Here is a 57,176-nt window from a genome sequence, read left to right as displayed (position 1 = left end):
CAGACGGTGGAATAGACATCCGTGCGCGGATTGTGGGTACGGCCCAGCACCACCTTGCCGCCCCGTGTCGGATCGCAGGTGACGCAGATGCTGAGCGGCGCCTTGCGGATGCCCTCAAGCTTGAGACTGCGATAAAGCGCCTGCTGCTCGCCGGCAAACATCGCCGCCGCCTCTTCATTGGCGCGGCTGAAGGCCACCCATGCCGCCTGGCGCACGGCGCCATCGGTAACGAGGGTGAAATTCCACGGCTGCATGAAACCGACCGAGGGCGCCGAATGCGCCGCCTTCAGCAGGCGCTCGACAAGCGCGTCCGGCAGCGGATCTGGCAGGAACTGGTCGCGCACATCGCGCCGCGTCTCGATGGCGCGATAGATCGCCTCGCGCTCCTCGCCTGAAAACGGGCGGGCGGGTGAAAGCGCATGATCGAACGAACTGGCACCGGGCGGATTGCTTACGGACGAGTCGGCTGGCATCGTTTATCCCCAACAATGCGAAGGCAGGGCGCAAACACACACCCCGCCTCGACAACAACCTGCCGCCGTCCGCGCGGTTCGGTCTATCCTGTCAGGCCGGTCTTCTGACTTGGCTTCATCCGCCCTTTTCGCCTTCCCGAATTGCTCCAGTGGCTTCTAAAAAGAACGTCCGCCTCACAGCGCTGGGCACGTTCCGGTCTTCCACCGGATTCCCGATTCTCCCGCCGCAAAGGCAGGCACCTGACAAGGAAGCTATGGGCAAAAAAGTTTGCGAATGCAAGCTTCTTTGCGGGCGATGCGGCGATGTGACCATGGCACCCCTCACCTCCGTCATTCCGGCCTTGAGCCGGAATCCAGCCAGCCCAAGTCCTTGGACTGAGAGGAGTCTTTTCGCCGCGCAGACGCGCGTCGACTGGATTCCGGCTCAAGGCCGGAATGACGGGTCCTCCCTTTACCGCATCACTCCACGGGGAAATACCTGACATAAGCGAATTCATCCCCATCTGGTGACCAGTTGGGCGAGTTCATCGTGCCCTGCCCGCCGAAAAGCTCGAACAGCGTTTCGGCATTGCCGCCATCCATATCCATCAGCCGCACCCGCACGTCGAGGTCACGCGGATGGTCGAAGACATCGCCGTCATAGGAGACGAACACCACCTTGTCACCTACGGGTGACGGATGCGGAAACCAGTCGCCATAGGGGCTGTCGGTGATGCGTTCGACGGCGGAACCGTCGACCCGCACCCGCCAGATCTGCATCTGCCCGGTGCGGCTGGAATTAAAATAGATCCACGCACCATCCGGCGAATAATCCGGACCGTCATTACGGCCTTCGCCATGGGTCAGCCGCGTCTCGGTGGCGGTCTTGACATCCATGGAATAGATATCGAAGACCTGATCGCGAATGCCGCAATAGGCAAAGCTCTTCCCATCCGGCGACCAGCCATGCCAGTAGGAAGGAAGGTTCCTCGTCATCAGCCGCGGCGCGCCTCCCATAGAGGACAGGAGATAGATGGCGCTCTTGCCGAATTCCACCTTGTCGGAGATGGCATAGAGCGAACCGTCAGGCGAAATGCCGTGGTCGTTGTTGCAGAGCGTGGCAAAGCCGGTATCGACCTTTTCCGGCGCGGCCCCGCCGGAAAGAGACAGGCGATAAAGCAGCCCCTCACTGTTCAACAACAGGTATTTTCCATCCGGCGACCAGTTCGGCGCTTCGAAGAGATCAGGCGTCTGTAACACCACCCGCATCTGCCGGGTGCGGATGTTGAAGATTTCGATGGAGCTGCGCATTCTGCCTCCCGGGCGTGTCTGTGTTCTCGCTCAAGGCGCTCGGCAATAGAGACATTCCGTTTGCATCCGCCATCGCCTCGATTATGATCCTAGGGCGGCAGGCACCGTCCTGCAAATTCAAACCGGAAAAAACGCCAGCGCCCCGGCACCGTCCGCGCCGCCTGCCGTTTCTCCCAGATCCGAGGTTCCGCGATGAATACCATCGCCGATCACGGCATCCGCTTCGGGCGGATCGCCGCCATGCTTCCTGTCAGGAATATCGAAAAGGCCCATGATTTTTACGTTGGCGTGCTGGGCTTCGAAAAGACCTTCGAAAACGGCACCCCCGTCGGTTTCATGATCCTCAAACAGGGCAATGCCGAGCTGCACCTGACATTGCAGCCCACCCACAAGGCAGCGCCCTTCAATGTGGCGCATATGATGGTCAGCGATGTCGATGCGCTGCACGCGCTGTGCAAGAGCCAGGGGCTGCGCATCATCAAGGGGCTGCAGGACAAGGATTACGGCCTGCGCGCCTTTGTGTTCGAAGACCCGGATGGTAACCGCATCGACGTGGGGCAGGTTATTTAAGGTGAGGAAGCGGCGCGGGGTTTTCTCCGCGCCATTCACATATCCGCGCTGTGGACCGGGCGCATGCCACTTGTTTCTTCTCCCCGCCGGGGAGAAGTCCGCGGCAGCGGGATGAGGGGGTGAGGGTCGAGATAGATCGAGAGCTAGCCCCCTCATCCGACCCTTCGGGCCACCTTCTCCCCGGCGGGGAGAAGAAATTTGCCGCACCTTCGTACAGCAATCGCCCTGTTTATGAAGAAGATCCGGCGTTAAACACGCCTTCCGGAAACCGCCCTCATCACCGATCCCGGAACCGGTTGGTGATCGGATAACGCCGGTCACGCCCAAAGTTCTTCTTGGTGATCTTCACGCCCGGCGCCGATTGCCGGCGCTTGTATTCGGCGAGATAGAGCAGATGCTCCACCCGGTGCACGGTCGCCACATCATGGCCGCGCGCCAGAATTTCCTCGACCGACATTTCCTTCTCGACCAGGCATTCCAGAATATCGTCCAGCACCGGATAGGGCGGCAGCGAATCCTGGTCGGTCTGGTTGGGTCGCAATTCGGCCGACGGGGCCTTGGAAATGATATTGGCCGGGATCACCTCACCGGAAGGACCGAGCGCACCCGGCGGCACATGGGCGTTGCGCCAGCTGGAAATGGCATAGACCTGCATCTTGTAGAGGTCCTTGATGGGGTTGAAACCGCCATTCATGTCGCCATAGAGCGTGGCGTAACCCACTGACATCTCGGACTTGTTGCCCGTCGTCACCACCATCGAGCCGAACTTGTTCGAGACGGCCATCAAAATGGTGCCGCGCGTGCGGCTCTGCAGGTTTTCCTCGGTAATGCCCTCTTCCGTACCCTCGAAGAGATCGGAAAGCGCCGAAAGGAAACCCTCCACTGGCTCCGAAATCGGCACGATATCGTAACGGCAACCCAGCGCTTTCGCGCAATCGGCGGCGTCTTTCAGCGATTCTTCCGAGGTGTAGCGGTAGGGCAGCATGATGCAGCGCACCCGCTCCTCGCCGAGCGCATCGACAGCCAGTGCCGCGCAGATCGCCGAATCGATACCGCCGGAAAGGCCGAGAACCACACTCTTGAAGCCGTTCTTGTTGACGTAATCGCGGAAGCCCAGCATGCAGGCGCGATAATCCGCCTCCTCGCCTTCGGGGATTTTCGAGAATGGCCCGCTTTCGCAATGCCAGCCATCGGCAGTGCGTTTCCAGTCGGTGACGGCAAGTGTGGCCTCGAACTGGCTCATCTGGAAGGCAAGCGTTTTATCGGCATTGAAGCCGAAGCTTGCACCGTCGAACACCAGCTCGTCCTGCCCGCCCAGCTGGTTGGCGAAGACGAGCGGCAGGCCGCTTTCGATCACCTGCCTGAGCGCCACCTGATGGCGCACATCCAGCTTGCCGCGATAATAGGGCGAACCGTTCGGCACCAGCAGGATTTCCGCACCGCTTTCGGCCAGCGTCTCGCACACGCCCATGTCGTTCCAGATTTCCTCGCAGATCGGAATGCCGATCCGGACACCGCGGAAATTATAGGGGCCGGAAATCGAACCTTCGGCGAAAACCCGCTTCTCGTCGAACTCGCCGTAATTGGGCAGGTCAATCTTGTCGCGCAGCGCAATGATCTTGCCGCCATCCAGCAGCGCCACCGAATTGTGCCGGCCCGTCTCCCCCTGTCGCGGAAAACCGATCACGACACCCGGCCCGCCATCGGCGGTCTCCGCCGCCAGCTCTTCCACCGCCTTCAGGCAGGCTTTCAGAAAAGCCGGCTTCAGCACCAGATCTTCAGGCGGATAGCCTGAAATGAACAGTTCGGTCAGAAGCAGAAGGTCGGCGCCCTGCGTTGCCGCATCGGCCCTCGCCTCACGCGCCCTGGCGAGATTGCCCGCCACGTCGCCAACGGTGGGATTGAACTGCCCGACGGCAATCCGGAGATGGTTTTCTATATCGTGTCTGTCGCTCATGGCTTTTCAATACCGCGCCCGTGCCCGCTCCGCAACGCGGCAATTGCATGGCGGCATCCGTTACGCATGGCAGGCACGCGTTCACGCTAAGGTTATCGCCGCGCCAGCCATCCTCCGCAAAGTTCATGTCGCGTTCATCGCGCTTATGTGACAGTTACATGACACTTTTGCGACGCCCGATTCATCTCCCCGGATTGGGTGGACGCCTGCAATACCGGAGTATGAGTTTGAGAGATTCGGCGCCAAAAACAACGGCTTCCGAAAAGGCTGGTTTCGTCTTTTCGCCCGCATGGACAAGGAGCCTTTCGAAGCTTTCGGGCACGGCCTATCCGCTTGCCAATCTGACGGTCGCGTCGATCGTGCTCGTCGTGGCGCTGGAATGGATCGCCCGTGGTTCGCTCCAGGATGTCGGTGCTTTCCTCACCTCCTCCGCCCGCCCGGGCATGACCACCATTGCCGCCGTGCTCACCCTTCTCGTCGCACTGGATGCACTTCTTGGCCGGCGTTATCTGTCCCTCATCGCAGTTGCGCCGCTCTGCGCGCTGACCGGGCTTATTTCCGCGCAGAAACAGACCTATCTCTCCGATCCGCTTTACCCATCCGACCTGCTGTTCGGCCGCCAGATTCTCGAGCTTTTGCCCACGATGCTGAAGGCGCAACCGCTGACGGCAGTACTGGTCGGTCTTGGCATCTGCGCCGCCATTGCGGCTCTCGTGGCGCTCTGGCTGCTGGCGCGCCGGCATTCCCCGTCATTGAGCTGGCGTGAACGCACCGCGGGGCTCGCACTGGCGCTGCCGCTTCTTGCCGGCCTCGCCTCGCTGATGGATTATTCGCATTATTCCTGGGTCCGCGATCGCCTCAACATCATTCCGATGATGTGGGATCAGCAGGAAAACTACCGCCATAACGGCTTCCTGATGGCCTTCGCCTTCAATATTCCCATGGCCAATGTCTCGGCGCCGCAGGGTTACGGCGAAAACAGCATTGCCGATCTCACCTCGCAACCCGCTTCTTTCGCCGCCAACAAGGGCGATTACCCCGATGTCATCATGCTGATGAGCGAATCGCTGTGGGATCCGGCCCGGCTCAAAAATGTGAACCTTTCTGCCGACCCGATGCCGACGATCCGCGCCAAACAGTCCGGCAATGTGTTTTCGCCCGAGTTCGGCGGCATGACGGCGAATGTCGAATTCGAGGCGCTGACCGGCTTTTCCAACGCCTTCCTGCCCTATGGCAGCATTCCCTACCAGCAATATATCCGCCGCCCGGTGCCCTCGCTCGCCAGCTTCTTCCGCGGCGAAGGCTATTCCGCCATCGCCATGCATCCGTTCCAGGAATGGTTCTGGAACCGCAAGCAGGTCTACAGAAATTTCGGCTTCGAGGAATTCCGCTCGGAAGAGACGCTGCCGGCGATGGAGAAACGCGGCAACTTCGCCTCCGACGATGCGCTGATGGACGAGATCATGGCGACGGCCGAGAAGGCGCAGAACCCGCTTTTCCTCTTCGCCGTCACCCTGCAGGGACATGGGCCTTACGAGGCGACCCGTTACGCGGAAAACACCATCGGCGTCGAAGGCGATCTCTCCGCCTCGGCCTCGCAGGCGCTCGCCACCTATTCCCAAGGGGTGGCGGAAGCTGACGAAGCGCTGCTGAAACTGATGCGCTGGGCGAAGAAGCGCGATCGTGAAACCATCATCGTCCTCTTCGGCGATCACCTGCCGCCGCTCGGCCAGACCTTCGTGGAAAGCGGCTACATGCCAGGCATGGTGGCCAGCCGCCGCGCACCGCTTGACGTGATGAAGAAGGAACACGAGACGCCGCTGGTCGTCTGGTCTTCCAAAAAGGGCGTGCGCAAGAATATCGGCACCATCAGCCCGGCGCTTCTGCCCTATCACGTGCTGAAGACGGCGGGCTTCTCCGATCCCTTCTACACCGGCACGCTCGGCGAGGTGCAGCAGGCCTTTTCCGTCATCGACCGGCATATGCTGGTGACGACCGATGGCAAGGCCCTGCCCGACTGGTCGATTGCCCCGAACGCCGTTCCCGACGTGGTGCGCGATTACCGCCTGCTGCAATTCGACATGATGTTCGGCCAGCAATATGGCCGCGAGCGCTTCTTCCCCGGTTTCAACTGGCTGCACGAGGGCGCGCCGGCGGTCTGATGGTTTTCGGCGGCGACGCCTGAACCGCATGGTGGTGGAAATCGTTTGAATTCCGCCACCAAGCGGGTTTATCTCGGGAAATATCCGCATCGCCCCACCAGAACCGGAGACACACCGTGTCAGATATCTCCGACTATATCGTTTCGCATTTCAAACGTTCCTCCCGCGAAATCGGCGAAGTGGAGCGGCGCATTCTCGAACTGTCACATCAGAAAAAGCTGATTTCGACGGACACCAACGCGGAATTTTCCGCTGGCGCCAGTCTCGGCGACAGGCTGGCCGACAATATCGCCAGGGTCGGCGGCTCCTGGGGTTTTATCCTCGCATTCTGTTTTTTCCTGATCTTCTGGGCCGTGATCAATACCATCATCCTGACCACCGGCGCCTTTGATCCCTACCCCTTCATCTTCCTCAACCTGCTGCTTTCCATGCTGGCCGCCATTCAGGCGCCGATCATCATGATGTCGCAGAACCGGCAGGCCGCCCGCGACCGTTTCGAGGCCGCCAAGGATTACGAGGTGAACCTGAAGGCCGAGCTTGAGGTTCTTTCCCTGCATGAAAAGATCGATGTGAAAGTGCTGGCCGAACTGGCCGCCCTGCGCCAGGATCTTGCCGCGCTGCACCGCCATGTCACCCGCAAGGAAGACTGACGCCGAAAAAGTTCATCCCCGCTTTTCCCCGCCCGGTTCGCCGCTGTTATCCTGTGATCAGTCCTGCCGGGTGGATGCCAGACGTGGCGGAAACCGAGGGACGGTTCTGATGGGGACGGTGGCGCGTTCGTGACGACAGAACCATTTCGCAAAGCGCGGTGCACGGCCCTTTGCGAGATACGGCATGGTGAAAGACCCGGCTGCGCAACGCATCCGACCCACACCAACCTCAACCAGAGCGCAGCCGGGCAATCGCCCGACGTCCTCCCGCTATCCCCCGTCCGGCAGCGCCGTGCGGGATGAAGCTGTTGGGGTTTTGGAGTATTTTCAGGAAGTGAGCGAAGGTGCGTGGGGCTTCACCCCCCTCTGCCCTGCCGGGCATCTCCCCCTCAAGGGGGGAGATCGGCAAGAGGCGCTACCACCACTTCATTCTCGAGCTTGAGATGGGCGAGACTTTGCCGCAGATCGATCTCCCCCCTTGAGGGGGAGATGCCCGGCAGGGCAGAGGGGGGTAAGCCCCAAGCACTTCGCCCCACCATGAATCACACAACCCGCTGAAAACCTCACCCCCAGTTACGAATCCGTCAGATTCTTGCGCTACAGATTGACGCAGGCGTTTGTTGCATTGCACTCTAGCGGGCAAGGCTGAAGGGGAATCACTCCCCGTCGTCAAAATGGCATCACGACCATTTCGCAGCGACGCCATGCCGGATGCGACATCCGGTATCGAAATACATTCTGTTCCGGGGTTTTTCATGCACCAGTTCGATCTGATTGTTGTCGGCAGCGGTCCGGCGGGAAGACGGGCCGCCATTCAGGCCGCCAAGCTTGAAAAGAGGGTTCTGGTCATCGAGAAAGGCAGCCGCGTCGGCGGCGTTTCGGTGCACACCGGCACCATCCCATCGAAGACCCTGCGCGAAACGGCGCTCAACCTCACCGGCTGGCGCGAGCGCGGTTTTTATGGCCGCTCCTATCGCGTCAAGCAGGAAATCGACGCCGAGGACCTGCGCCGCCGCCTGCTCATCACGCTGGACCATGAGGTCGAGGTGCTGGAGCACCAGTTCGCCCGCAACCGCGTGCAGCACATTCGCGGCACGGCAAGCTTCATCGATGCCAACACCATGAAGGTGGTGAAGAACGACGGTGAAATCATGACCGTCACCGCCACCTCCATCCTGCTCACCATCGGCACCCGGCCCTACCGGCCGCCGCATATTCCCTTCGATGGCGAGGCCGTGCTCGATTCGGACGAGATTCTCGAAATCAAGGAACTGCCGCGCTCGATGATCGTCGTCGGCGCCGGCGTCATCGGCATCGAATATGCGACGATCTTCAGCGCGCTCGACACGCAGGTGACGGTGGTGGAGCCGCGCGAGACCATGCTGGAATTCATCGACAAGGAAATCGTCGAGGATTTCACCTATCAGCTGCGCGACCGCAACATGAAGCTGGTCTTCGGCCAGAAGGCGGAAAAGGTGGAGCGCGACGAAAGCGGCAAATGCCTCGTCTCGCTCGGCAATGGCCGCGTGCTGAAAGCCGAGACGGTGCTGTTTGCCGCCGGCCGTGTCGGCGCCACCGATACGCTCAACCTTTCGGCATGTGGGCTGGAGGCCGACAGCCGCGGCCGCCTGAAGGTCGATCCCGAGACCTTCCAGACCTCGGTGCCGAACATCTATGCCGCCGGCGATATCATCGGTTTCCCGAGCCTTGCCTCCACGTCAATGGAACAGGGCCGCATCGCCGCCCGCCATGCCGTCGGCGCACCGGCCGGCGAACCGCCGCAATTCTTCCCCTACGGCATCTATGCCGTGCCTGAGATCTCCACCTGCGGCCTGACCGAAGAAGAAGTCATCGAACGCGGCATTCCCTATGAATGCGGCATCGCCCATTTCCGCGAAACCTCGCGCGGCCACATCATGGGCCTCGACAGCGGCTTGCTGAAGATGATCTTCTCGCTCAAAACCCGCCGCCTGCTCGGCGTCCACATCGTCGGCGAAGGCGCCACCGAACTGGTGCATATCGGCCAGGCGGTGCTGAACCTCAAAGGCACGGTGGAATATTTCGTCGAGAATACGTTCAACTATCCCACGCTTGCGGAAGCTTACAAGATCGCCGGGCTGGATGCCTGGAACCGCATGGGTGAGATCAAGAAGGATTGAGCGGAGTATTCGGCAGAACTGCCAAATGCCATGCGACCGCTCGTGGTAAGGTCGTAGCCTCCTCTCCCCGTCACCCCGGACTTGATCCGGGGTCCAGCCAGCCCAAGTCCTTGGGCTGAAAAGACTCGCCTCACGGCGCAGACGCGCCGTGGCTGGATGCCGGATCAGGTCCGGCATGACGGAAGAGAGACATTCATCTGCACCTTCCCACTCATCTAGGGACGGTCCCGGCGCAGGCACTTCGTCCCCTCACCAGCGGATACTATACCGCGCACTCACCCCCGGCCTAAAGTGATCCGCATAGCCCTGATCGAGCGTCCCGCGCACGGTCAGGTGATCGCCCAGTTTCTGCTCCACCGCCACACCGCTGCTGAACTCGCTGAAGCTGTTGCGGCTCGCCCCCGTCAACACGAAGGCCGTGCCGGTTTCCGAACGGGAAAGGCGCAACGACTGCGACACATCGAGCCCGTTCCATTGCTGCGCCGTACCGTCATAACGAACGGTGAAATTGCGGTTCGCCTCGATATCCAGTTCCGGCGTGACGATACGCTTCTGCTGCGAGGTCATGGAGACGCTGCTCGACCCCGTGAGCGCGTTGAACAGGACGCCAACGTCACGCGCGAGCGAAACACCGGGCAGCTGTTCGGCCAGCAGCGTGACATTGCCCCACAGGCGCACCGGCGTATCCACCAGCTGCCCCGTTTTGGAAGCGCTCATGCCCATTTCCAGCCCGGCACGGATCGGCGTATCGACCGGCAGCTTCGCGCCGATGCGCGCCGTATAGGAACGGTCTGAATTCTTGACCGGCTTCCAGATCAACCCGGCCTCGTCGGCATGGGCTGCACCCGCAGCGGTGAAGAGCGATAAAAAAAGGGCAGAACCCGTTCGGAGCGACATATTTGTCCCCTGGCAAATTAAGGGCGCGCCGGGAGAACCCGGCAGGCACGGTAAAAGCTCAAGGCCAATGGTTTGGCAGCGATGAGGCCACATGAAAGCGGCGCGCAATGCCCGAACGTCCGCATTCCGCGACCGGGGCAAATCATGCTGCGCAGGGTGCCAGATGAACGGGAGATGAACAAGAGCAGATGCAGCAAAAAATCATGCTGCACTGCATTGTGATCAGAACGAGGACGCCGGAAGCTCCGCCGCTACTCTTTTTCGACCGGCAGCGCACACCGGGCGAGAATATCATCCACCACCACGGTCAAAGGTCTGGATGAATCGAGGACCGTTGCGTCAACGGGGATGTCTTCCTTCGTCGCATGGAGTTGCAGGACAAATTCGCGCTCCTGCGGGTTTCCGCCGAACTCGTCCGCGGGTCTCTCGATCAACCGTCTTCGCAAGGTCTCGCTATCGAGATCGAGAACGAAGACCTCATCGAACACATCCATGAAACGCTGAAAATTTCTCGAGCCACCGCAAAAGAATGTGCGTGCGTGGCTGCGATCGGCGGCAATCCGCCGAACCTTTTCGACATCCCAGATATGATGCCGATGCCGGAAAGGCATATCGGTCGCATCGCCCCGCAACAACGCAGGATCGAGCGGTTCACCGGTTTCAGGGGCGCCCTTGTAGGCAAGCTCCCGGTCGCCGTGGATCACATGATGGCCACGCCGCTGAAGTTCTGTTGCAACCGAGGTCTTGCCGACCCCGGAGACACCCTCGACCAAGTAATTTCTCACACCCATGGCACTGCCGTTCGACATTCCTCGACTATGGCCCGTGAGGCCTGCCCCAGCGTTATGGGTTTCGACCATAATAACCGGGAATGACGCAACGATGTCGAAGGATTGAGAAGCGGGCGATTGCGTAACCCGAATAAGCGAGGCACCCAAACAAAAAGGCCGCAGCTTGCGCCACGGCCCTTCCATTCAATCAGCTTTCGCCGGAGAAGATTATTCGGCGTCGCCTTCAGCGGCCTTCTTCTTGGCCGGAGCCTTCTTCTTCGGAGCGGCTTCTTCGCCTTCAGCGGCGTCGTCAGCCTTGGCAGCAGCCTTTTTCTTGGCCGGAGCCTTCTTCTTGGTTTCCGTTGCTTCTTCGCCGTCGTCAGCCAGCAGCTCTTCCTTGGAAACGGTCTTGTCCGTTACCGAGATTTCCGTGAGCAGCTTGTCGATGACCTTTTCTTCGAAGATCGGAGCGCGCAGCGAAGCGGAAGCGCCGGGGGTGTTGCGGAAGAAATCGAGGATTTCCTTCTGCTGGCCGGGGAACTGCTGCAGCTGCTGGAACAGCGCGCGCTGCATTTCTTCTTCGGTCACTTCAACGCCGGCCTTTTCGCCGATTTCGGAGAGAACGAGGCCGAGACGGACGCGACGCTCAGCAAGCTTGCGATATTCTTCGCGGGCTTCTTCTTCGGTCGTGTCTTCGTCAGCGAAGGTCTTGCCGGACTGGGCAAGATCGGTGTTGATCTGGCGCCAGATGTTGTCGAACTCGGCGTCAACCAGGCCAGCCGGCGTGTCGAACTTGTACATTTCGTCCAGCTGGTCGAGAATCTGACGCTTGACCTTCTGGCGGGTGATGTTGCCGTACTGGCTTTCGATCTGGCCCTTGACGATTTCCTTCAGCTTTTCAGCCGATTCGAGGCCGAGCTTCTCGGCCAGTTCGTCGTTGATTTCAACGGCAGCAGCAGCGGCAACTTCCTTGACGGTGATGTCGAAGTTGGCTTCCTTGCCGGCAAGGTTTGCAGCCGGGTAGTCGGCCGGGAAGGTCACGGTGATGGTCTTTTCGTCGCCGGCCTTGACGCCAACGAGCTGGTCTTCGAAGCCGGGGATGAAGCGGCCAGAACCGAGAACCAGTTCAGCATCTTCAGCAGCGCCGCCGTCGAAGGCAACGCCGTCAACCTTGCCGAGATAGTTCATGGTGACGCGGTCGCCGTCAGCGGCCTTGCCCTTCTTGGTCTCGTAGGTGCGGGCGCTTTCGGCGATCTTGAGGATCTGCTCGTTGATTTCGTCTTCGGAGACTTCAACAACTTCGCGGGTAACCTTGATGCCGTCATTGGCCTTCAGTTCGATGGCCGGAATGATTTCGTAGGCAACGGTGAATTCGAAATCGGATTCGGCCGACAGGATCTTTTCGGCTTCCTGCTCGTCTTCGGTCATGGAGATGGCCGGCTGGGTAGCAGACTTCTCGCCGCGGCTGGAGAGGATTTCGGACGGCTTTTCACGAACCAGCTCGTTGACGAGATCGGCCATGATGGACTTGCCGTACATCTTCTTCAGGTGGCCGACCGGCACCTTGCCGGGACGGAAACCGTTGATGCGAACCTTGTCCTTGGCGTCAACCAGGCGCTCGTCCAGACGGGCCTTCATGTCGGCGGCCGGAATAACGACCTTGAGTTCGCGCTTCAGCCCTTCAGCGAGCGTTTCGATAACCTGCATTTTCCTAACCTTCACATCATGGCGGCGGTGCTCAGACAGCCGTTGGTTTACTTTCGAGCACTGCGCCGGAAACATCGTTCCCCGGCCGTGGCTTCCCTTATTTCTTTACACAAGCGCCTGCCGGACACCGTTACGCCTGCACCCGAGAAAAAGACCAAAGGGGAGAAATGAACCCCGAAGCTCCCCGCATCTTATAAAGATGCACTCTGGCGCAAGCGTGGCACAGCCATGCCTTGCTTGTGGTGCGGGTAGAGAGACTCGAACTCCCACGCCGAAGCGTTGGTACCTAAAACCAATGCGTCTACCAATTCCGCCATACCCGCACGTTGGGCGGCGGTATGTCACAATGTTCAGAAAGGGTCAAGCACGCCTTGTCGCCGCCTTCCGTTTCCTCCGGACTTTTCTTGTCCGCCGCTGCGGCAGCGAAAGACGGGCGGCCTTCTCTGCCATTTGTCGCCGGCGCGGAGAAAAGGGATGGGCGACGGGGCAGACGCGATCCCGAACCGGAAATCACAGAGCCACACCGCATGCCACTCTCCGCCCGCCCCTTTCGTCTGCGCGGAAAAGTGCTGCGGCAAAGCGGGCGATATTTATGCGGCTATGTTGACATTATATATAGCGCGGCCTGCGGCGAACATTGCCGTTGTTCGCCACCAATCAAATACCCGATCCCGGCTTCGCCTCTTTAATATCGCCCGAGCCCGGGCCAACCGCGCAGCTTCGCATTGCGGAACTCTGCCGCGTCACCAAAAGCCCACAAATTGGTCACAAATTATGCATGAATCGCCGCAATTAGCCCGTTTCACCGGCTTGCCTTGCATTTCGCGCATAGGTGACATCTTGCTTTGTCTGTTTTTGTTTTGATTAAACCGATTATATTCATGGTCATACAGAGATCGAGTTCAGCCCCGGACCAAAGCCTCCCAAGACTGGCCGCAGAGACTGAACAGCACGAAGAGGAAGATGAAAATGAACATTGCACGCTCGCTGACCAACTGGCGCAAGTATCGTCAGACCGTAACCGAACTCGGCCGCATGACCGACCGCGAACTGAATGACCTCGGCATCGGCCGTCAGGACATCCGCCGCGTCGCCAAGACCGCCGTCGGCATCTAATAAAGACGCCCCGCCGCTTCATGCGGCGGATGCGAGACGACCTACCCAAAAAGGCCTGAGGCTCCCCGCCTCCGGCCTTTTTTCGTTTTGGGCGACTCTCCAGATCGAAGCAGCACCCCGATAACCGCTCGCGGGGTCGGCAGATGAAAAATGCATCGATGGCCGACCTCCACGCAACGCTTAGATAGTGTCCGAGCCCCTCCTGACGCGCCTTTTCACACCGAAAAGCGCCTTCAGCGCCGCCAAAGGCTGCTAAACCCGTCAAAACCGCCTGAAACACAGGCATTTCCGCTCATATTTTGCCCAGATGATATTCAAAGCCGCAAATTTAGCCGACATAGTGCACAAATGCATGGCAGTAGCCTAAATTCTGCACTGCACAACATGGCTCAATGTCTATATATAAAACCTCAACAGCCGAGAGCACAGAAACACTGAGCCGGCCGACGAAATCAACAGAGATAGATTGAGGAAACGACCATGAACCCCATCCGCATTGCAAAGAACTGGATCTCCTACCGCCGCACGATCAACGAACTCGGCAGCCTCTCCAACCAGGCTCTGAGCGACATCGGTCTGACCCGTTACGACATCCGTAACGTAGCAGCCCGTTCGTTCCGCTAAGGCGTAAACGATCGTCCCGCTGCCCGACCTCCAGGGCGCGACGATTGAGCGACAGGTAAAAAAGCGGCGCCTCTGGCGCCGTTTTTGATTCTGGGTGTTTGCTGGAGATCGGTCTTCATCACCACATCCAGAATCAAGGGCCGCAAGAAAGGCCGCAGCATCGCGGCATATTTCTTCTCCCCGCCGGGGAGAAGGTGGCCCGAAGGGTCGGATGAGGGGGCTAGCTCTCGATCTATCTCTACCCTCGCCCCCTCATCCCGCTGCCGCGGACTTCTCCCCCTCGGGGAGAAGAAACAAGCGGCATCCGCCCGCTCCCCAAATACTCGCCTGCTTTTCAGTCCTGCCGTGAACCGGGCAGCCCGCCCCTCTCGCAGCCCCCACCTCGCAAAAACATTTGGCTGCCCCGGCCATGCATGCTAGTGCATCCGCAAACAATGCAGCGTCCTGAAGGGACCCGCGCAACACAATCACTCGAAAGACAGCCGCCGAACGGGAGCCTCTGCCCCGCGGCCGCCCATGGACGCCAGCATGCAAGACAAAACCCATTCTCCCATTCACGTCGTGGGCGGCGGATTGGCCGGCTCGGAAGCCGCATGGCAGATTGCTGAGAGCGGCGTACCCGTCATCCTGCATGAAATGCGCGGCGTGCGCGGCACCGATGCGCATAAGGGCGATACGCTGGCGGAACTGGTCTGTTCCAATTCCTTCCGCTCCGACGATGCGACGGCCAATGCGGTCGGCGTCATCCATGCCGAAATGCGGCTTGCCGGCTCGCTGATCATGGCCTGCGCCGATAAACATCAAGTGCCGGCCGGCGGCGCGCTTGCCGTCGACCGCGACGGATTTTCGCAGGCTGTGACGGATATGCTTGAAAATCACCCGTTGGTGACAATTGTCCGCGAAGAAGTGACGGGCCTGCCGCCGAAGGAATGGGGCAGCACCATCATCGCCACCGGCCCGCTCACCTCGCCGGATCTGGCGGCGGCGGTTCAGGCAGAGACGGGTGAAGATGCGCTGGCATTCTTTGATGCCATCGCCCCCATCGTGCATCGCGACAGCATCAACATGGATATCTGCTGGTACCAGTCGCGTTACGACAAGGTCGGCCCCGGCGGCACGGGCAAGGATTATATCAACTGCCCCATGGATGAGGCGCAATATAACGCCTTCATCGACGCGCTGATCGCCGGCGACACGGTCGGTTTCAAGGAATGGGAAGGCACGCCCTATTTCGACGGCTGCCTGCCGATCGAGATCATGGCCGAACGCGGCCGCCAGACGCTGCGTCATGGCCCGATGAAGCCGATGGGCCTCACCAACGCCCACAACCCCACGGTCAAGGCCTATGCCGTGGTGCAGCTGCGGCAGGACAATGCGCTCGGCACGCTCTACAACATGGTCGGTTTCCAGACCAAGCTGAAATACGGCGTGCAGGCGGATGTGTTCCGCATGATTCCGGGGCTCGAAAATGCGGAATTCGCCCGCCTCGGCGGCCTGCACCGCAACACCTATATCGATTCCCCCATCCTGCTCGACCATTCGCTGAAGCTGAAATCGCGGCCGGATCTGCGTTTCGCCGGCCAGATCACCGGCTGCGAAGGTTATGTTGAAAGCGCCTCCGTCGGGCTGCTCGCCGGCCGCTTCGCCGCCGCCGAGCAAAAGGGCGAGACCCCGAGCCTGCCGCCGGCCACCACCGCGCTCGGCTCGCTGCTCAACCACATCACCGGCGGCCACCTCTCCTCAGATGATGAGCCGGGCAAACGCTCCTTCCAGCCGATGAACATCAATTTCGGCCTGTTCCCCGAACTGGAGCCGGGCTCCATCGTCAAGCCCGAAGGCGTGAAGCGTTTTCGCGGCAAGGACAAGACCATCATGAAGCGCCAGCTCATCGCAGCGCGGGCGCTTAAGGATTGTGCGGCGTGGCTTGGCGTGGAACACGTCGCAACGGAAGTCGCAAGAGAACAAGAGAGCGACGCAACGCCATAGGCCAGCCTTGCATCTATCGGCCAAAATAACGGGGCGTGTGTCCGCACACGCCCCTTTTCCATTTCGGGTCACCGGATTTTGCCTTGCCCGGCCAGCCGCGCTCGGGCAAAACCTTTTTATTTGCACATTACAAAGACTGAGGAGATCGACTATGGACGTTCGCGCCGCCGTTGCCATTCAGGCAGGAAAACCGCTCGAGGTCATGACCGTTCAGCTTGAGGGTCCCCGCGCCGGTGAAGTGCTTGTTGAGGTCAAGGCCACCGGCATCTGCCACACCGACGATTTCACCCTCTCTGGCGCCGATCCGGAAGGCCTCTTCCCGGCGATCCTCGGCCATGAGGGCGCGGGCATCGTCGTTGATGTCGGCCCCGGCGTCACCTCGGTCAAGAAGGGTGACCACGTCATTCCGCTCTACACGCCGGAATGCCGCGAGTGTTACTCCTGCACCTCGCGCAAGACCAATCTGTGCACCTCCATCCGCGCCACGCAGGGCCAGGGCGTGATGCCTGACGGCACCAGCCGCTTCTCTATCGGCAAGGACAAGATCCATCACTATATGGGCTGCTCGACCTTCTCGAACTACACCGTCCTGCCGGAGATCGCGCTCGCCAAGATCAACCCCGACGCCCCCTTCGACAAGGTCTGCTACATCGGCTGCGGCGTGACAACAGGTATCGGCGCCGTCATCAACACCGCCAAGGTGGAGATCGGCTCTACCGCAATCGTCTTCGGTCTCGGCGGCATCGGCCTTAACGTGCTGCAGGGCCTCCGCCTTGCCGGTGCGGACATGATCATCGGCGTCGATATCAACAATGATCGCAAGGCCTGGGGCGAAAAATTCGGCATGACCCACTTCGTTAACCCGAAGGAAGTCGGCGACGACATCGTGCCCTATCTCGTCAACATGACGAAACGTAACGGCGACCTGATCGGTGGCGCGGATTATACCTTCGATTGCACCGGCAATACCAGGGTCATGCGTCAGGCGCTGGAAGCCTCGCATCGCGGCTGGGGCAAGTCGGTCATCATCGGCGTTGCCGGCGCCGGCCAAGAAATCTCCACCCGTCCGTTCCAGCTGGTCACCGGCCGCAACTGGATGGGCACCGCCTTCGGCGGCGCGCGCGGCCGCACGGATGTGCCGAAGATCGTCGACTGGTACATGGAAGGCAAGATCCAGATCGACCCGATGATCACCCACACCATGCCGCTCGAAGACATCAACAAGGGCTTCGACCTGATGCACAAGGGCGAATCGATCCGCGGCGTCGTTGTTTATTGATCGGAAAATGACAGCGGTGGACGCGCGTAACCGCGCGCCCGCCATTCATGCAAATGTGATCGCCAACGACACCCTGCAGCCATTGCGATTAACGGGACGGTAAATCTATCATCGTAAGCCGATACTACGCGGTGGAGTTGAAAATCTCTCCCGGGCCAGAGGATGCCAGACCAGCGGAGAGCGACCCTGAAAATCGTACCGATCGACAACGCAAACCGCGTCGCCGCCGTCGCTCTCCTGACGAAAGGCTTCCCGGAAAAAAGCGAGGCCTTCTGGTCTCGCGGGTTGTCGCTCGTCAGCGAACATCACGCGCGGCGCGACCTCGGCCCGATCGGGCAATTGCTGATGAAGGGCGACGATGCCGCAGGCGTGCTGCTGACGATCAAAAGCCGCCTGCCCGAGACGGGAAGGATCGTCGTCAACCTGTCGAGCTGGTATGTGGAACCTTCCTGCCGCTGGTTCGCACCGCGCATGCTGCAGATGGCTTCCTCCAGCGAGGATGAACTCTTCACCGACCTCACCCCCTCTCCCGAAGCCTGCAAGCTGAACGAGAGGCTGGGTTTTGCGACGGTGACCGACTGCACGCTTTTTTATGCATTGCCGCTCACGGCGTTTCGTCCGGCAAGCGCACGGCTTCGCCCGCTTGCGGACATCACGCCGGACATACTCTCCGCCGAAACGCGCAACATGCTGGAAGACCACGCCCGCCTCGGCTGCATCGTGGCCGTCATGGAGGCGGACAGCCGCCATTACCCGCTGGTCTTCCTGAAAACCACAACCAGGAGACTGCCCTCCGCGCGCCTCATATATTGCGACGACCGGCAGGTCGCACAGCGACACATATCAGCAATTGCGCGCCACCTTCTTGGCCACGGCCGGCTTGCGCTCACCATGGCTGCACTTGAGGCAGAGCGAAAGGCCGGAGGCCTTGCCATTCATAAATCTGCGCCGATACAAGTAAAAGGCGCATGGAACCCACAATTTATTAACGAAACATACTCAGAGTTGGTGTTATTGCCACCGTAGGTATTCTAGTGAATCGTGCGCGACTTGACGGAAGCTTGGCCTTTACAGACAAAGCGCCATTCCGGGCAGGTCTTCTGGGACACACGAGGGAAATTGGAGAACAAGCATGCTTGCAGCGAAAAAGAGTGAAATCGACGTTGCTGATACCATCTATTCCTATCTCTCCAACCGTTTTCCCGCCTATGCCCCCTTTTCCGCCGACACGCTGCTTCTTGAAGGCGGCGTGATCGATTCGCTCGGTTTTCTCGAACTGATGATCTTCCTCGGCGAGGGTTTCGGCATCATTCTCGATGACGAGCATTTCACCCCGGACAATCTCGGCACACCGGCCGATCTCATCGCCTTCGTCCTCAGGGAACGGAGGAGATGACACCCCATTTCCTGCTGCACCACCTTCTCGCCGCACGCGCGGCGAGCGACGATCAGGCCCTCGTCCACAGGGACCGCGCGCTGAATTATCGCGAATTCGCCGAGGCGGCGGCCCGTTGCGCAGCGGCATTGCAGGAAGCCGGAGTGCAACGCGGTGAGCGCGTCGTCATCTATCTGCCACGCGGCATAGAGGAATGCTGGTCGATCTTCGGTGTCAGCATGGCATCCGGCGTCTTCGTGCCGGTCAATGCGCTGCTGAAGGCCCAGCAAATCCGCCATATCGTCAGGGATTGCGGCGCGAAGATCGTCATCAGCGACACCGCAATGATGGCTGAACTGAAAGCGGCACTGGAAGACCTTCCCGATGTCACGATCCTGCTTGCGGAAGAGATCGCGACCCGCGCCGCGACACCCGCCCGCCCTTCGGCGGCAATCGGCGAGGACCTGGCCGCAATTCTCTATACTTCCGGTTCCACCGGCTCCCCCAAGGGCGTGATGCTGTCGCACCGCAATCTTCTCGCCGGCGCGCGCATCGTCCGTACCTATCTTGAAATCACCGGCCGGGACCGCATTCTCTCCCTGCTGCCCTTCAGCTTCGATTATGGCCTCAACCAGCTGCTGACGGCGGTGGAACAGGGCGCAACCACCGTTATCTCCACCTTCCGGCTGGGCGACGAAATCGTCCGCGATCTGCGCGACCATGCCGTCACGGGGCTGGCCGGTGTTCCGACGATCTGGGCGATCCTGACGAAAGCGGCCCCTTCGCTCGCCAAGACGCCTTTGCCGCATCTGCGTTACATCACAAATTCCGGTGGGCGTGTGCCGCAGGAAACCGTAAAAGCGCTGCGCGAGAAGCTGCCGGACACAAAGATCTACCTGATGTATGGCCTGACCGAGGCCTTCCGCTCCACCTTCCTGCCGCCTGATGAAATCGACCGCCGCCCGACCTCCATCGGCAAGGCGATCCCGGAATGTGAAATCTTCATCGTCACCGACAACGGACAAAGGGCAAAACCGGGCGAACCCGGCATTCTCGTGCATCGCGGCCCGACCGTGTCGCTCGGTTACTGGAACCGGCCGGACGATACGGCCAAGGTGCTGCGCCCGCACCCCTTCATTCCGGCGACGCTGGGCGGCGAGACCGTGTGTTATTCCGGCGATCTGGCGGTGGAGGACGAGGATGGTTTCTTCAGCTTCGTCGCCCGCAACGATGCGATGATCAAATCGTCAGGCTATCGCATCAGCCCGACCGAGGTAGAGGAAAGCCTGATGTCGACGGGGCTTTTCCGTGAGGTCGCCGTCATCGGCCTGCCCGATCCCTTTGCCGGGGAAAAGGTGCATGCCGTGGCAACCGCGGCCAATGAAAATATCGATGTTTCGGCAGCCCTGAAGAAGGCCGCCGAAATGCTCGCCCCCTTCATGATTCCGCGCGCCATCGAACTGGTGGAACGACTGCCGGTAACGGCCAATGGCAAGGTGGATTACCGCGCGCTGGTGCGCGAACGGACGGACAATGGCGCCAACGGATAAACCCCAGAGCCACGGCCCGGCCTTTGCGGCCGCCTTATTCGACATAAGCGGGAACGATCTTGTCATCGGCGGCCTTCCCGTGCGCGATATTGTCGCCGGGACCGGAACACCCTGTTTCCTCTATGACGCCGGCGCCATGCGCCGCGCCTATCGCGATCTCGAAACCGCGCTCGGCGGCTTTGCCGATATCTACTATTCGGTAAAAGCCAATCCCCTGCCTGCCATCATCTCGCTTTTCCGGCAGGAAGGCGCCGGTGCTGAAATCGCCTCCGTCGGTGAATACCGCGCGGCCATCAAAGCCGGTGTCGCACCTGATAACATCATCTTCGCCGGCCCCGGCAAGGGCATGGCCGAACTGCGCGAGGTGATCGAGGGCGGTATCGGCGAAATCCACATCGAAAGCGCCGAGGAAATCGCCCGCATCGAGGCAACCGGCAAGCCGGTCAAGGCCTCGATCCGCATCAATCCGGTGCCGGATGCTCAAGCCGGCGCCATGCGCATGGGCGGCAAGGCCACCGCCTTCGGTTTCGACGAGGAGGAGCTGGACACTGTCCTGTCGCTCTTCAAAAACACCCGACATATCGATCTCGTCGGCGTCCATATTTACGGCGGCACGCAGATTCTCGATGCCGACATGCTTGTCTCGCAATGGAGACACGGTATTTCCCTCGCCGCTCGCATGGCGGACATGCTCGGCAAGCCGCTCGAAACCATCGATCTCGGCGGCGGCCTCGGCATCCCCTATTTCGCCGGGGAAACGCCGCTCGATCTTGAAAAAGTCCGCGCGGCAATCCCCGACCTCAGGGCGCTTTTGAAGTCCCATTCGCTGATTGCCGGCGCCCATGTCATCGTCGAACCCGGCCGTTTCCTCGCCGGCCCCGGCGGCATCTATGTGGCGGAAGTGAATTCGGTAAAGACCTCGCGCGGCACCACCTTCGTGGTGATGGATGGCGGCATGCACCACCATCTGGCGGCTTCGGGCAATCTCGGCCAGATCGTCAAGCGCAACTATCCCATCGTCGCACCGGCCATGATGCTGGCGGAGCATGAGGAAACGGCAACCATCGTCGGCCCGCTCTGCACGCCGCTCGATACGCTGGCCCGCAATGCGGCGCTGCCCAGGCTGAAGGCCGGTGATCTCCTCGCGATCCTGCAATCGGGCGCCTATGGCGCCAGCGCCAGCCCTGCGGGTTTTCTGAGCCATGCGGCGGCGAAGGAGGTATTGGTGGCGGACGGGGCAATTGAGGTGATCGGGCGCTGAGGGCGCAAGACGACTTCTTTTCGATGGCTGCCACTCAGCGCTTTGCCTGAGCCACGCGCCCTTTCTTCATCGTATCAAGAAGCTTGCCTTTGATCTGCTCGAAGAACTCCTGGGGGATCATGCCGTAGTCATATCGGCTGGGGTCCGAGGGAAGCGTCCTCAAGTGGATGCCGGGCCATTCGAATCGATTGACCTCGCTCACCCGGACCCAATTGGCCTCATCATCCAGCCCCAGTTGAAGACAGAGTTCAGCCGGAATTTCGATGGACGAGTCTTCTTCGCCCAGATCAGGCGGAGAATGCGTGATCGGGACAACGATCGTGTCATTGGACTTGGAGTGATACACAATGACGGCACAAGGCCTGTCCTTGCGCCCTACAGTCAGGCCTTCGCTTTTTTCCTTATGCCACAGATAGTTATATCGAACTATGAGGCCCGGAACCGGCGTCGGATAACTCACTCGGATGCTTTGCCGTATTCGGCGTTCATGATCGACGCCATCGTGTCCTCATCCATCTCGTTCACTTTGATGACTTCACGTTCGCGTCTCTGCATTTCCCGATAATGATCGAGTTCCGTAGCGGAGAGGAACGCGCCAATCGTGCGATTATGGGCTGTGACTTCAATCACGCCTGCCGACTGCACCTGTTCCCGGAACGTCGTAAATTTACGCGCGAACTCGGTTGCAGGAACTCTTATCGTTTGTGCCATGACCGCAGCCTCCTTTTTACGCAAAATACGCATTTTACGTATTTTCTTCAAGCGCAGAGATTTTTACGATCGCATTATTTTATGCAGACCCCGGTATTTGCCGCAGCAACCTGTCACCCACCGCGAACTTGGACTTCAGCAGGCACTCGTCATATTCCGCCTTCCCCTCGGAATCGAACACGATACCGCCGCCGACATTAAAGACCGCACGGCCGTCATCAAACAGGCTGAGAGTACGGATCGCCACCGAAAAACGCATTTCACCATTTGGAGACATGAAGCCGATCGCACCGCAATAGGCGTCACGCGGCGTCGCTTCCAGCTCGCGCAGGATTTTCATCGCCCACATTTTCGGCGCGCCGGTAACCGAGCCGCAGGGAAACAGCGCCGTAAAGATGTCCTCCACCGTCGCGTCAGGCAGAAGTTTCGCCCTGATATGGCTGACCATCTGATGCACGGTGGGATAGGTCTCGATATCGAACAGCCGCGGCACATCGAGGCTGCCGACTTCGGTGATGCGGGAAATATCGTTGCGCAGCAGATCGACGATCATGCGGTTTTCGGCGAGCGTCTTTTCATCCGTCAGCATTGCCGCGATGATCGCCCGGTCCTCTTCCGCGTCCGCCCCGCGCGGCGTCGTTCCCTTCATCGGGTGGGTTTCGATAAAGCCGTTCCCATCCACCGAAAAAAACAGTTCCGGCGAACGCGACAGGATGACCGGCCCGCCGAGATTAACCAGCGCGCCATATTTGACCGGCTGCCGTTCGATCAGCGACCAGAAGGCCGTCAGCGGATCGCCGCTCCAGCGGGCATGAACGGGCATGGTCAGATTGCCCTGATAACAGTCGCCCCGGCGCAGATGCCCGTGCAGTCGCTCGAAGCGCTGGCGATAGGCCGCAAATGTCCATGCGGGCACCGGATCGGCGAGCAACGCATCCGCATCCGGCAGATTTGCCGGGCGTGCGAAGCGTCCCTCATCCGGCTGCGGGGCGGAAAAGACCCCGAAATTGAGAAACGGCACGTTGCGGGCCTCGCGCGCGAAAGGCGCAAGCTTCGGCTCGAACAGGAAACCCGCCTCGTAGGACATGTAGCCGGCGAGATATTTCCCGGCGCGGCGCCACTTTTCCATGCGCTTGAGCGCGGCAAAAAACGCCTTCGGCTCATCCGCGACGATGATCTCTTCCGGCTCGGTGAAGGCTGTCACCGTGCCGGTCGTGTCATCCCGGAAAAGAACGTAAGGCGCATGTGCCAAGGAAAGCGTCCGTAGAGGGTGAGTTCGGGGTGTTCAAAACGGCGGATAGAAACCTCTCCTCCGTCATCCTCGGTCCCCGGATCAAGTCCGAGGATGCCCCGAGGATCTGCCGCTCGTTGATTTCTGCTACATTGGTAGATCCCCGGGACAAGCCCGAGGATGACGTCGAGCGTGGAGGATGCTCTGAACCTAAACCGGGTCTATATCGCCCCGCGCCCACATCTCTATGGTTTCCGCATAAAAATCGGCGAAACGGCCTTCCTCGATCGACTTGCGGATACCCTGCATCAGCTCCTGATAATAGGCAAGATTGTGCCAGGAGAGCAGCATGCCGCCCAGCGCCTCATTGGCGCGGGTAAGATGATGCAGATAGGCGCGGGAATAATCGCGCGAGGCCGGGCAGTTGGACTGCTCGTCGAGCGGACGCATGTCTTCGGCATGGCGGGCGTTGCGGATATTGACCCTGCCACGACGGGTAAAGGCAAGCCCGTGACGGCCGGAGCGGGTCGGCATCACGCAGTCGAACATGTCGATACCACGCGCCACCGATTTCAGGATATCGTCAGGCGTACCAACGCCCATCAGGTAACGCGGCTTTTCGGTCGGCAGTACCGGCAGGGTGATATCGAGCATGCCCAGCATCACATCCTGCGGTTCGCCGACGGCAAGACCGCCGACGGCGTAGCCCTTGAGATCAAGCTGCTTCAGCCCTTCGGCGGAACGAATGCGCAGATCCGGCTGGTCGCCACCCTGCACGATGCCGAACATGGCCTTGCCGGGCTGCTCGCCGAAGGCGACGCGGCAGCGCTCGGCCCAGCGCAGCGACATTTCCATGGCGCGCTCGATTTCCTTGCGCTCGGCCGGCAGCGCAATACATTCATCGAGCTGCATCTGGATGTCCGAATCGAGCATGCCCTGAATTTCGATCGAGCGCTCCGGCGACATGTGGTGCAGCGAACCGTCCACATGGCTCTTGAAGGTCACGCCCTTCTCGTCGAGCTTGCGCAGACCGGAAAGCGACATGACCTGAAAACCGCCGCTGTCGGTGAGGATCGGATGCGGCCAGCGGATCAACTCATGCAGACCGCCAAGACGCGCAACACGCTCCGGGCCGGGACGCAGCATCAGGTGATAGGTATTGCCGAGAATGATATCGGCCCCCAGCTCGCGCACCTGATCCAGATACATGGCCTTGACGGTGCCGACCGTGCCGACGGGCATGAAGGCGGGCGTGCGGATAACACCGCGCGGCATGGCGACTTCGCCGAGACGCGCGCCGCCGCTCGTGGCTTTCAGGGTGAAGGTGAATTTCTCGTGCATCAGTTTTTCCGGAACAACAGGCTGGAATCGCCATAGGAATAGAAACGGTATCCGGTTTCGATGGCGTGCCTGTAAGCGTCACGCATCGTTTCGAGACCGCAGAAAGCCGAAACCAGCATGAACAGCGTCGATTTCGGCAGGTGGAAATTGGTCATCAGAATATCGACCGCGCGGAAACGGTATCCCGGCGTGATGAATATGCCGGTAGCGTCGGACCATGGATGGATAACACCATTCTCGTCAGCCGCACTCTCGATCAGGCGCAGCGAGGTGGTGCCGACGCAGACGATGCGCCCGCCCCGCGCCTTCACCGCATTCAGCCGGTCGGCCGTTTCCTGCGAGACGTGGCCGATCTCGAAATGCATCTTGTGATCGTCCGTATCGTCGGACTTCACCGGAAGGAAAGTGCCTGCCCCAACGTGAAGCGTCACGAAATGCCGCTCTATGCCGGCCTTATCGAGCGCCGCAAACAGGTCAGGCGTGAAATGCAGCCCGGCGGTAGGGGCAGCGACAGCACCTTTTTCACGGGCATAAATGGTCTGGTAGTCGGTCTGATCCTGCTGGTCCTCCGGCCGTTTGGCGGCGATGTAAGGCGGCAAAGGAATATGGCCGACCGAGGCAATCGCCTCGTCCAGCACCGGACCGGAAACGTCGAACAGCAGCGTGATCTCGCCATCCTCGCCCTTTTCCTCGACGGTGGCTTCCAGATGGGCAAGGCCGCAGGCATTGTCGCGCTCGTAACCGAAACGGATACGGTCGCCTTCCTTGATGCGCTTGCCCGGCCGGGCGAAGGCCTTCCAGCGGGACTGGTCGGCGCGCATGTGCAGCGTGGCGGAAACCGCCGTCTCCGGCGCGCCCTCGCGCAGACGCACGCCTTCCAGCTGGGCGGGAATGACGCGGGTGTCGTTGAAGACAAGCGCATCGCCGGGCCGCAGGAAGGACGGCAGGTTAAAGACGTGATGGTCTTCCATGCGGTCCTGATTCGGATCGACGACCAAAAGGCGCGCGCTGTCGCGCGGGTTCGCCGGGCGAAGGGCGATATTTTCCTCGGGCAGGTCGAAATCGAACAGGTCTACACGCATTGCAAGGGTCTTCCAGAAATCCAATGACACGGCACGATGTTTTGCATCCCGAGGCATCCACCTCCCTCATTCCTGTGCTTGTCACAGGAATCCAGCCGACGCGCGTCTGCGCGACGAGGAGAGTCCTTTCAGCCCAAGGACTTGGGCTGGCTGGATTCCTGTGACAAGCACAGGAATGAGGAAAGAAGAGAACGACGCGACGGACGATAGGCACCAAACATGCCGCACCGTCCCCGCATCACCCACCGTCAATAAACATAAAAACCCGCCTCGCATAGGCTGCGAGACGGGTCGAACTGCAATTTCCGACAATCAAGCCGCCGAAGCAAGCTTCATCGAAACGATCGAATCGGGATCCTTCACCGGCTCGCCGCGCTTGACCTTGTCGATGGCTTCCATGCCTTCGATGACCTGGCCCCAGACGGTGTACTGCTTGTTCAGCCACGGGGAATCCGTGAAGCAGATGAAGAACTGCGAATTGGCGGAGTTCGGGTTCTGCGAACGGGCCATGGAGCAGGTGCCGCGCACATGCGGAATGGCGGAGAATTCTGCCTTCAGGTCTTCCTTCTCGGAGCCGCCCATGCCGGCGCGGGCCGGGTTGAAGCTTTCCGAACCCTTCTTGCCGAACTTCACGTCGCCGGTCTGGGCCATGAAGTCTTCGATGACGCGGTGGAAAACGACACCGTCATAAGCGCCTTCCGATACCAGTTCCTTGATGCGGGCGACGTGACCCGGAGCAACTTCCGGAAGCAGCTGGATCACGACCTTGCCGGTCGTCGTTTCCATGATGATGGTGTTTTCCGGATCCTTGATCTCGGCCATGACTATTCTCCTCTGTTCGGGCTCTATTGCCCTACCTTACTTCTTGCCGACGGTGACCTTGATCATCCGGTCGGGGTTGGAAACTTCGCCGTTGCTGCCCTGCCCGCGCTTGATCTTGTCGACGGCTTCCATGCCGGACACGACCTTGCCGACCACGGTGTACTGGCCGTTCAGGAACGGACCGTCGGCAAACATGATGAAGAACTGCGAATTGGCGGAATTCGGATCCTGCGAACGGGCCATGCCGACCACGCCGCGCGTGAACGGAACCTTGGAGAATTCGGCCGGAATATCGGCCATGTCGGAACCGCCGGTGCCCGCGCGCTGGGCGCTGAAGCCCTTCTCCATGTTGCCGTACTGCACGTCGCCGGTCTGCGCCATGAAACCGTCGATGACGCGGTGGAAGGCGACATTGTCATAGGCACCCTTCTTGGCCAGCGCCTCGATCTGCGCCACGTGCTTGGGCGCGACATCGGGCGCGAGCTCGATGACAACGGGGCCGTCCTTCAGCTGGATGGTCAGCAGTTCGGCGGCCGAAGCAATGGTGCTGGCGGCAAGCGCGCCGGCAAACAGAACGCCGGCAAAGGCAAATCGAACGAGTTTCATCGGATTGGCTCCAAATGTGAGGCTGAAGTCAGCGCTTCAGCTTGGCGTTAAGGGCTTCAAGCACGGCTTTCGGCACGAAGGCTTCGACATTGCCGCCCATGGCGGCGATCTGCCGGACCAATGTGGCTGTAATGGGTCGCGACGAGGTGCCGGCGGGCAGGAACACGGTCTGAATATCGGGCGCCATCTGGCGGTTCATGCCGGCCATCTGCATTTCATAATCGAGATCGGTGCCATCGCGCAGGCCGCGCAGCAGAAGGCGCGCGCCGTGCTCTCGGGCGGCATCGACGACCAGATTGTCGAAGGAAACCACCTCCATGCGCGCCGCCTCATCAGGCAGCTGCTCGGCAAGCGCCTGCCTGATCAGCGTCGCCCGCTCCTCGAAACTGAACATCGGCGCTTTTCCGGGATGGATGCCGACGGCGACGATGACTTTCGACGCCACGTTCAGCGCCTGGAGAAGCACATCCAGATGTCCGTTGGTCATCGGATCGAAGGATCCTGGATAAAAGGCAATCGTCATATCGCTCTCAGGTGGTGGGCGCGTCTCGACGCTTCAGCATATGTGCCGCCTTTTGTCATGGAGAGGCACGCGGCGCAAGACTTTATAACCACCCCTCACAAGCCCGGCTGCGGCGTGAACCCGCGATGAATGGGCCGTTCAGTGCGGTTTCACAGCTATTTTGTTTAAATGCACAACATCGGGAAACCGAAACGCCCCTCACTCGTTAAGCATCCGGAGAATTGAAAATGCTGGCCTTCATGATCGTCCTTTCGATCATCGCATCATTCGCAGCCGAGTATATTTTTCTCGAATGACGACCTCAGCCAGTTTCCTGAACGCCAGATGAACGAGCCATTCAAGGAAGTTTCACCGGCGCGATGCTAATCGATTTTTACGGTTAACGCGGAACATGTCGAGACATGGCGCGTTAAGAAAGAACCAAAGGAACGGACAGATGTTTGTAAGAGAAAAACAGTCTACTTCGGCGAAAATCAGCGTCATCAGCACCGCCTGGACAGTACTGGTTATCGCAATGGTAGCAACGACGTTTAGCCTTTATGAGCAGAAGTCTGAAACGCAGGGACCGGACTATCCGCAGCTTACCGCCCGCTACCAGTATATGAATTATTACTGAGTAACGGGGAGAATTTCCTCAACACTCCCGGAGACGATATCATGTTCACATTTCTGACGATGCTTCTGGCCCTGATCAGCGTAATGTTCGTGACGTCAATGATCTCCGTCGTCGCCGAGATGCGACGGGAAGACGAGGAATTCAAGGCGATGATCCGGCGCGACCGCGCGTTCTGAGCGCGGCAGACCGGCTTCAGGCCGTTACAAGAATGATTCTTTTCAGCCGCCTGGACTGTCCGGGCGGTTTTGTTTTGCCAATTCCTCAGCGATACCCACCCCTCATTCCTGTGCTTGTCACAGGAATCCAGCCGACGCGCGTCTGCACGGCGGAGAGAGTGCTTTCAGCCCAAGGACTTGGGCTGGCTGGTTTCCTGTGACAAGCACAGGAATGAGGGCGTAGAGGCAGCCGATATACATCCAGCACCTCCATTTCGACGCCTCCAATCACACAACCGTTTTCAAAACCCCGTTTTTCCAAGGCAAATTCCCTTCAATTTCCGTTTGGATTGATTTAAGGAACGCCGATACGTTGCGGGCCGGACAGCCGGCGACCGCGATGACGTTCCTGTGAGGTTTGCATAACGATGCTCGATTCCCTGAGAAATGCTTCTCGAACCATGGCAGCCAAGCTGCTGCTTCTCCTGCTTGTTGTTTCGTTCGGCGTCTGGGGCGTCTCCGCATCGCTTGTCACCGCCAATTCCCATGCCGTCATGACGGTGGGCGACCAGACGGTCAGCCCGGAGGAATTCCGCCTCGCCTATCAGCGCCAGATTTCCGATCTCAGCCGCCAGTTCGGCACAAGGCTGACGACCGAACAGGCCAAGGCCTTCGGCATCGACCGTCAGGTCTTCAGCCAGCTTGCGGCAGGTGCAGCACTCGATGAGCTGGCCTCGAAAATGAATCTCGGCCTTTCCGAAGACCGCCTTGCCAACCTGATCGCCGAGGACCCGGCCTTCAAGTCGGTCAATGGCCAGTTCGACCGCAATCTTTTCAGCGAGCGCCTGCGCAATTCCGGCTTCCGCGAAGACGATTACATCAAGGAACGCAGCAAGGTCGCCGTCCGAAGCCAGATCGTCGAAGCCGTTTCCGATGGTTTTGCCGCACCGCAGGTGCTGGTGGATGCGCTGAAACAATATCGCAACGAACAGCGCGCCGTCGATTACGTCATTCTTTCGAACGCCGTCATTCCGCCGGTCAAGGCCCCCGGCGACGACGTGCTTGCCCCCTGGTTCGAAACCAACAAGTCGAAATATCGCGCGCCCGAGTTCCGCAAGTTCACCTATGTGAAGCTGGAACCAACAGACATTGCCGATCAGGCCGCCGTGACCGACGCCCAGATCGCCGACTATTATAACAGCCACAAGGACAGCTTCCGCACCGCCGGCCGCCGCACGGTCGAGCAGCTGACGTTTACGGACAAGGAAATGGCCGCCGCCGCCGCCGAGCAGATCAGGCTCGGCAACACCACCTATGATCAGGTGGTGAAGGATCAGGGCAAGACGGCCGCCGACGTGACGCTCGGTGAATTCACCAGGGACACGATCCCCGACCAGTCGATTGCCGATGCCGCCTTTGCCATCCAGAAGGATGGCGGCGTCTCACCGGTGGTCGAAGGTTCCTTCGGCCCGGTCCTTCTGCGCGTCACCGGTATCAAGCCGGAAACCACCCGCACGCTGGATGAGGCAAAGGAAGATATCCGCAAGGACCTCGCCACCGCCGCCGCCGCGGAAGAAATCACCAATGTGCATGACCGCTACGAGGATCTGCGCGCCGGCGGCTCTTCGCTCGCCGATGCGGCACAGCAGCTGAACCTGAAACCCGTCACCATCGCCGCCATCGATGCCGCCGGCCTCGACGAAAAGGGCGATAAGGTTGAAGGCCTGCCCTCGCCGCAGCTGGCGCAGGAAGTCTTCAAGACCGAGCCCGGCACCGAAGCCCTGCCGATCAATCTCGGCCGTGAAGGTTACATCTGGTTCGATGTCGAGCAGATCATCGCTGCCCGCGACCGCACGCTTGCCGAAGTCCGTGACGATGTCGTGGCCGACTGGACGGCGGAGCAGCAGCGCAACGCGCTTGCCGCCAAGGCCGAGGAACTGAAGGCGCGCGTCGAAAAGGGCGACACGCTGGAAGCCGTGGCCGGCGAACTGAGCCTCGCCGTCGAACAGAAATCCGGCCTGCGCCGCACCAGCGAAGACGCTATTTTCGGCCAGCAGACGATCGCGGCGGTCTTCTCCGGCGCGGAGGGCAAGGTGGGCACGGCGGCTGATGCTGACGGTTCCAGCCGCATCCTCTTCAAGGTCACCTCGGTCGACACAAATGCGCCTGCCGATGCGCTCGCCAACGACGACCAGCAATTCGCCGCCATTGCCCGCGCGGCCGGCGACGACATGCTGGACCAGATGGTCAACCGCCTGCAGAATGACTATGGTGTCACCATCAACCAGGCCCTCGCCGATCAGGCGATGGTCGGCTTCTAACCCGGGGGGCGACAAGATGGCCGAACTGAAGCCGCTGATCGCCAAGGTCGCAAATGGAGAAAGCCTGAACCGCGAGGAATCGCGGGCGGCTTTCGACATTCTGATGTCCGGCGAAGCCACGCCGTCGCAGATCGGCGGTTTCCTGATGGCGCTGCGCGTGCGCGGCGAGACGGTGGACGAAATCGTCGGCGCCGTCTCCTCCATGCGGTCCCGCATGCTGCCGGTTTCGGCTCCCGCCAATGCCATCGATATCGTCGGCACCGGCGGTGATGGCATCGGCACCTATAATATCTCGACGCTCGCCTCGATCATCGTCGCCGGCACGGGCCTGCCGGTCGCCAAGCACGGCAACCGGGCGCTGAGCTCCAAATCCGGCACGGCGGATGCGCTCTCCGCGCTCGGCGTGAAGCTCGATATCGGTCCTGATCTCATCGCCCGCTGTATCGCAGAGGCGGGCCTCGGTTTCATGTTTGCGCAGCTTCACCATTCGGCCATGCGCCATGTCGGCCCCAGCCGCGTCGAACTCGGCACGCGCACCATCTTCAACCTGCTCGGCCCCCTCTCCAACCCGGCCGGCGCCAAGCGACAACTGCTCGGCGTCTTTTCGCCGCGCTGGCTGGTGCCGCTTGCGGAAGTGTTGCGCGATCTGGGCTCGGAAAGCATCTGGGTCGTGCATGGCGACGGCATGGACGAGGTGACGACTACGGGCGTCACCCATGTGGCGGCGCTGGAAGGCGGCAAGATCCGCACCTTCGACCTGACGCCGAAGGATTTCGGCGTCGAGCCCGCTTCCATGGACGATCTGAAGGGCGGAGACGGCATTGCCAATGCGGCAGCACTGCGCGAGGTCCTGTCCGGCAAGCGCAATGCCTATCGTGACGTGTCGCTGTGCAACGCGGCTGCAGCGCTGGTCATTGCCGGCAAGGCGGAAACGCTGGCCCAGGCGATGGCGATCGTCAGCGAGGCGCTGGACAGCGGCAAGGCCGCAGCCGCACTCGACCGTCTGGTCGCCGTGTCCAACGAGGATCAGGAATGAGAGCGAGATCATGAGCGACATTCTGAAAAAGATCGAGATTTACAAGCGCGAGGAAATCGCCGCCGCCAAGGCGAAGGTTTCGCTGGCCGATCTGAAGGCCATGGCTGCCGACCAGAGCGCGCCGCGCGGTTTCTACCGGGCGCTTCGGGCAAAGCAGGCCGAGGGCAAGTTCGGCCTGATCGCCGAAATCAAGAAGGCCAGCCCCTCCAAGGGCCTGATCCGTCCCGATTTCGATCCGCCGGCGCTGGCCGCCGCCTATGAAGCCGGTGGCGCCGCCTGTCTTTCGGTGCTGACGGATAGCCCGAGCTTTCAGGGCGCACCGGAATTTCTGACCGCCGCCCGCAATGCCTGCACGCTTCCGGCGCTGCGCAAGGATTTCATGTTCGAGACCTATCAGGTGCATGAAGCCCGCGCCTGGGGCGCGGACTGCATTCTCCTCATCATGGCGTCGCTTTCCGACGACGAGGCGAAACGCCTCGAAGACGAGGCTTTCGCGCTCGGCATGGATGTGCTGGTGGAAGTGCATGATGCGGAAGAGACCGAACGGGCGCTGAAGCTCGCCTCGCCGCTTCTCGGCATCAACAACCGCAACCTGCGCACCTTCGAGGTCGGCCTCGAAACCAGCGAGAAACTGGCGGGCCTCGTGCCGGCCGAAAAACTGCTGGTCGGCGAAAGCGGCATCTTCACCTTCGCGGATTGCCAGCGTCTCGAAAAAAGCGGCATCAGCACCTTCCTCGTCGGCGAGAGCTTGATGCGCAAGGACGATGTGACGGCGGCGACCAAAGCGCTGCTGACAGGCCAGTCCGGCATTATGGCCGCGGAATAAAGCTCCGATGAGCGAGGCGGGAAAGCTCACCCATATCGATGCCGGCGGCGAGGCGCATATGGTCGATGTCGGCGACAAGGCCGAGACCGTCCGTGTGGCCGTGGCTGAAGGCTTCGTGAAGATGAAGCCGGAAACGCTGGCGCTCATCCGCGAAGGCAATGCCAAGAAGGGCGATGTCATCGGCACCGCCCGTCTGGCCGGCATCATGGCCGCCAAGCAGACGGCAAACCTCATCCCGCTCTGCCACCCGCTGATGCTGACCAAGGTGGCGGTGGAGATTACCGAAGACGCCGCCCTGCCCGGCCTGCGGGTCGAGGCCATGGTGAAACTATCCGGCAAGACCGGCGTGGAGATGGAAGCGCTGACCGCCGTATCCATCACCTGCCTGACGATCTATGACATGGCGAAAGCCGCCGACAAGGCGATGGAAATCGTCAATATCCGCCTTCTTGAAAAGAGCGGCGGCAAATCCGGCGATTTCAAAGCCGGCAACATCGGGCGACAGGAGACTTGAATGAAACCGCTGCTGCCCGTGGATGAAGCCATAAGGCGCCTTCTGGAAGCGGCGGTTCCTGTGACCGAAAGCGAGACCCTGCCGCTTGCGGAATGTGATGGCCGGGTTCTTTCGGCCGATCTCATCGCACGCCTCACCCAGCCCCCCTTCGATGCCTCGGCCATGGACGGTTATGCGCTGCGCAGCGCCGATGCGACGGAAATCGGTTCGGTCCTCACCGTCATCGGCCAGGCGGCCGCCGGCCATGCCTTTTCCGGCACGGTGGGTGAAGGACAGGCCGTGCGCATCTTCACCGGCGCGCCCGTGCCGCAGGGCGCGGATACGATTCTCATCCAGGAAGATGCCGAAGTGCTGGAGGGCGGAAAAATCCGCACCGCCTTCGACGTCACCGCCGGGCGACATATCCGCCCGCGCGGACAGGATTTTACCGAAGGAGAAACGGCTCTCAAGGCCGGGCGGGAACTCGGTTTCACCGACCTGACGCTGGCGGCGGCGATGAACCATGCCGCGCTCACCGTCTATCGCAGGCCGCGCATCGCCATTCTCGCCACCGGCGATGAGTTGCTGCCGCCGGGAAGCGCACCGCAGCCGGCCCAGATCATCGCCTCCAACACCTTCGGCGTCGCAGCCCTCGCCCGGCAGGCGGGTGCCGATGTTCTCGATCTCGGCATCATCGCCGATGACGACAGGCTGATCCGCGCCGCCATCGGCAAGGCGGTGACGGCGAAGGTCGATGTGCTGGTGACGCTCGGCGGCGCCTCCGTCGGCGACCACGACCTCGTGCAGGCCGCGTTGAAGGCGGAGGGCATGCAGCTCGATTTCTGGCGCATCGCCATGCGTCCGGGAAAACCGTTGATGGTCGGCGCCATCGGTGCCATGCAGGTTCTGGGCCTGCCCGGAAACCCGGTTGCCAGCCTCGTCTGCGGCCTGCTGTTCCTCGAACCGCTGATCCGCAGCATCGCCCGCCGCGCGCCCCTGCAACGCACGGCCACAGCCCGCACGGCCACGCCTTTGAAAGCAAATGATCACCGGCAGGATTATCTGCGCGCCCGTTTCAGCACGGACGAAAACGGCCTGCTGGTGGCGGAAGCCCATGCCAAGCAGGATTCATCGATGATGAAGATATTGGCCCATTCCGATGGCCTGATCGTGCGCCCGCCAAATGCGCCGGCAGCGGCGGCCGGAACGGAATGCCCGGTCATCAGGCTGAAATCCTGATACGCAGGCGATACGGCCGCAGCTGTGGCAGCATAACCGGTCTCTTTCCAAACCTTACCGAATGGTTGCCGCGCCGTCGCAAACGGCACGGCCGCATCCCGTCTCGCATGGGAACCGCAGATAAGACTGTAACATTTCCGTATTCTGACACGAATGACAAAAAAAGCCGCCTATAGGCGGGATCTGCACAAACTCAAAAACCGTCACCTCCTCCGGCCCGGGGAATATTTCTCCATAATGTTGTGCCAAAATAAATCACACGAATCCCTTTATTGGGATTGACAGAATAAATGCGATGCTGTCACCAAGGCAAACAGTAGAGGGAAAACGTTCCGGAATTCTTCAAAATGAAAATTACTTATATTTATCAATTAAATAAAATAAAAAGCAGCGAAAATGAAGTTTCCGGCAACAAAAATTAGTTTCCCATAAATTAAGCTTTCCAAAACGAGCTTCATAATAATAATCATAGTCGATAAGCAGACTCACTGGAGTTTCTTGATGAACACGGCATCCACGCCCAAAACCACGGGGCCCGACATTGCCGGGCAGATTGCCTATGCCATGCGGAGCATGGGTGTTTCGCCGATCCCGCGTAACTACAGCCTGTTTTACGAAGCCTATATCGGTTCGAACCCAGCCCTGACCAAGGATCTGGCCGCGCTCGGAAGCCGGGTCACGCAGGAGGATCTGGACGAACTCTCCTCGCGTTACGGGGAAGGCAATCCCGCCCGGTCGATCGACGACGCGCATGAGAAGCTGCGGCGCGAACTGGAGGGCCTTCTGGGCACGCTGAGGCGCGAACAATCCTCCATCGAGAACTACAACAGGATTCTCGGCGAGACCCGCCAGCGCATCGATGACAAGAATGCCGCCAGCAGCAATATTCTGAGAAATGCGATTTCGCTGCTGGCCGAGGCCACCGGTTCGAAAATCATCGACGGCGAAAAGACCTTCAACGATGTCAACCGCCATGCCGAGGAAATGCATCAGGTGCGCCTGGAGCTGGATGAGTACAAGCGCATCGCCAATACCGACTCACTGACGCGGCTGTCCAACCGGCGTGCCTTCGACGACCGGCTGGCATCCGTTTATGACAGCTCCATCGGCCTGCAATATACCGCGCTCGTCCTGCTCGATATCGATCACTTCAAGCGGATCAACGACACGTTCGGCCATCCGGTCGGCGACAAGATTCTCGCCACCGTCGCCTCGGTCATCCGCGCCAATGTCCGCAAGGATGGTTTTGTCGCCAGAAGCGGCGGCGAGGAATTCGCCATCATTCTGGATGGCAATACGCCGGAAGAGGTGATGGTGATGTGCGAGCGCATCCGCCTGTCGCTGGAAAGCACGCCCTTCCGCAATTCGAGATCGGGCGCCGACTACGGCACGGTGACGATCTCCATCGGCTTCGCCTCCGCCGCCCAGGCCACCAACCCGAGCGAGCTTTACGGTCATGCCGATACCGCGCTCTACCATGCCAAGGAAACCGGCCGGAACCGCACCGTCTATTACGAGGACGGCATGCAGAAGAACTATACCGGCAAGAACTGGTTGATTTATCGGACGTGAAGCAAATTGCGCCAATTTGGGCGCATTAAAAACACGGCGCGCTCCCCACCCTCATTCCTGTGCTTGTCACAGGAATGAGGAGACGGAAGGGGAAGCCTCACCACATGGTCTTCGCCGCCCGCGCCGCCCATTCGCGGTCGTAGGTCTCCTGATCGAACTCCGCCTTCGCCGCCTTGAGCAGAAGGCCGGGTGTCGGAAGCGACGCAGGGTCGACGAAATTATCGGGGTTCCACAGTTCCGAGCGCATCAGCGCCCGGGCGCACTGGAAATAGACTTCGTCGATAGTCACCACGGTGACCGTGCGCGGATGTCTGCCATCCATCTCGAAGCTTTGCAGCAGACCGGGATCGACGGAGACCACGGCGCGGCCATTGATGCGCATCGTCGTATTCGAGCCGGGTATCAGGAACATCAGCGCCACGCGCGGATCGCGCACGATGTTCAGAAGCGAATCCACGCGGTTATTGCCGCGCCAGTCCGGCAGAAGCACCGTCCTGTCATCCGCCACCCGGACAACGCCGCCCTTGTCGCCGCGCGGCGAACAGTCCATGCCTTCCGGCCCGACCGTCGCCAGCGCCAGAAAGGGCGAAGTCTCGATCATCAGCCGGTATTCGGCCGTCAGCGTGGCCGTCACCTTGGCGATCGATGCCTCGCTCGTGCCGTCATAGATGGCCTTCAATTCCTCAACCGTGCGAATGATCGTCATGTCCGTTCCTATCCCTACGAATTCCCTCTGCCGCCGCGGAAAGACCGGGGCGTCCTACTCCTCTGCCGCTTCGGCCTTTTCCCGCTCTGCCCGCTCGCGCGCGGTGCGCGCGGCAACAAGATCGGCCGGCTGGGCGTTGCCGCGGATCAGCGAACGGCCGGCATAGATGCCGCCGACGACTTCCATGGCGAAACGTTCCTCGTCGCGGTCGCGGAATTCCTCCACCAGACGGGCGGCGTCTTCCCGCTCCTCACCCATGGCGCCCAGCACTTCCTCGCTGAAATTCAGCGCCGATTCCAGCGTCTCGCGGATCTGGTAATCGACGCCCGCCTTGAGCAGATCGATGGCATGGCCACGGTCGTAAGCGCGGGCAAGAACGGGCACCAGCGGGAATTCGTGCTTGACGATCTCCGCGATCCTGACAGCCGCTTCCTTGTCGTCGACGCAGATCAGCACGGCACGCGCCGTGCTGGCACCGGCGGCATGCAGGATTTCCGCCCGCGAGCCATCGCCATAATAGACCTTGAAACCGAATTCCGCCGCATCGCGCACGAAGTCGGCATCCTTGTCGATCAGCGACAGCGTGTAGCCCCGCGCCAGAAGCGGCTGGCTGACGATCTGGCCAAAACGGCCGAAGCCGATCAGCAGAATGCTGCCCTCGACATTCTCTGGCACATCGAGATCGTCGGTATTGGGAACCGCCGCCGGCACCAGCCGGTCATGCAGGATGACCATCAGCGGCGTCAGCACCATGGAGATGATGATGGTCGCCGTCAGGATGGCGTTCGCCTCCCGGTCGAGAATGCCGGCGCTGACGGCGGCCGAATAGAGCACGAAGGCGAATTCGCCGCCCTGCGCCATCAGCACCGCCCGTTCCAGGCTTTCACGCCGGGTGGTGCCGAGCGCCCGCGCCACGCCATAGATCAGGAAGGCCTTGAGCAGCATGTAACCCGCAACGCTGATGACCACGAGCTGCCAGTTGGAGGCGATGACGGCAAGATCGATCGCCATGCCGACACCAAGGAAAAACAGGCCGAGCAGAATGCCGCGAAACGGCTCGATATCCGCTTCCAGCTGATGGCGGAAGGAGGATTCCGACAAAAGCACGCCGGCGAGAAACGCCCCCATGGCCATGGAAAGGCCGCTGACCTGCATCAGCAGCGCCGAACCCAGCACCACCAGCAGCGCTGCGGCCGTCATCACCTCCCGCGCGCCGGAAGCCGCCAGCAGGCGGAAAAACGGGTTGAGAAGATAACGCCCGGCAAGGATGAGCGCACCGACGGCGGCAAGCGCAATGCCGACGGAAGCCCAGCGCTCCGACGCCGTGACATGTTCGCCGCCCGAACCGAGGAAAGCGACAAGCGCCAGCAGCGGCACGATGGCCAGATCCTCGAACAGCAGGATGGCGATGATACGCTGGCCTTTCAGGCTCGACATGCTGTTGCGCTCCTGCAGCATCTGCATGACGATCGCCGTCGAGGTCAGCACGAAGCCGGTGCCGGCGACGAAGGACATGATGACGGGAAAACCGAGGCCGACGCCGATCAATGTCAGGCCCGCCATGCAAACCAGCACCTGAAGCGCACCCAGCCCGAAAATATCCTGCCGCATCGACCACAGCCGCGACGGCTGCATTTCAAGGCCGATGATGAACAGGAACATCACCACGCCGAGTTCCGCTATATGCAGAATGGCCTGCGAATCGGAGAAAAAACCGAGCCCGTAAGGCCCGATGACAAGACCGGCGGCCAGATAGCCGAGCACCGAGCCGAGGCCGATGCGCTTGAAGATGGGCGCGGCGACAACGCCTGCCGCCAAAAGCACGACCACCTGGGCCAGATCATTTCCGTTCGCTTCTACAGCCACACGCCACCCCGTTTAAATAGTGAGACAAGAGCTTTGCCCTCGTCTGATTATCGGCAACGCGCAAGAACATTTCCTCCGTCATGCCGGACTTGATCCGGCATCCAGCCACGGCGCGTCTGCGCCGTGAAAGGACTCTCCCGCGATCAAGGACTTGATCGCGCTGGACCCCGGATCAAGTCCGGGGTGACGAAGCGCGGATGCAACAACGTTGCCAAACGCGCCAGTTCTTCAACCCCTTTGCCGTCATTCTCACGAGGGCGCCTCCCTCGGTGTTTTCTCTACCGGTATCGCGGTTCCCTGCTCAAGCCCTTTTCGGCGAGCTGCCGCTCATAATCCGCAAACAGCGCATCCCCGGTCTCACCCAGTTCCTTCAGATATTTCCAGGTGAAGATACCGCTATCGTGGCCATCGTCGAAAACGATGCGCACCGCGTAATTGCCGGTGGCGACCATGGAACGGATGGCGACATTGCGTTTGCCGGGCACCGTGACCTTTTGTCCCGGCCCATGGCCCTGCACCTCGGCCGAGGGCGAAAGCACGCGCAGCATCTCGGCTTGAAGGCGGTAAACGCTTCCATCATCGAAGGAAACGGTCAATTCGCGCCGGTCTTTCGACACAAGCAGCTCGGTCGGCCAGGCATCACTCATTTTTCACTTCCGCAAGCTCGTCATATGCGTCAGAATTACGGACTTGCCTCACGATAGGCAAGCCACTACATCACCTGATAGAGCACACATTCGGCGTGTGTGCCCGGCGCAAGGCGCAATGAGGATGGAGACGTGAACGGTTTCCCCGGCTCGCTTGAAAAGGCGAAAACCCTGACGGAAAACAGCACACCGATGGTGGACCCTTTCGGCCGCGCCATCACCTATCTGCGGGTTTCCGTCACCGACCGCTGCGATTTCCGCTGTACCTATTGCATGTCCGAACACATGACCTTCCTGCCGAAGAAGGACCTTCTGACGCTCGAAGAACTCGACCGGCTCTGTTCCGTCTTCATAACGCGCGGCGTGCGCAAGCTGAGGCTGACCGGCGGCGAGCCGCTGGTGCGCAAGAACATCATGTCGCTGGTGCGGAACCTCGGCCGGCATGTGCGCACGGGCGCGCTCACCGAGCTGACGCTGACCACCAACGGTTCCCAGCTTGCGAAATTCGCCGCGGAACTCGCCGATTGCGGCGTGCGCCGCATCAATGTTTCGCTCGATACGCTCGACCGCGACAAATTCCGCCATATCACCCGCTGGGGCGATATCGACCGTGTCATGGAAGGTCTGGACGCCGCTCAGGCAGCGGGCATCAAGGTCAAGCTCAACGCGGTGGCGCTGAAGGACTTCAACGACGCGGAAATTCCCGATCTCATGCGTTTTGCCCACGGTCGCGGCATGGACCTGACGGTCATCGAAACCATGCCCATGGGTGAGATCGAGGAAGACCGCACCGACCGCTACCTGCCGCTTTCGAAACTGCGCGCCGATCTCGAACAGAGCTTCACGCTCATCGACAGCGATTACCAGACCGGCGGCCCCGCCCGTTACGTGACGGTGAAGGAAACCGGCGGCCGGCTGGGCTTCATCACGCCGATGACCCATAATTTCTGCGAAAGCTGCAACCGCGTCCGCCTCACCTGCACCGGCACGCTTTATATGTGCCTCGGCCAGGACGACGCCGCCGATCTGCGCACGGCGCTGCGCGCCTCCGACAGCGACGCCTATCTTTCCAGCGCCATCGATGAAGCCCTTCTGCGCAAGCCGAAGGGGCATGATTTCATCATCGACCGCACCCACAACCGCCCCGCCGTCTCCCGCCATATGAGCGTGACCGGCGGCTGAGCGACCGCTGAAACTGTTTCTCGTCCACCCACCCATATAAACGGTTGAAATGCCGGCTGTGCCGTGTCACGTCTCTTTACATGGAGGAATGCGTGGTCACGCCGGAAAGGCGGCCCAGATCGCCCCGAAAGGGCGGCGGGGGAGAGCCGCGCATGGTCTGGGATATTTGGGAATGGCATTGACGGACAATACGCGCGGCGCCCTGTTCATGGCGCTCGCCATGGCAAGCTTCACGGCCAATGACGCCCTGACGAAATCCGTCACCCCTTACATCAACACCGGCCAGATCATGTTCGTTCGCGGCATCATGACGGTGGTGCTGATCTACATCGCCGCTCGCCATTTCGGCGCGCTGCGTCCGCTGAAAACCCTGCTGCGCCCCATCATCATCCTGCGCTGTCTCTGCGAAGTGACTGCCGCAGTACTCTATCTGACAGCGCTCGGCCTCATCGAATTTTCCAATGCCTCGGCCATATTGCAGTCCCTGCCCCTGGTGGTGACGCTGGGTGCGGCGCTGTTTTTGCGTGAACCCGTGGGCTGGCGGCGCTGGGTGGCGATCATCGTCGGTTTCATCGGCGTGCTCGTCATTATCAGGCCGGGCCCTGAAGGCTTCACGCCGGGTGCGCTTCTGGTCGTCGCATCGCTCGCCGTCACCGCCGCGCGCGATCTGCTGACCAGGAAAATGTATGCCGATGTGCCCTCGCTCGCCATCACCGTCATCACCGCCTTCGTCAATATGGCGGTGGGTGGCCTGTTGATCGTGCCCTTTGGCGGCTGGCAACCGATGAACTTCACGATCGTGTCGCATCTGGCCGCTTCGGCCATTCTGGTGCTGGTCGGTTATCAGGCGATCATCCTGTCGATGAGAACGGGCGAAATCTCCTTCGTCGCGCCGTTCCGTTATACCGGCCTGCTCTGGGGTTTCATGATCGGCGTGTTCTTCTTCAACGAAAAGATCGACAATTACACCATCATCGGCGCCATGATCGTCATCGGCTCGGGCCTTTATACCTTCTACCGCGAAAGCCTGCGCAAGCGCTCGCAGATGGCCAAGCGCGCCGCCGCCACACCCACCGCGGCGACCACGGTGCGGCCGGCTTCCGTAACGAAAACTGCCGTAACGGAAGAGGCGGGAGAATGACATGAACAGCGGCCGTTTTCTGGACAGAACCACCCCGCCCCACATCATCACGCTGGTCGTCATCGCCGGCGTCGCGGCGCTGTGCATGAATGTGTTCCTGCCTTCGCTTGCGGCCATGGCGATCTACTTCGAGACCGATTATGCGGTGATGCAATTTGCCGTTTCTGGCTATCTCGCCGCCACCGCCTGCCTGCAGCTCATCATCGGCCCACTCTCCGATCTCTTCGGCCGCCGCCCGGTCATGCTCGCCAGCATCGCCATCATGATCGTCGCAACGCTCGTCTGCATGCTGGCGCCCAACATCACCGTTTTCATGATCGGGAGCGTTGCGCAGGCGGCCGTCGTTTCCGGTTTTGTGCTGGCGCGCGCCATCGTGCGCGACATGGTACCGATGGAACAGGCCGCGTCGATGATCGGCTACGTCACCATGGGCATGTCCGTGGTGCCGATGGTCGGCCCGACGGTTGGCGGCCTGCTCAACGATATTTCCGGCTGGCAGTCGAGCTTTGCCCTTCTTTCCCTGCTCGGCGTCGGCATTCTGGTGCTCGCCTGGTTCGATCTCGGCGAAACCAACCACAATAAATCGGCAAGCTTTTCGCAGCAGTTTCACGCCTGGCCGGAACTTCTGCGTTCGCCGCTCTTCTGGGGTTACGCGCTGACCTCGACCTTCTCATCGGGCATGTTCTTCTCCTTCCTCGGCGGCGCGCCCTTTGTCGGCAGCGTCATCTATGGGCTTGCGCCGGCCATGCTCGGCCTGCAATTCTTCTTCATGGCCAGCGGTTACATGCTCGGCAACTTCATCTCCGGCCGTTATGCCAGCGAAATCGGCATCACCCGCATGATGCTGTCGGGCAATGTCATCGCCATCGCCGGCATCGTAACGACCATGATGCTGATCTCTGCCGGGGCGGAAAGCGCCTATGCGTTTTTCGTGCCGCTTGCCCTGATCGGCGTCGGCAACGGCGTGACACTGCCGAGCGCCAATGCCGGCATGGTCAGCGTGCAGCCGCATCTGGCCGGTTCCGCCTCCGGCCTCGGCGGCGCGATGACCATCGGCGGCGGCGCGGCACTCTCGGTGCTCGCCTCCTCGGTCCTGTCCAGGGAGGACGGAACCTGGCCGCTTCTTCTGGTGATGCTGGCGACCGGCCTTGTCGCCCTCCTCACCACCTATATCGTAAGGCTGCAGGAAAAGCGGGAATGACGGTCCCTCTTGAAATACCCGGTCTCGTGCTCGCCGGCGGGCTTTCGCGGCGCATGGGCAGCAACAAGGCGATGGTGCAATTGGGCGATGCGGCCCTCATCTCCCATGTCATCAGCCGCATCACGCCACAGGTCTCAGATGTCACCATCAATGCGGCCATCCATGGCGATAACGGCTGGGCGGAAAGTTTCGGCCTGCCGTTGCTGCCCGATACATTGAACGGCCATGCCGGGCCGCTCGCGGGTATCCTGGCCGGCATGCGCCATTTCCAGCATCGTGAGGGTGCGGTCAGTCACTTCCTGACCGCGCCCGCCGACAGCCCGTTTTTCCCTGACGATCTGGTGGCCCGGCTCTGCGAGCACGTATCGGACAATGCGATCGTCATCGCCGCCTCCAGCGGCCAGCTTCATCCGGTTTTTGCGCTATGGCCGGTGGCGCTTGCCGATGATCTCGAGGACTGGCTGAAGAACGATGTGAACCGGCGCATCCGCGCCTATCTCGCCCGCCATGTCACCATCGGCGTGGCCTTCCCGCCGCTGGAAACGGCAAAGGGCAGCCTCGATCCGTTCTTCAACATCAACACGCCGGATGAACTGGCGCTGGCGCGCAGCTATCTGGAGAACATCGGATCATGACGGCACAAAAGGTCTTCGGCATCGCCGGCTGGAAAAACTCGGGCAAGACGGGCCTCGCGGTCAGCATCGTCACCGAGCTGACCGCGCGCGGCTACCGCGTCTCCACCATCAAGCACGCCCATCATGATTTCGATATCGACAAGGTCGGCGCGGATAGCTGGCGCCACCGCCAGGCCGGCGCACATGAGGTCACCATCGTTTCCGGCACCCGCTTTGCGATCATGCATGAATTGCGCGGCGAACCGGAACCCTCCTTCGAGGATATTCTCGCCCGCCTCGCGCCGTGCGATCTGGTGCTGATCGAAGGCTATAAATACGAGCCTGTGCCGAAGATCGAAGCCCGCCGGCTGGAGGCCGCCAAGACCCAACCGCTTGCGCCGCTTGATCCGCATATCATCGCCATTGCCGCAGATCATGCGGTAACGGACACGACCCTCCCCGTTTTCGATCTCAATGATACCGCGACGATTGCCGATTTCATCGAGAAGACGGTGGGGCTGGTGAGGCAATAGCGACCTTTCCGCCGCCACCTCTCCTCTGTCATCCTCGGGCTTGACCCGAGGATCCACAACTCGGCGCACCATGGATCCTCGGGTCGAGCCCGAGGATGACGTCGAGTGTGTAGAGACGCTCGTCATCACCCCCCAAAATGAAAAAGCCGGGCTCTTCACCCGGCTTCATCATTCCTTGAGACGCAATACCTATTCAAGGAAACTGGAGGGGTTCACCGGCGTCGCATCCTTGCGAACTTCGAAGTGAACCTGCGGACGCTTGGCGCTGCCGGTCATGCCAGAGGTAGCGATGGTCTGGCCGCGCTGCACCTTCTGGCCGCGCTGCACGTCGAGATTGGCGGCGTTGCCGTAAACGGTGACCTTGCCGTCGTCGTGGCGGACGAGAACCGTGTTGCCGAGCTGCTTCAGGCCGTTGCCGGCATAGATGACCACGCCGTTTTCAGCGGCCTTGATCGGCGTACCCTCGGGAACGGAGATGTTGATGCCGTCATTGCGGCTGCCTTCGACATTGTCGCCGAAATTGTTGATGACCGCGCCGCGAACCGGCCAGCGATATTTGCCGATGCCGGTGGATTCCGGTGCGACGGAGGCCATGTCGGCTTTCTTCTCGATGTCGCTGACGCTGGCGGTCGCCGGCGTGGCGGGCGCAGTCGGAGCGGCGGCGGCAGCCGGGGCCTTGTAGGGCTCAGGCTTGGCGGACGCGGTTTCGACCGGCTTGGCCGCTTCCTTGGCGGGAACGGAAGCCGTCTTGATGGCATCCGTCGAAGCGCCCGGCATGGCAAGCGTCTGGCCGACACGAATGTTTTCGTTGGAAATGCCGTTGGCGGCCTTGAGTGCGGCAACCGAGACGCCGTTTTCACGGGCGATCTTCGCCAGGCTGTCACCCGGCTGAACCTTGTAGCCACCGGTGGGCGGCAGCGGCTTGCCACCGGGAGGCGTCAGCTTGCCGGATTCGGACGAAACCTTGTCACGGGCGGCGGCCTGCGACGGCAGCACAGCCACATTCCCTTCCGGGCTACGCAGCGGTGTCGGCTGGTCGCCATTGCGGTTGAGCGCGATATCGCCGGCGGCGTCCTTGGCGGCATTGCGGACCTGACCGAACTTCGGAATGAGGATCGACTGGCCGGCCTGCGCCGAGGATGCGGTCTTCAGACCGTTGACGCGCAGCAGCTCCTTCTCCGGAACACCGTAGCGGTTGGAGAGCGTCGCGATGCTTTCGCCGGGACGCAGGGTCACGGAGGACGCGCCATCGGTGTGCCAGCCGTTCTTGTCGGAACGCACGGTTGCGGTGGTCAGATTGTCGGCGACGGGAGCGGCAGCCTGCCGGGCGGGTGCGGCGAGAGACGGCGCGGCCTTGGGCTGAGCGGACGGGAAAGGCTGGGCCATGGCTTCGTTGCGGGTCGACGGATCGCGGCTTGCCACCGCCGTCGGCGCCGACAGCTCGGAACGCTGCACCGGGGAGGCCGAAGCCGAGCGGGCCGTGGAAGGCTGAACGCCGCCATAACCACCCGATTGCGGGTAGGAATTGCCCGCCATGTTCTGGTTGGCATAACCGCCCTGCGGTGCGGCAGAGGCGTAACCGCCATTCATGTCGCCCTGCGGAACCGGGGCCTGCCCGTAAGCACCGCCGCCCTGACGGGCAGGAATTGACGCCGTGGTCATCTGATCCGGTCCACTGGAAAAGAGGCCGCTGAACCGCGTTGCATCCGAGCTACAGCCCGTTGCGACGCTTGCCAGCAATGCCGCTGCGAACATTTTTGCGACTGATTTTCCGATTTTAGACGAATGTCTCATACGCATGACTCGATCTACACTGACGCCAACCCGCCGCATCGAGACCGATCCGGCACAAATTTCACTTCTTGCAAGGCCCATTTCCCGAGGTGGGGAAAACCATGCGTCGATGTTTATGATTAAAGCGCGTTAGTGTTACCACGCCGTTAAAACGTTAAGCCGTTTGGCGCTTTTTTGACACTTCGATAACCATGACGAAAACCGGATGCGTCATGTTGGAACAATAATGATATTGAAAATCAGTTAGTTGCGGAAATTCAGAACATTAGAAGACAAAAATGAATTGCCTTCAAAATTTTCATTTCGTCACAAATGCCGGGCAATATGGGTGCTGAGCGGCAGATAAGGCGCCTCGAACAGCTCTTCCTTTTCGAAGCGGCTGCCGGTCTTTGAGAAGCGCGTCATCACGCAACGATCGCCCTCAACGATGATCGGCGCGATCATCATGCCGCCCGAGACGATCTGCTCGGCAAAGAAGCGCGGCATGGTGGTGAAGGCGGCGGTGGAGACGATGCGGTCAAAGGTGCCCTCGCCCACCAGACCGTTGCTGCCATCCGCCTGACGGATGACGACATTGCGGATGGAGAGATCGTCGAGACAGTTCTGCGCCTGCTGCACCAGCGTCTTGTAACGCTCCAGCGAAAACACCCGCTCGACCCGCCGGGCAATGATCGCCGTCATGAAACCGCTGCCGGTGCCGATCTCAAGCACGCGCTGGCCGGGTTTCAGCTGCAGGCGGGCGAGGATCTTCACCGCCATGTCGGCGCCTTCCATGAAGGCGCCGCAGTCGATCGGGATCGTGCGGCTGGAATAGGCGTCGGCCGTAAATTGCGGCGGCACGAATTTGGAACGCGGCGTCTGCTCGACCGCCGTCAGAAGGTCGAGATCGGAAATCCCCTCGCCCCTTAAACGGAGAACGAGGGCGGCAAAACCTTCCTTTTCGACCATTGCGGATTTCAATCGGCGACTCCGAATCCAAGTGCTTGCGCAACCCGATCCTTCACCGTGTAGTCCGTCAGGTCAAGCTTAAGCGGTGTCACGGAAATCTTGCCATGTTTCAAAGCGTGAATATCGGTGCCTTCGCGGAAGGTGCCGAGACGCTCGCCGAAGCGCAGCCAGTAATAGGGAAAACCGCGGCCGTCCTGACGCTCTTCCACCGTCAGGCCGAAATCGAGCTTGCCCTGACCGGTCACGGAAACGCCCTGCACATCCTTGGGCGCGCAATTGGGGAAATTGAGATTGAGGAAGGTACCATCAGGCAGTTCCACATTCATCAGCTTGCGCAGAAGGTCCGGCGCATAGGTCTCGGCGACTTCCCACGGCACGACGCGGCCATCGGCATGGCTGAACGCCTGGCTGAGCGCAAAGGAGCGAACGCCCTGCAGCGTACCTTCGATGGCGCCGGCAATGGTACCGGAATAGGTCACGTCATCGGCCATGTTGGCGCCGGCATTGACGCCTGACAGCACGAGATCCGGCTTTTCCGGCAGGACCTCGCGAATGCCCATGATGACGCAATCGGTCGGCGTGCCGCGCAGCGCGAAATGCTTGTCGGAAACCTTGCGCAGCCGCAGCGGTTCGGAGAGCGTCAGCGAATGCGCGAGACCGCTCTGGTCTGTCTCCGGCGCGACGATCCAGACATCGTCGGACAGGGTGCGGGCGATACGCTCCAGCACGGCTAGACCTTCGGCGTGGATACCGTCGTCATTCGTCAGCAAAATCCGCATGTTTCTCTCTCCGCTGCTGTGTCCCACTATGAGGACACAATGATTTCTCTCACAGAAGCACCCCCACGACCGTCATTCCGGCCTTGAGCCGGAATCCAGTCGACGCGCGTCTGCGCGGCGGGAAGAGTCTTTTTCAGCCCAAGGACTTGGGCTGGCTGGATTCCGGCTCAAGGCCGGAATGACGGCCGCGTCTTTAACCGACGGACAATCAAGCCGCCTTCTCGATCCGCTTCAGACCGCCCATATAGGGCAGCAGCACGTCTGGAATTGTGACGGAACCGTCGTCGTTCAGATAATTTTCGAGAACCGCGATCAGGCAGCGGCCGACAGCCGTGCCGGAGCCGTTCAGCGTGTGAACGAACTTCGTTGCCTTGTCGTCCTTGCCGCGATAACGCGCATTCATGCGCCGCGCCTGGAAATCGCCGCAGACCGAGCAGGAGGAAATTTCGCGATAGGTGTTCTGGCCGGGCAGCCACACTTCCAGATCGTAGGTCTTGCGGGCGCTGAAGCCCATATCGCCGGTGCAGAGCGTCATGGTGCGGAAATGCAGGCCAAGACGCTTCAGCACTTCCTCGGCGCAGGCCGTCATGCGCTCATGTTCGGCGACAGCACTTTCCGCATCGGTGATGGAGACGAGTTCGCACTTCCAGAACTGGTGCTGGCGCAGCATGCCGCGCGTGTCGCGGCCGGCCGAACCCGCTTCCGAACGGAAGGACGGCGTCAGCGCGGTGAAGCGTAGCGGCAGTTTTTCCTGATCGAGAATTTCGCCTGACACGAGGTTGGTCAGCGTCACTTCCGCCGTCGGGATCAGCCAGCGGCCATCGGTGGTCTTGAACAGGTCCTCGGAGAATTTCGGCAATTGCCCCGTGCCGAACATCGCCTCGTCGCGCACCATCAGCGGCGAGGAAACTTCGGTGTAGCCATGTTCAGATGTATGAAGATCGATCATGAACTGGCCGAGCGCCCGCTCAAGACGCGCCAGCTGGCTGGTCAGAACGGTGAAACGCGCACCCGAAAGCTTGGCGGCGCGTTCGAAATCCATATAGCCGAGCGCTTCGCCGATTTCGAAATGCTCCTTCGCCGCATGGTTCCAGCCGGGCTTCTGACCGACGAAACGGGTGACGGCGTTGTCATGTTCGTCCTTGCCATCGGGCACATCGTCGAAGGGTATGTTCGGCAAGCGCGACAGCGCGTCGTTGAGCTCGGCGGTGACCTGACGGTCCTCCTCCTCCGCACGCGGCATGTTGTCCTTGAGGTCGGCGACCTCCGCCTTCAGTTTCTCCGCAAGCTCCATGTTCTTCTGCGCCATGGCGGCGCCGATTTCCTTGGAGGCGGCGTTACGACGGGACTGCATGTCCTGCAGGGACTGGATGACGGAACGGCGCTTTTCATCGAGCGCGATCAGGCCGCTGGCGGCACGCTCAGCGCCACGGCGCGCAAGCGCCGCATCGAAGGCTTCGGGGTTTTCGCGTATCCATTTAATGTCGTGCATCGTCGTTCCAGACCGTTGTTGCATCACCCGTGTTTTACAGCAAAACGCCGGGCATGAACCCGGCGCGAGGAGATTGTTGGAGCGGCGAGACCTTCAGAAATATCAGGTCTCCTCCAGCTCCGTGCTTGCGGATTCCGCAGCGCGCTTCCTCTCCACGAGTCGAGCCATATAGATGGAAATCTCGTAGAGAATGATCGCAGGCAGCGCAAGACCGATCTGGGACATGGGGTCCGGCGGCGTCAGCACGGCGGCAACCACAAAGGCGAGGACGATCGCGAATTTGCGCTTTTCCCGCAGCCAGTCGCTGGTCAAAAGCCCGACGCGCGCCAGAAGCGTCGTGACGACGGGCAGCTGGAACACCAGACCGAAGGAGAGAACCAGCGTCATGATGAGGCTGAGATATTCCGACACCTTCGGCATCAGCGAAATCGCCACCTCGCCATCCTCGGGCAATTGCTGCATGGCGAGGAAGAACCACATGACCATGGGCGTGAAGAAGAAATAGACGAGCGCCGCACCGATGAGAAAAAGGATCGGCGAAGCGATGAGGAACGGCAGGAAGGCCGCCCGTTCGTTCTTGTAGAGCCCCGGCGCCACGAATTTATAAAGCTGCGAGGCGACCACGGGAAACGAGATCACCATCGCGCCGAACATGGCGACCTTGATCTGCGTGAAGAAGAATTCCTGCGGCGCGGTATAGATCAGCGACGATTTCGTGACATCGAGGCCCGCCCAGAGAACCGCCCATTTATACGGAATGACGAGCAGGTTGAACAGGTGCTTGGCAACGGCGAAACAGGCGATGAAGGCGACGAAGAACGCGCCAAGCGCCCAGATCAGCCGCGTGCGCAACTCCATGAGATGCTCGATAAGCGGCTGCGGCTTATCCTCGATATCCCCGCTCATGCTTCATCCTTTTTGGGCTTTGCAGCCTTGGTTTTTGCCGTTTTCGCTGGCTTGGCCTCGGCCACGACCGCCTTGTCTGCGGCAGACTTCCTGACGGCTGCCTTCTTGGCGACGGCCTTCACGGTGGGTTTGGAAACAGCGGGCTTCGAAATCGCGGGCTCACTGGTTTTCACTGCCGGGGCGGTTTCGGGCGTCGCGGCGGCCTTGCTGCGGGCGGCGCGTTTCGGCTTGGCGGCAACCGCTTCGGCCTCGACGGTCGCAATCGATTTCGCCCGCGCGCGCTTCGGCTTTTCTTGCGCCGCCACGGCTGCGGCAACCGGCGCAGCGGATGCGGCGACAGCAGGCGGCGCATCCGGCAGCTTCATCTCCGGCTCTGGCACGCTGACCAGCGGCGCAACCGGCTCGCTTGTGGCAGGCGCAGGCGTGGAAGACAGGCCGTCCGGCGGCGTGGTCGCCTTCTGCAGATCGGACTTGATCTCGTTGCCGAGCTGGCGCAGCGGGTTCATCGCATCCCGCAGCGAGTTGGTCGGGTTGAGATTGCGGACATCGGAGATGGTCTGGCGCACATCGTCCATGTCGGCCTCTTTGAGGGCCTCATCGAACTGGGTGCGGAAATCCCCCGCCATCTTGCGAAGGCCGGCCATCGTCTTGCCGAAGGCGCGGATCATGGGAGGCAAGTCCTTGGGCCCGACGACCACGATCAACACGACCGCAATCACCAGAAGCTCGCTCCAGCCGATATCTAACATCAATATGCTCCCGAGACCCTAGCGCATCGGCCCGACAGTCGAAGTGGATTTTCGACGGGAACGATGCGCAACTTCCAAGTGATAGAGCGTCCCTTGCGCGTCCGGAAGGACGCACGGCGCTCTAGCGCCAGTCTCACACCAGGCGACAAAAGGCCGCTTACTTGATCTCGTCAGCCTTGTGGTCGACGGTCTTCGTGTTGGCATCGGCCGGCGGCGGCGGCGTCTGGTCTTCGTCAGCCATGCCCTTCTTGAAGCTCTTGATGCCCTTTGCGACATCGCCCATCAATTCCGGGATCTTGCCGCGTCCGAACAGGACGAGGACGATCACCAGCACGATAAGCCAATGCCACACACTAAAAGAACCCATAACTGAAACTCCTGAATTTCGCTGTCAGACGATGTAAGACGTTTGAAAGGCTTTTTCAAACGACAAATCGTCGCTTCAACAGCGAGTGCATATAAAGTTTTCGTGGTCCCGCCAACAGGATGGCGATATCAATCCTCGCCGTCGCCGCCGCCGGGCGCTAGCAGGCCCAGTTCTTCCAGATCGAGCTGCGTGATCGGGTCTTCGTCCTCCCGCAATTCGTCGCTCATCATCGGCAGAGGCACGCCGAAATTGGAGGGAATGCGGCCCGAAAGCAGCCCCGCGCCCTTCAGCTCCTCAAGGCCCGGCAGATCGCGCAGTTCCTCGAGGCCGAAATGGTCGAGAAACTCCACCGTGGTGCCGATCGTCACCGGCCGGCCGGGGGTACGCCTGCGGCCACGGAACCTGACCCAGCCCGCCTCCATCAGCACGTCAAGCGTGCCGCGCGAGGTCTGCACGCCGCGGATTTCCTCGATTTCGGCGCGTGTCACCGGTTGATGATATGCGATAATCGCCAGAACTTCCAGCGCCGCGCGCGACAGCTTCTTCGGCTCCTTTTCCTCGGCGCGGATGACGAAGGAGAGATCGCCGGCGGTGCGGAAGGCCCATTGCCCGCCCACCTGCACGAGATTGACGCCCCGCTCCGCATAGGCGGCCTTCACACGCTGCAGGATGGCGACGACATCCATGCCGCGCGGCAGGCGTTCTGCGATGAAACCCACGGAAACCGGCTCGGACGAGGCAAAGACCAGGGCTTCAGCGATGCGCTCGGCCTCCTTCAGCTGGCGCTCGGAAAACACCGTGGGTTCGGGCTCCACCCCAGCTGTCACGATCGTCGCTTCGGCGGTCTCATCGTCATTCATCATTGTCAGTCCTTTCGGCATTCACCGCACGGTCGTCCCTTGTGCCACGGCGCATATAGATGGGCTGGAAAGCACCCTCCTGCCGGATTTGCAACGATCCCTCGCGCACCAGTTCCAGCGACGCGGCAAAGGCGCTGGCAATCGCCGTCACGCGCATGGCGGGATCTGGCACATATTGCAGCAGATATTGATCGAGCACCGTCCATTCCCCGACATCGCCGAGCAGATTGTTCAGAAGCTCACGCGCCTCGACAAGCGACCAGACCTGCCGCTTTTCAATGGTCACCTGGGTAATCGACTGCCGCTGCCGCAGATTGGCATAGGCGCTCAGGAGATCGTAGAGATTGGCCTCGTAGGCCGAGCGGTTGATATGCGGAATATGCTCCGGCGCGCCACGGGCAAAAACATCGCGGCCGAGCTGGGCGCGGTTGACGAGGCGTTCCGCCGCCTCGCGCATGGCCTCCAGGCGTTTCAGCCGGAAAGCGAGCGTCGCGGCCATTTCTTCGCCCGATGGGCCGTCATCCTTCGATTGCTGCGGAATGAGAAGCTTGGATTTCAGGAAGGCGAGCCACGCCGCCATCACGAGATAATCGGCGGCAAGTTCGATACGCACGCGGCGCGCGCTTTCCACGAATTGCAGATATTGTTCGGCAAGCGCCAGCACCGAAATGCGCGACAGATCGACCTTCTGCGTGCGGGCAAGATGCAGCAGCAGATCGAGCGGGCCTTCGAAGCCAGCGACATCGATGACCAGCCCGGCCTCGCCCGTCAGCCGCTCCGGCGTCACATCCTGCCAGAGCTTGTCCATCGGTGTCGAATTGCGAGACTTGTCTGCGGCCATTGTTCCATCCGCCGGGCGTCCGGCCTGTCGTCCCGAGTAACGGGCCGCCGCCCGACTGTCAGGAAACGGCCCACATGGCGTTGAATTCGGCTCTCAACTCCGCTTCGTCGGAAGGCTCGGCGGCAGGAAAACCCGCTTCCACGGCCCGCACCCGCTCCAGCGAACGGCCGGAAAGAACGGGAACCTCCTCAACGACCTCCAGCATTTCACCCATCACGCCGTTGCAATGCAAGACTATATCGCAGCCACCAGCAACAATATTCGCAGCTCTTTCACCGAGCGTGCCCTTCAGCGCATTCATGGAGCTATCGTCGGACATCAGCAGGCCGTCAAATCCGATCCGACCACGAATGATCTCCTCGATCACCTTCGGCGAGGTCGTCGCCGGCCGCTCGCGGTCCACGGCGTTGAACACCAGATGCGCGCTCATCGCCATCAATTCGCGGTTCAGCGCCCGGAACGGCACGAAATCATGGCCGTCCAGCTCATCGAGCGGCACATCGACGACGGGCAACTCATGGTGCGAATCCACCATGCCACGGCCATGGCCCGGCATGTGTTTCATGACAGGCAGCATGCCGCCCGCCTTCAGCCCGTCGGCCGCCGCCTGCCCCATCTCGGCCACCATGGCCGGCTTGTAGCCATAGGCGCGGTTGCCGATGACATTGCTGGCGCCTTCCACCGGCACGTCGAGCACCGGCAGGCAATCGATAGTGATGCCGAACCTCATGAGATCAAAGGCGTGCAGGCGTGACATCAGCCAGGCGGCGCGCAGACCGGCATCCCGGTCGCGCTCATAGATTTCACCGAGAATGCGGGCATTCGGATAGGCCTGCAGGATCGGCGGCTTGATGCGCTGCACGCGCCCGCCCTCCTGATCGATCAGCACCGGCGCGTCTGGCCGCCCGACGGCATCGCGCATGGCGGCGACGAGATCGGCGATCTGCTGCGGTTCGCCGATATTGCGGCCGAACAGGATGAAGCCCCACGGCTGCTGGTCGCGATAAAGGGCAATCTCGTCGGCAGTCAGCGAAAGCCCGCTGCATCCGAGGATCATAGCTTTGCAATCGGTCATGGTGTCACGCTCAAGGGGGAAATAAGGAGTAAGGAAACTGCGCCATCGGGACTGCGAAAATCGCCCGACAACCTCTCCGCCGTCATCCTCGGGCTTGACCCGAGGATCCATCGCTCCGGGTGTGGATCCTCGGGTCAAGCCCGAGGATGACGCGGGGTGCGATGGAAGGGCCAGGATACTTCAAGGGCTGCCTCACGCGGCAGCCCGATCTTTCTAGGCCAATCCGACCGTTATCACCGCGCGACCAGGCAGCTGCCGCCTGCCGAGCGGAACTTTTCGCACAGCGCCACGGCTTCGTTCTTGTCACCCGCCGGGATGCGGACGCGGTAGAACGTGCCCTTGCCGGCGATTTCGGCGGCCTTGATGTCGACGCCGCGTCCACCGATGACCGAGCCGAACTTGGCCGACATGTTCTGGTAGGACTTCTGGGCTTCCGCCTGGCTCGGCAGCGAGGCGATCTGGATGTAATAGCCACCGGCGGAAGGCGTGCTGGTCGCTGCGGGCGTCGCGGCTGCCGTCTGCTGCTGCGCGGCCTGCGGCTGCGCCGGAGCGGTCGCCGGGCGGACATTGCCCTGATTGGTGACCGTTGCCACCACATTGGCGGGCTGCGAGGACGGACGCGCCGCGGGAACGGGCGCCGCCGACTGTGCGGCCGGTGCCGTATGTGCGGCCGGTGTCGTCGCGGCAGGCGTATTTGCCTGCGGCTGGGCCTGTTCCGGCGCGACCGGAACCCGCGATGCGGCGATGACGGCGGGAGCGCCCTCACCCGGCTTCGCGGTCTGCGGTGCCGCAAGCTCCTCGACCTTGTCGGCCTTCGGCGGCTGGGCTGCCGGCGCATCGACTTCCTGGGCGACAAGCGTGCCGTCAGGCTTGACGATCATGGTGCGGACCTTGCGCGGCGAAACGCCGGTTGCAGCTGAACCTTCGTTCTGCGCGGCCTTTTCTTCCGGCGAAAGCAGGCGCGGATCCTCGGTCTCGCCAACCGGCGTGCCGGCGGCTTGCATATCCGCGTCGTTTTCGCCTTCCAGCGGCAATTGTTCGGGGATCAGCGTGCGCTGAACCACATCCACCGGCTGCTCGTTGCTGGAAATCAGCGCCGGCTGCTTCGGATCGGCAGCGCTGCCGCCGGCCACTCGGTCATAAACCGCCTTGTCCTGGTTCGGCACGACGCGACCGCCCGGATTTTCCGGCACGACCTTCATCGGATCGTTATCGGCGGAGATGATGACCGGTGCGCCATTGGAACCGGTGCTCGACGAACCGCCTGACACCAGCGCGTAAACGCCGCCGCCGATCAGCACCAGACCTATTGCCGCAGCAACCGGCATGATCCAGCGGCGACCGCCGCGCTCATCCTCGTCACGATAGGCCGCCTGATGGTCGACATAGGTATTTTCGGCATCGCGCGGGGCGTTGCCACGGGAAGCCGCAGCCTCCTGCATGGAGCGGCGGAAATCCTCTTCCAGCGCCCGTTCGAATTCGTCGGCCTCTTCCGGAGCCTGCGCCGGGCGCGCCTGCGCCGCACCGCGGTTTTCCGCATGTTTATGACGGTCGAGACCACCGGCAACCGCAGGCGCAAACAGCGTCGCAAGCTCGGTATCGATATCGAGTTCTTCCTCGTGGCGGCGAGCGGCCGGCTTGGGTTCGAAAACCCCGACCGGCAGTTCCGGCACATCCATCTCGACGATGTTTTCCGGATGTTCTTCCGTCTCGCCGATCTGCGAAGGATCGAAAGGCAGGCTTTCCAGCGTCTGCGGCGCAACGGGCTGGGGAGCAGCCGGACGCGGCTGAACCGGAGCGGCGGCCACGGGCGCGGCAACAGCAGCAGCAACCGACGCAGGGCGCGGCTGCGGTGCAGGCTGTTCCCTCACCGGCTGCGGCGCAACGACAGCAGCGGCGACCGGAGCGGCCGGCTGTTGGCGGAAGGGTTGCGGCGCAGGCGCAGGAACAACCTCCGCCTCGGCAATTTCAGACAGGTCCAGATCAAGATCGAGATCGTCGAGCGCAAGCTCGAAATCATCGTCGTTGAAGCCGGCGAAGTCCGTGAAATCAAGCTCTTCAGCGGGTGCTGCGGGCGCAGCAGCGGCAACCGGCGCTGCCGTTACAGGCGGGGCGGCAACCACGGGGGGCTCCACCTTCGCAGCGGGGACGGCCTGCACGACCGGCGTTTCGCCACGACCGGGAATGGAATATTTCGCGACGTCGTAAATCAACTCGTCCATTGGCGAGCGATGTTTCGCTGCCGGCTTCTCGGCAACATCGAACGCCAGAGGCTCGGCGGCAGGCGTGAAGGTCTCGGCGACCGCTGGCGCAAAGGACGAAGCGGGCTCTTCCGCCTGAACGACAGCAGGCGCGGGAGTGGCTTCAATCTGCGGCTCTATACGGGCTGCGGCAGGCTGCTGCTCGGAGCGCGGGTCGACCCGCTTCGGATCGGCGGCAGAAACATCCCGACGCGCGCCGAAATTGGCGAGCGGCAGGCGCAGGCTGGAGAATTCCAGCGAGGAACGGCCGCCATGCGGCGGCGGACGCACGGAAACCGGTGCGGGCGCTTCCTCGGCGACAGCTATTTCCACCTCGTCAGCGAGATCGAAAGCCTGCGGCTCCGGCGCATAGGAATGACCATCGGCGTGAATGTTGCTCGAAACATCGGCCGGAAGCTCCGGCATCGTGTGCCATTCTGGCTCAACGGGTTCCGCGGCCTGCGGTTCTTCTTCCCATGCCCCCTGCTGGGCGGCCGGCTGGTAAACCATCGGCTCGGCAGGACGCGACTGGCGCGAATGCACGTCGAAAACTTCCGCCACCGCGGAGGCATCGTCGCGGAAATCCGCGCGGATATCCTGCGTGGTCGTTTCGACGTAGTTGTGAATATAGGCCTGATCGACTTCCGGAAGCGGCTCTTCCCTCACCTCCGGCGCGGCTGCGGCCACGGGCGCGGGTTCGGCCGCCGGCGCAAGCTCGGGCTCGCGGCGGGCGAAAACCGATTCGACACGCTGCATGAAATCGTTGGGATGGATGCCCGCGCGAACATCGTTTGCCGGATCAAGAACGACCGGATCGGCATGCGGCGCATCGTAG

General features: G+C 61.2%; 53 protein-coding genes, 1 tRNA gene and 1 riboswitch (2 of these 55 cut by a window edge). Of the genes, 25 read left to right on the top strand and 29 right to left on the bottom strand.

From position 1 onward, the window contains the following. Both bluB and AC5YUO_RS14465 read right to left on the bottom strand, forming a co-directional pair. Positions 1-473: the 5' portion of a 5,6-dimethylbenzimidazole synthase gene (gene bluB, locus AC5YUO_RS14470; protein ID WP_496153778.1), read on the bottom strand. Its footprint begins 241 nt before the window's first position; 473 of the gene's 714 nt are visible here — the first part of the coding sequence; it begins with the start codon at positions 471-473; its stop codon lies off the left edge, out of view. A 77-nt stretch (positions 474-550) separates the two neighbouring features. Continuing rightward, a riboswitch (cobalamin riboswitch) is annotated at positions 551-732 on the bottom strand. Positions 733-932: 200 nt separating this feature from the next. Then, positions 933-1,763: a TolB family protein gene (locus tag AC5YUO_RS14465; RefSeq protein ID WP_496153777.1), complete on the bottom strand. Its 831-nt coding sequence runs from the start codon at positions 1,761-1,763 to the stop codon at positions 933-935. 192 nt (positions 1,764-1,955) lie between these two features. Here AC5YUO_RS14465 and AC5YUO_RS14460 point away from each other — a divergent pair, with 192 nt between their 5' ends. Then, on the top strand, positions 1,956-2,333 hold the full coding sequence (locus AC5YUO_RS14460; protein ID WP_400817672.1) for a glyoxalase superfamily protein: 378 nt from the start codon (positions 1,956-1,958) through the stop codon (positions 2,331-2,333). Between the two features lie 277 nt (positions 2,334-2,610). On the opposite strand, the gene AC5YUO_RS14455 is transcribed toward AC5YUO_RS14460, so the two are convergent. After that, complete coding sequence (locus AC5YUO_RS14455; protein ID WP_496153776.1) at positions 2,611-4,290, bottom strand: NAD+ synthase; 1,680 nt, start codon at positions 4,288-4,290, stop codon at positions 2,611-2,613. A gap of 221 nt (positions 4,291-4,511) precedes the next feature. Here AC5YUO_RS14455 and AC5YUO_RS14450 point away from each other — a divergent pair, with 221 nt between their 5' ends. The 3 genes from AC5YUO_RS14450 (at position 4,512) to sthA (ending at position 9,261) form a co-directional block, all read left to right on the top strand. Beyond that, the gene (locus AC5YUO_RS14450; protein WP_496153775.1) at positions 4,512-6,452 is read left to right on the top strand and encodes an LTA synthase family protein; all 1,941 of its coding nucleotides are present in this window, start codon (positions 4,512-4,514) and stop codon (positions 6,450-6,452) included. 116 nt (positions 6,453-6,568) lie between these two features. Continuing rightward, a complete protein-coding gene (locus AC5YUO_RS14445; RefSeq protein ID WP_400817678.1) occupies positions 6,569-7,102 on the top strand; it encodes a DUF1003 domain-containing protein in 534 nt (177 codons plus the stop codon). A gap of 755 nt (positions 7,103-7,857) precedes the next feature. Beyond that, entirely contained in the window at positions 7,858-9,261 is a 1,404-nt protein-coding gene (gene sthA / locus AC5YUO_RS14440; RefSeq protein ID WP_400817680.1) for a Si-specific NAD(P)(+) transhydrogenase, read from the top strand. Positions 9,262-9,510: 249 nt separating this feature from the next. Here sthA and AC5YUO_RS14435 read toward each other — a convergent pair whose 3' ends face one another. The 4 genes from AC5YUO_RS14435 to AC5YUO_RS14420 form a co-directional block, all read right to left on the bottom strand. Beyond that, on the bottom strand, positions 9,511-10,158 hold the full coding sequence (locus tag AC5YUO_RS14435; RefSeq protein ID WP_496153774.1) for a hypothetical protein: 648 nt from the start codon (positions 10,156-10,158) through the stop codon (positions 9,511-9,513). Positions 10,159-10,409: 251 nt separating this feature from the next. Further along, on the bottom strand, positions 10,410-10,949 hold the full coding sequence (locus AC5YUO_RS14430; RefSeq protein ID WP_496154872.1) for an AAA family ATPase: 540 nt from the start codon (positions 10,947-10,949) through the stop codon (positions 10,410-10,412). Positions 10,950-11,156: 207 nt separating this feature from the next. Beyond that, entirely contained in the window at positions 11,157-12,635 is a 1,479-nt protein-coding gene (gene tig, locus AC5YUO_RS14425; RefSeq protein ID WP_496153773.1) for a trigger factor, read from the bottom strand. Positions 12,636-12,875: 240 nt separating this feature from the next. After that, positions 12,876-12,958 (bottom strand) — tRNA-Leu (locus tag AC5YUO_RS14420). Between the two features lie 646 nt (positions 12,959-13,604). Here AC5YUO_RS14420 and AC5YUO_RS14415 point away from each other — a divergent pair. From AC5YUO_RS14415 to AC5YUO_RS14380, 8 genes are all read left to right on the top strand, one after another. Next, positions 13,605-13,751 (top strand): DUF1127 domain-containing protein, encoded by a 147-nt coding sequence (locus AC5YUO_RS14415; RefSeq protein WP_400817690.1) that lies wholly within the window; start codon positions 13,605-13,607, stop codon positions 13,749-13,751. A gap of 480 nt (positions 13,752-14,231) precedes the next feature. Further along, positions 14,232-14,375 carry a DUF1127 domain-containing protein gene (locus AC5YUO_RS14410; protein WP_003495735.1) on the top strand — a complete coding sequence of 48 codons (144 nt, stop codon included), beginning with the start codon at positions 14,232-14,234 and terminating at the stop codon, positions 14,373-14,375. A 516-nt stretch (positions 14,376-14,891) separates the two neighbouring features. Next, positions 14,892-16,361: a methylenetetrahydrofolate--tRNA-(uracil(54)-C(5))-methyltransferase (FADH(2)-oxidizing) TrmFO gene (trmFO, locus tag AC5YUO_RS14405; protein ID WP_496153772.1), complete on the top strand. Its 1,470-nt coding sequence runs from the start codon at positions 14,892-14,894 to the stop codon at positions 16,359-16,361. 151 nt (positions 16,362-16,512) lie between these two features. After that, positions 16,513-17,640, top strand: coding sequence for an S-(hydroxymethyl)glutathione dehydrogenase/class III alcohol dehydrogenase (locus AC5YUO_RS14400; RefSeq protein ID WP_496153771.1), 1,128 nt, complete (start codon positions 16,513-16,515; stop codon positions 17,638-17,640). A gap of 162 nt (positions 17,641-17,802) precedes the next feature. Continuing rightward, entirely contained in the window at positions 17,803-18,666 is an 864-nt protein-coding gene (locus AC5YUO_RS14395; protein ID WP_496153770.1) for a hypothetical protein, read from the top strand. A 106-nt stretch (positions 18,667-18,772) separates the two neighbouring features. Beyond that, positions 18,773-19,036 carry an acyl carrier protein gene (locus AC5YUO_RS14390; protein WP_400817698.1) on the top strand — a complete coding sequence of 88 codons (264 nt, stop codon included), beginning with the start codon at positions 18,773-18,775 and terminating at the stop codon, positions 19,034-19,036. Beyond that, the gene (locus tag AC5YUO_RS14385) at positions 19,033-20,565 is read left to right on the top strand and encodes an AMP-binding protein (protein WP_496153769.1); all 1,533 of its coding nucleotides are present in this window, start codon (positions 19,033-19,035) and stop codon (positions 20,563-20,565) included. The genes AC5YUO_RS14390 and AC5YUO_RS14385 overlap by 4 nt, the downstream gene beginning before the upstream one ends. Beyond that, positions 20,549-21,826 carry a type III PLP-dependent enzyme gene (locus AC5YUO_RS14380; RefSeq protein WP_496153768.1) on the top strand — a complete coding sequence of 426 codons (1,278 nt, stop codon included), beginning with the start codon at positions 20,549-20,551 and terminating at the stop codon, positions 21,824-21,826. Before AC5YUO_RS14385 ends, AC5YUO_RS14380 begins: the two co-directional genes overlap by 17 nt. 34 nt (positions 21,827-21,860) lie before the next feature. Here AC5YUO_RS14380 and AC5YUO_RS14375 read toward each other — a convergent pair whose 3' ends face one another. The 8 genes from AC5YUO_RS14375 to coaD all read right to left on the bottom strand — a co-directional run bounded on the left by AC5YUO_RS14375 (position 21,861) and on the right by coaD (position 28,142). Next, complete coding sequence (locus AC5YUO_RS14375) at positions 21,861-22,286, bottom strand: hypothetical protein (protein ID WP_496153767.1); 426 nt, start codon at positions 22,284-22,286, stop codon at positions 21,861-21,863. Beyond that, positions 22,283-22,537, bottom strand: coding sequence for a type II toxin-antitoxin system Phd/YefM family antitoxin (locus AC5YUO_RS14370; protein ID WP_496153766.1), 255 nt, complete (start codon positions 22,535-22,537; stop codon positions 22,283-22,285). The genes AC5YUO_RS14375 and AC5YUO_RS14370 overlap by 4 nt, the downstream gene beginning before the upstream one ends. A gap of 79 nt (positions 22,538-22,616) precedes the next feature. Next, positions 22,617-23,789, bottom strand: coding sequence for an aminodeoxychorismate synthase component I (locus AC5YUO_RS14365; RefSeq protein WP_496153765.1), 1,173 nt, complete (start codon positions 23,787-23,789; stop codon positions 22,617-22,619). Between the two features lie 189 nt (positions 23,790-23,978). Then, positions 23,979-25,109: a tRNA guanosine(34) transglycosylase Tgt gene (gene tgt, locus AC5YUO_RS14360; RefSeq protein ID WP_496153764.1), complete on the bottom strand. Its 1,131-nt coding sequence runs from the start codon at positions 25,107-25,109 to the stop codon at positions 23,979-23,981. Continuing rightward, entirely contained in the window at positions 25,109-26,191 is a 1,083-nt protein-coding gene (gene queA, locus AC5YUO_RS14355) for a tRNA preQ1(34) S-adenosylmethionine ribosyltransferase-isomerase QueA (RefSeq protein WP_496153763.1), read from the bottom strand. Before queA ends, tgt begins: the two co-directional genes overlap by 1 nt. A gap of 312 nt (positions 26,192-26,503) precedes the next feature. Further along, positions 26,504-27,013 carry a peptidylprolyl isomerase gene (locus AC5YUO_RS14350; RefSeq protein ID WP_063948869.1) on the bottom strand — a complete coding sequence of 170 codons (510 nt, stop codon included), beginning with the start codon at positions 27,011-27,013 and terminating at the stop codon, positions 26,504-26,506. Positions 27,014-27,049: 36 nt separating this feature from the next. Then, complete coding sequence (locus AC5YUO_RS14345; protein WP_496153762.1) at positions 27,050-27,619, bottom strand: peptidylprolyl isomerase; 570 nt, start codon at positions 27,617-27,619, stop codon at positions 27,050-27,052. Positions 27,620-27,647: 28 nt separating this feature from the next. Then, entirely contained in the window at positions 27,648-28,142 is a 495-nt protein-coding gene (gene coaD / locus AC5YUO_RS14340; RefSeq protein WP_496153761.1) for a pantetheine-phosphate adenylyltransferase, read from the bottom strand. A gap of 436 nt (positions 28,143-28,578) precedes the next feature. On the opposite strand from coaD, the gene AC5YUO_RS14335 reads away from it, so the two are divergent. From AC5YUO_RS14335 to AC5YUO_RS14300, 8 genes are all read left to right on the top strand, one after another. After that, positions 28,579-28,758 (top strand): hypothetical protein, encoded by a 180-nt coding sequence (locus AC5YUO_RS14335; RefSeq protein ID WP_400817706.1) that lies wholly within the window; start codon positions 28,579-28,581, stop codon positions 28,756-28,758. 41 nt (positions 28,759-28,799) lie between these two features. Further along, on the top strand, positions 28,800-28,934 hold the full coding sequence (locus tag AC5YUO_RS14330) for a hypothetical protein (RefSeq protein WP_256387174.1): 135 nt from the start codon (positions 28,800-28,802) through the stop codon (positions 28,932-28,934). A gap of 407 nt (positions 28,935-29,341) precedes the next feature. Continuing rightward, complete coding sequence (locus tag AC5YUO_RS14325; protein ID WP_496153760.1) at positions 29,342-31,234, top strand: peptidyl-prolyl cis-trans isomerase; 1,893 nt, start codon at positions 29,342-29,344, stop codon at positions 31,232-31,234. A 16-nt stretch (positions 31,235-31,250) separates the two neighbouring features. Further along, positions 31,251-32,270, top strand: a complete 1,020-nt coding sequence (gene trpD / locus AC5YUO_RS14320) for an anthranilate phosphoribosyltransferase (protein ID WP_496153759.1) — start codon at positions 31,251-31,253, stop codon at positions 32,268-32,270. A gap of 10 nt (positions 32,271-32,280) precedes the next feature. Continuing rightward, positions 32,281-33,096 (top strand): indole-3-glycerol phosphate synthase TrpC, encoded by an 816-nt coding sequence (gene trpC, locus AC5YUO_RS14315; protein ID WP_496153758.1) that lies wholly within the window; start codon positions 32,281-32,283, stop codon positions 33,094-33,096. 7 nt (positions 33,097-33,103) lie between these two features. Beyond that, on the top strand, positions 33,104-33,610 hold the full coding sequence (gene moaC, locus AC5YUO_RS14310; protein ID WP_496153757.1) for a cyclic pyranopterin monophosphate synthase MoaC: 507 nt from the start codon (positions 33,104-33,106) through the stop codon (positions 33,608-33,610). Beyond that, entirely contained in the window at positions 33,611-34,828 is a 1,218-nt protein-coding gene (locus tag AC5YUO_RS14305; RefSeq protein WP_496153756.1) for a molybdopterin molybdotransferase MoeA, read from the top strand. Positions 34,829-35,329: 501 nt separating this feature from the next. Continuing rightward, positions 35,330-36,400 (top strand): GGDEF domain-containing protein, encoded by a 1,071-nt coding sequence (locus AC5YUO_RS14300; RefSeq protein ID WP_400817712.1) that lies wholly within the window; start codon positions 35,330-35,332, stop codon positions 36,398-36,400. Positions 36,401-36,497: 97 nt separating this feature from the next. On the opposite strand, the gene AC5YUO_RS14295 is transcribed toward AC5YUO_RS14300, so the two are convergent. From AC5YUO_RS14295 to AC5YUO_RS14285, 3 genes are all read right to left on the bottom strand, one after another. Next, positions 36,498-37,106, bottom strand: coding sequence for a pyridoxamine 5'-phosphate oxidase family protein (locus AC5YUO_RS14295; protein ID WP_496153755.1), 609 nt, complete (start codon positions 37,104-37,106; stop codon positions 36,498-36,500). A 54-nt stretch (positions 37,107-37,160) separates the two neighbouring features. Next, positions 37,161-38,972, bottom strand: a complete 1,812-nt coding sequence (locus tag AC5YUO_RS14290; RefSeq protein WP_080816894.1) for a monovalent cation:proton antiporter-2 (CPA2) family protein — start codon at positions 38,970-38,972, stop codon at positions 37,161-37,163. Positions 38,973-39,250: 278 nt separating this feature from the next. Beyond that, positions 39,251-39,619, bottom strand: coding sequence for a gamma-butyrobetaine hydroxylase family protein (locus AC5YUO_RS14285; RefSeq protein WP_496153754.1), 369 nt, complete (start codon positions 39,617-39,619; stop codon positions 39,251-39,253). Positions 39,620-39,751: 132 nt separating this feature from the next. Between AC5YUO_RS14285 and moaA the strand changes: the two genes are divergently transcribed. The 5 genes from moaA (at position 39,752) to mobB (ending at position 44,290) form a co-directional block, all read left to right on the top strand. Next, complete coding sequence (moaA, locus tag AC5YUO_RS14280) at positions 39,752-40,801, top strand: GTP 3',8-cyclase MoaA (RefSeq protein WP_496153753.1); 1,050 nt, start codon at positions 39,752-39,754, stop codon at positions 40,799-40,801. Positions 40,802-40,973: 172 nt separating this feature from the next. Further along, positions 40,974-41,942: a DMT family transporter gene (locus AC5YUO_RS14275; RefSeq protein WP_496153752.1), complete on the top strand. Its 969-nt coding sequence runs from the start codon at positions 40,974-40,976 to the stop codon at positions 41,940-41,942. 1 nt (position 41,943) lies between these two features. Next, positions 41,944-43,143 carry a multidrug effflux MFS transporter gene (locus AC5YUO_RS14270; RefSeq protein ID WP_496153751.1) on the top strand — a complete coding sequence of 400 codons (1,200 nt, stop codon included), beginning with the start codon at positions 41,944-41,946 and terminating at the stop codon, positions 43,141-43,143. Then, positions 43,140-43,778, top strand: coding sequence for a molybdenum cofactor guanylyltransferase MobA (mobA, locus tag AC5YUO_RS14265; protein ID WP_496153750.1), 639 nt, complete (start codon positions 43,140-43,142; stop codon positions 43,776-43,778). The genes AC5YUO_RS14270 and mobA overlap by 4 nt, the downstream gene beginning before the upstream one ends. After that, the gene (gene mobB, locus AC5YUO_RS14260) at positions 43,775-44,290 is read left to right on the top strand and encodes a molybdopterin-guanine dinucleotide biosynthesis protein B (RefSeq protein ID WP_496153749.1); all 516 of its coding nucleotides are present in this window, start codon (positions 43,775-43,777) and stop codon (positions 44,288-44,290) included. The genes mobA and mobB overlap by 4 nt, the downstream gene beginning before the upstream one ends. A gap of 189 nt (positions 44,291-44,479) precedes the next feature. Here mobB and AC5YUO_RS14255 read toward each other — a convergent pair whose 3' ends face one another. From AC5YUO_RS14255 to AC5YUO_RS14205, 11 genes are all read right to left on the bottom strand, one after another. Then, positions 44,480-46,045, bottom strand: a complete 1,566-nt coding sequence (locus AC5YUO_RS14255) for a peptidoglycan DD-metalloendopeptidase family protein (RefSeq protein ID WP_496153748.1) — start codon at positions 46,043-46,045, stop codon at positions 44,480-44,482. Between the two features lie 345 nt (positions 46,046-46,390). Further along, on the bottom strand, positions 46,391-47,044 hold the full coding sequence (locus tag AC5YUO_RS14250) for a protein-L-isoaspartate(D-aspartate) O-methyltransferase (RefSeq protein WP_400817721.1): 654 nt from the start codon (positions 47,042-47,044) through the stop codon (positions 46,391-46,393). Continuing rightward, on the bottom strand, positions 47,041-47,811 hold the full coding sequence (gene surE / locus AC5YUO_RS14245; protein WP_003522730.1) for a 5'/3'-nucleotidase SurE: 771 nt from the start codon (positions 47,809-47,811) through the stop codon (positions 47,041-47,043). Before surE ends, AC5YUO_RS14250 begins: the two co-directional genes overlap by 4 nt. Positions 47,812-48,019: 208 nt before the next feature. Further along, the gene (serS, locus tag AC5YUO_RS14240; RefSeq protein ID WP_496153747.1) at positions 48,020-49,303 is read right to left on the bottom strand and encodes a serine--tRNA ligase; all 1,284 of its coding nucleotides are present in this window, start codon (positions 49,301-49,303) and stop codon (positions 48,020-48,022) included. A 102-nt stretch (positions 49,304-49,405) separates the two neighbouring features. Beyond that, positions 49,406-50,209 carry a twin-arginine translocase subunit TatC gene (gene tatC / locus AC5YUO_RS14235; protein ID WP_065655994.1) on the bottom strand — a complete coding sequence of 268 codons (804 nt, stop codon included), beginning with the start codon at positions 50,207-50,209 and terminating at the stop codon, positions 49,406-49,408. After that, entirely contained in the window at positions 50,206-50,958 is a 753-nt protein-coding gene (gene tatB, locus AC5YUO_RS14230; RefSeq protein ID WP_496153746.1) for a Sec-independent protein translocase protein TatB, read from the bottom strand. The genes tatC and tatB overlap by 4 nt, the downstream gene beginning before the upstream one ends. A 157-nt stretch (positions 50,959-51,115) precedes the next feature. Then, complete coding sequence (locus AC5YUO_RS14225) at positions 51,116-51,325, bottom strand: twin-arginine translocase TatA/TatE family subunit (RefSeq protein WP_496153745.1); 210 nt, start codon at positions 51,323-51,325, stop codon at positions 51,116-51,118. 128 nt (positions 51,326-51,453) lie between these two features. Next, on the bottom strand, positions 51,454-52,188 hold the full coding sequence (scpB, locus tag AC5YUO_RS14220; protein ID WP_496153744.1) for an SMC-Scp complex subunit ScpB: 735 nt from the start codon (positions 52,186-52,188) through the stop codon (positions 51,454-51,456). Continuing rightward, positions 52,178-53,026, bottom strand: a complete 849-nt coding sequence (locus tag AC5YUO_RS14215) for a segregation and condensation protein A (protein ID WP_496153743.1) — start codon at positions 53,024-53,026, stop codon at positions 52,178-52,180. Before AC5YUO_RS14215 ends, scpB begins: the two co-directional genes overlap by 11 nt. A 58-nt stretch (positions 53,027-53,084) precedes the next feature. Next, on the bottom strand, positions 53,085-54,101 hold the full coding sequence (gene nagZ, locus AC5YUO_RS14210) for a beta-N-acetylhexosaminidase (protein WP_496153742.1): 1,017 nt from the start codon (positions 54,099-54,101) through the stop codon (positions 53,085-53,087). Positions 54,102-54,334: 233 nt separating this feature from the next. Next, a protein-coding gene (locus tag AC5YUO_RS14205) for an SPOR domain-containing protein (RefSeq protein ID WP_496153741.1) crosses the window boundary here: on the bottom strand, positions 54,335-57,176 show its 3' portion. 209 nt of this gene lie beyond the right edge of the window; the window shows 2,842 of its 3,051 coding nt (coding positions 210-3,051); the start codon falls outside the window, past its right edge; its stop codon occupies positions 54,335-54,337.

The organism is Agrobacterium sp. LEGMi-208b (assembly GCF_059511785.1).
The sequence above is the reverse complement of the archived record's forward strand: the minus strand, read 5'-3'. Positions and strand labels throughout refer to the sequence as shown.

What these genes read in the sequence shown, in the direction of transcription:
- AC5YUO_RS14465 (WP_496153777.1), bottom strand. Translation starts at nt 1,763, where the DNA reads ATGCGCAGCTCCATCGAAATCTTCAACATCCGCACCCGGCAGATGCGG.
- AC5YUO_RS14460 (WP_400817672.1), top strand. Translation starts at nt 1,956, where the DNA reads ATGAATACCATCGCCGATCACGGCATCCGCTTCGGGCGGATCGCCGCC.
- AC5YUO_RS14455 (WP_496153776.1), bottom strand. Translation starts at nt 4,290, where the DNA reads ATGAGCGACAGACACGATATAGAAAACCATCTCCGGATTGCCGTCGGG.
- AC5YUO_RS14450 (WP_496153775.1), top strand. Translation starts at nt 4,512, where the DNA reads ATGAGTTTGAGAGATTCGGCGCCAAAAACAACGGCTTCCGAAAAGGCT.
- sthA (WP_400817680.1), top strand. Translation starts at nt 7,858, where the DNA reads ATGCACCAGTTCGATCTGATTGTTGTCGGCAGCGGTCCGGCGGGAAGA.
- AC5YUO_RS14435 (WP_496153774.1), bottom strand. Translation starts at nt 10,158, where the DNA reads ATGTCGCTCCGAACGGGTTCTGCCCTTTTTTTATCGCTCTTCACCGCT.
- AC5YUO_RS14430 (WP_496154872.1), bottom strand. Translation starts at nt 10,949, where the DNA reads ATGGGTGTGAGAAATTACTTGGTCGAGGGTGTCTCCGGGGTCGGCAAG.
- tig (WP_496153773.1), bottom strand. Translation starts at nt 12,635, where the DNA reads ATGCAGGTTATCGAAACGCTCGCTGAAGGGCTGAAGCGCGAACTCAAG.
- AC5YUO_RS14415 (WP_400817690.1), top strand. Translation starts at nt 13,605, where the DNA reads ATGAACATTGCACGCTCGCTGACCAACTGGCGCAAGTATCGTCAGACC.
- AC5YUO_RS14410 (WP_003495735.1), top strand. Translation starts at nt 14,232, where the DNA reads ATGAACCCCATCCGCATTGCAAAGAACTGGATCTCCTACCGCCGCACG.
- trmFO (WP_496153772.1), top strand. Translation starts at nt 14,892, where the DNA reads ATGGACGCCAGCATGCAAGACAAAACCCATTCTCCCATTCACGTCGTG.
- AC5YUO_RS14400 (WP_496153771.1), top strand. Translation starts at nt 16,513, where the DNA reads ATGGACGTTCGCGCCGCCGTTGCCATTCAGGCAGGAAAACCGCTCGAG.
- AC5YUO_RS14395 (WP_496153770.1), top strand. Translation starts at nt 17,803, where the DNA reads ATGCCAGACCAGCGGAGAGCGACCCTGAAAATCGTACCGATCGACAAC.
- AC5YUO_RS14390 (WP_400817698.1), top strand. Translation starts at nt 18,773, where the DNA reads ATGCTTGCAGCGAAAAAGAGTGAAATCGACGTTGCTGATACCATCTAT.
- AC5YUO_RS14385 (WP_496153769.1), top strand. Translation starts at nt 19,033, where the DNA reads ATGACACCCCATTTCCTGCTGCACCACCTTCTCGCCGCACGCGCGGCG.
- AC5YUO_RS14380 (WP_496153768.1), top strand. Translation starts at nt 20,549, where the DNA reads ATGGCGCCAACGGATAAACCCCAGAGCCACGGCCCGGCCTTTGCGGCC.
- AC5YUO_RS14370 (WP_496153766.1), bottom strand. Translation starts at nt 22,537, where the DNA reads ATGGCACAAACGATAAGAGTTCCTGCAACCGAGTTCGCGCGTAAATTT.
- tgt (WP_496153764.1), bottom strand. Translation starts at nt 25,109, where the DNA reads ATGCACGAGAAATTCACCTTCACCCTGAAAGCCACGAGCGGCGGCGCG.
- queA (WP_496153763.1), bottom strand. Translation starts at nt 26,191, where the DNA reads ATGCGTGTAGACCTGTTCGATTTCGACCTGCCCGAGGAAAATATCGCC.
- AC5YUO_RS14350 (WP_063948869.1), bottom strand. Translation starts at nt 27,013, where the DNA reads ATGGCCGAGATCAAGGATCCGGAAAACACCATCATCATGGAAACGACG.
- AC5YUO_RS14345 (WP_496153762.1), bottom strand. Translation starts at nt 27,619, where the DNA reads ATGAAACTCGTTCGATTTGCCTTTGCCGGCGTTCTGTTTGCCGGCGCG.
- coaD (WP_496153761.1), bottom strand. Translation starts at nt 28,142, where the DNA reads ATGACGATTGCCTTTTATCCAGGATCCTTCGATCCGATGACCAACGGA.
- AC5YUO_RS14335 (WP_400817706.1), top strand. Translation starts at nt 28,579, where the DNA reads ATGTTTGTAAGAGAAAAACAGTCTACTTCGGCGAAAATCAGCGTCATC.
- AC5YUO_RS14330 (WP_256387174.1), top strand. Translation starts at nt 28,800, where the DNA reads ATGTTCACATTTCTGACGATGCTTCTGGCCCTGATCAGCGTAATGTTC.
- AC5YUO_RS14325 (WP_496153760.1), top strand. Translation starts at nt 29,342, where the DNA reads ATGCTCGATTCCCTGAGAAATGCTTCTCGAACCATGGCAGCCAAGCTG.
- trpD (WP_496153759.1), top strand. Translation starts at nt 31,251, where the DNA reads ATGGCCGAACTGAAGCCGCTGATCGCCAAGGTCGCAAATGGAGAAAGC.
- trpC (WP_496153758.1), top strand. Translation starts at nt 32,281, where the DNA reads ATGAGCGACATTCTGAAAAAGATCGAGATTTACAAGCGCGAGGAAATC.
- moaC (WP_496153757.1), top strand. Translation starts at nt 33,104, where the DNA reads ATGAGCGAGGCGGGAAAGCTCACCCATATCGATGCCGGCGGCGAGGCG.
- AC5YUO_RS14305 (WP_496153756.1), top strand. Translation starts at nt 33,611, where the DNA reads ATGAAACCGCTGCTGCCCGTGGATGAAGCCATAAGGCGCCTTCTGGAA.
- AC5YUO_RS14300 (WP_400817712.1), top strand. Translation starts at nt 35,330, where the DNA reads ATGAACACGGCATCCACGCCCAAAACCACGGGGCCCGACATTGCCGGG.
- AC5YUO_RS14295 (WP_496153755.1), bottom strand. Translation starts at nt 37,106, where the DNA reads ATGACGATCATTCGCACGGTTGAGGAATTGAAGGCCATCTATGACGGC.
- AC5YUO_RS14285 (WP_496153754.1), bottom strand. Translation starts at nt 39,619, where the DNA reads ATGAGTGATGCCTGGCCGACCGAGCTGCTTGTGTCGAAAGACCGGCGC.
- AC5YUO_RS14275 (WP_496153752.1), top strand. Translation starts at nt 40,974, where the DNA reads ATGGCATTGACGGACAATACGCGCGGCGCCCTGTTCATGGCGCTCGCC.
- AC5YUO_RS14270 (WP_496153751.1), top strand. Translation starts at nt 41,944, where the DNA reads ATGAACAGCGGCCGTTTTCTGGACAGAACCACCCCGCCCCACATCATC.
- mobA (WP_496153750.1), top strand. Translation starts at nt 43,140, where the DNA reads ATGACGGTCCCTCTTGAAATACCCGGTCTCGTGCTCGCCGGCGGGCTT.
- mobB (WP_496153749.1), top strand. Translation starts at nt 43,775, where the DNA reads ATGACGGCACAAAAGGTCTTCGGCATCGCCGGCTGGAAAAACTCGGGC.
- AC5YUO_RS14255 (WP_496153748.1), bottom strand. Translation starts at nt 46,045, where the DNA reads ATGTTCGCAGCGGCATTGCTGGCAAGCGTCGCAACGGGCTGTAGCTCG.
- surE (WP_003522730.1), bottom strand. Translation starts at nt 47,811, where the DNA reads ATGCGGATTTTGCTGACGAATGACGACGGTATCCACGCCGAAGGTCTA.
- serS (WP_496153747.1), bottom strand. Translation starts at nt 49,303, where the DNA reads ATGCACGACATTAAATGGATACGCGAAAACCCCGAAGCCTTCGATGCG.
- tatC (WP_065655994.1), bottom strand. Translation starts at nt 50,209, where the DNA reads ATGAGCGGGGATATCGAGGATAAGCCGCAGCCGCTTATCGAGCATCTC.
- tatB (WP_496153746.1), bottom strand. Translation starts at nt 50,958, where the DNA reads ATGTTAGATATCGGCTGGAGCGAGCTTCTGGTGATTGCGGTCGTGTTG.
- AC5YUO_RS14225 (WP_496153745.1), bottom strand. Translation starts at nt 51,325, where the DNA reads ATGGGTTCTTTTAGTGTGTGGCATTGGCTTATCGTGCTGGTGATCGTC.
- scpB (WP_496153744.1), bottom strand. Translation starts at nt 52,188, where the DNA reads ATGATGAATGACGATGAGACCGCCGAAGCGACGATCGTGACAGCTGGG.
- AC5YUO_RS14215 (WP_496153743.1), bottom strand. Translation starts at nt 53,026, where the DNA reads ATGGCCGCAGACAAGTCTCGCAATTCGACACCGATGGACAAGCTCTGG.
- nagZ (WP_496153742.1), bottom strand. Translation starts at nt 54,101, where the DNA reads ATGACCGATTGCAAAGCTATGATCCTCGGATGCAGCGGGCTTTCGCTG.